34 protein-coding genes, 1 rRNA gene and 1 pseudogene are annotated in these 42,088 nt (G+C 64.0%); 16 read left to right on the plus strand and 20 right to left on the minus strand.

Annotation, left to right across the window (positions count from 1 at the left end; translation table 11 throughout):
- Window positions 1–131, plus strand: a pseudogene (locus tag ABGX75_RS02945) (IS481 family transposase); the annotation flags it as partial.
- 316 nt (window positions 132–447) lie between these two features.
- On the opposite strand, the gene ABGX75_RS02950 reads toward ABGX75_RS02945, so the two are convergent.
- The 4 genes from ABGX75_RS02950 to ABGX75_RS02965 all read right to left on the minus strand — a co-directional run bounded on the left by ABGX75_RS02950 (window position 448) and on the right by ABGX75_RS02965 (window position 5,394).
- Window positions 448–747 carry a hypothetical protein gene (locus ABGX75_RS02950; protein WP_287124935.1) on the minus strand — a complete coding sequence of 100 codons (300 nt, stop codon included), beginning with the start codon at window positions 745–747 and terminating at the stop codon, window positions 448–450.
- Between the two features lie 738 nt (window positions 748–1,485).
- Window positions 1,486–2,973 (minus strand): CoA-acylating methylmalonate-semialdehyde dehydrogenase, encoded by a 1,488-nt coding sequence (locus ABGX75_RS02955; RefSeq protein WP_287124934.1) that lies wholly within the window; start codon window positions 2,971–2,973, stop codon window positions 1,486–1,488.
- 128 nt (window positions 2,974–3,101) lie between these two features.
- A complete protein-coding gene (locus tag ABGX75_RS02960) occupies window positions 3,102–4,385 on the minus strand; it encodes a Xaa-Pro peptidase family protein (protein ID WP_287124933.1) in 1,284 nt (427 codons plus the stop codon).
- A gap of 127 nt (window positions 4,386–4,512) precedes the next feature.
- On the minus strand, window positions 4,513–5,394 hold the full coding sequence (locus tag ABGX75_RS02965; protein ID WP_287124932.1) for a hypothetical protein: 882 nt from the start codon (window positions 5,392–5,394) through the stop codon (window positions 4,513–4,515).
- A gap of 121 nt (window positions 5,395–5,515) precedes the next feature.
- Between ABGX75_RS02965 and ABGX75_RS02970 the strand changes: the two genes are divergently transcribed.
- The gene (locus tag ABGX75_RS02970; RefSeq protein WP_011507676.1) at window positions 5,516–6,400 is read left to right on the plus strand and encodes a LysR family transcriptional regulator; all 885 of its coding nucleotides are present in this window, start codon (window positions 5,516–5,518) and stop codon (window positions 6,398–6,400) included.
- 190 nt (window positions 6,401–6,590) lie between these two features.
- Window positions 6,591–7,187 (plus strand): inorganic diphosphatase, encoded by a 597-nt coding sequence (locus ABGX75_RS02975; RefSeq protein WP_043558512.1) that lies wholly within the window; start codon window positions 6,591–6,593, stop codon window positions 7,185–7,187.
- Between the two features lie 124 nt (window positions 7,188–7,311).
- Here the strand turns inward: ABGX75_RS02975 and ABGX75_RS02980 are convergent, their stop codons facing one another.
- The 3 genes from ABGX75_RS02980 to fadB form a co-directional block, all read right to left on the minus strand.
- Window positions 7,312–7,914 (minus strand): Yip1 family protein, encoded by a 603-nt coding sequence (locus ABGX75_RS02980; RefSeq protein ID WP_011507684.1) that lies wholly within the window; start codon window positions 7,912–7,914, stop codon window positions 7,312–7,314.
- A gap of 247 nt (window positions 7,915–8,161) precedes the next feature.
- Window positions 8,162–9,340, minus strand: coding sequence for an acetyl-CoA C-acyltransferase FadA (gene fadA, locus ABGX75_RS02985; RefSeq protein WP_011507685.1), 1,179 nt, complete (start codon window positions 9,338–9,340; stop codon window positions 8,162–8,164).
- A 25-nt stretch (window positions 9,341–9,365) separates the two neighbouring features.
- A complete protein-coding gene (gene fadB / locus ABGX75_RS02990; RefSeq protein WP_287124931.1) occupies window positions 9,366–11,549 on the minus strand; it encodes a fatty acid oxidation complex subunit alpha FadB in 2,184 nt (727 codons plus the stop codon).
- Window positions 11,550–11,853: 304 nt separating this feature from the next.
- On the opposite strand from fadB, the gene ABGX75_RS02995 reads away from it, so the two are divergent.
- Together ABGX75_RS02995 and slyA are read left to right on the plus strand one after the other, a co-directional pair.
- A complete protein-coding gene (locus tag ABGX75_RS02995) occupies window positions 11,854–12,984 on the plus strand; it encodes a DUF5924 family protein (protein WP_011507687.1) in 1,131 nt (376 codons plus the stop codon).
- Between the two features lie 78 nt (window positions 12,985–13,062).
- Window positions 13,063–13,512 carry a transcriptional regulator SlyA gene (gene slyA, locus ABGX75_RS03000; protein ID WP_011507688.1) on the plus strand — a complete coding sequence of 150 codons (450 nt, stop codon included), beginning with the start codon at window positions 13,063–13,065 and terminating at the stop codon, window positions 13,510–13,512.
- Window positions 13,513–13,660: 148 nt separating this feature from the next.
- Here the strand turns inward: slyA and ABGX75_RS03005 are convergent, their stop codons facing one another.
- On the minus strand, window positions 13,661–14,161 hold the full coding sequence (locus tag ABGX75_RS03005) for a hypothetical protein (protein ID WP_011507689.1): 501 nt from the start codon (window positions 14,159–14,161) through the stop codon (window positions 13,661–13,663).
- Window positions 14,162–14,260: 99 nt separating this feature from the next.
- Between ABGX75_RS03005 and ABGX75_RS03010 the strand changes: the two genes are divergently transcribed.
- Complete coding sequence (locus tag ABGX75_RS03010; RefSeq protein ID WP_011507690.1) at window positions 14,261–14,716, plus strand: universal stress protein; 456 nt, start codon at window positions 14,261–14,263, stop codon at window positions 14,714–14,716.
- Between the two features lie 47 nt (window positions 14,717–14,763).
- Here the strand turns inward: ABGX75_RS03010 and ABGX75_RS03015 are convergent, their stop codons facing one another.
- A complete protein-coding gene (locus ABGX75_RS03015) occupies window positions 14,764–16,716 on the minus strand; it encodes an ATP-binding cassette domain-containing protein (RefSeq protein WP_287124930.1) in 1,953 nt (650 codons plus the stop codon).
- Window positions 16,717–16,836: 120 nt separating this feature from the next.
- Here ABGX75_RS03015 and ABGX75_RS03020 point away from each other — a divergent pair, with 120 nt between their 5' ends.
- Both ABGX75_RS03020 and ABGX75_RS03025 read left to right on the plus strand, forming a co-directional pair.
- Window positions 16,837–17,700, plus strand: coding sequence for a TatD family hydrolase (locus tag ABGX75_RS03020; protein ID WP_287124929.1), 864 nt, complete (start codon window positions 16,837–16,839; stop codon window positions 17,698–17,700).
- Between the two features lies 1 nt (window position 17,701).
- Window positions 17,702–18,178 carry a hypothetical protein gene (locus ABGX75_RS03025; RefSeq protein WP_011507693.1) on the plus strand — a complete coding sequence of 159 codons (477 nt, stop codon included), beginning with the start codon at window positions 17,702–17,704 and terminating at the stop codon, window positions 18,176–18,178.
- Between the two features lie 24 nt (window positions 18,179–18,202).
- Here the strand turns inward: ABGX75_RS03025 and ABGX75_RS03030 are convergent, their stop codons facing one another.
- Both ABGX75_RS03030 and ABGX75_RS03035 read right to left on the minus strand, forming a co-directional pair.
- Entirely contained in the window at window positions 18,203–18,739 is a 537-nt protein-coding gene (locus ABGX75_RS03030) for an HPP family protein (RefSeq protein WP_011507694.1), read from the minus strand.
- A gap of 120 nt (window positions 18,740–18,859) precedes the next feature.
- Entirely contained in the window at window positions 18,860–19,408 is a 549-nt protein-coding gene (locus tag ABGX75_RS03035; RefSeq protein WP_224114703.1) for an elongation factor P hydroxylase, read from the minus strand.
- A gap of 147 nt (window positions 19,409–19,555) precedes the next feature.
- Between ABGX75_RS03035 and ABGX75_RS03040 the strand changes: the two genes are divergently transcribed.
- The 8 genes from ABGX75_RS03040 to ABGX75_RS03075 all read left to right on the plus strand — a co-directional run bounded on the left by ABGX75_RS03040 (window position 19,556) and on the right by ABGX75_RS03075 (window position 33,227).
- Window positions 19,556–20,983 (plus strand): MATE family efflux transporter, encoded by a 1,428-nt coding sequence (locus ABGX75_RS03040; RefSeq protein WP_287124928.1) that lies wholly within the window; start codon window positions 19,556–19,558, stop codon window positions 20,981–20,983.
- A 197-nt stretch (window positions 20,984–21,180) separates the two neighbouring features.
- Complete coding sequence (locus tag ABGX75_RS03045; RefSeq protein WP_347411443.1) at window positions 21,181–22,203, plus strand: efflux RND transporter periplasmic adaptor subunit; 1,023 nt, start codon at window positions 21,181–21,183, stop codon at window positions 22,201–22,203.
- A gap of 9 nt (window positions 22,204–22,212) precedes the next feature.
- Window positions 22,213–25,368, plus strand: a complete 3,156-nt coding sequence (locus tag ABGX75_RS03050; RefSeq protein ID WP_287124927.1) for an efflux RND transporter permease subunit — start codon at window positions 22,213–22,215, stop codon at window positions 25,366–25,368.
- A gap of 209 nt (window positions 25,369–25,577) precedes the next feature.
- Window positions 25,578–27,491 carry an ATP-binding protein gene (locus ABGX75_RS03055; RefSeq protein WP_035412290.1) on the plus strand — a complete coding sequence of 638 codons (1,914 nt, stop codon included), beginning with the start codon at window positions 25,578–25,580 and terminating at the stop codon, window positions 27,489–27,491.
- A complete protein-coding gene (locus ABGX75_RS03060) occupies window positions 27,484–28,869 on the plus strand; it encodes a sigma-54 dependent transcriptional regulator (protein ID WP_347411044.1) in 1,386 nt (461 codons plus the stop codon). The genes ABGX75_RS03055 and ABGX75_RS03060 overlap by 8 nt, the downstream gene beginning before the upstream one ends.
- Window positions 28,870–29,133: 264 nt before the next feature.
- Entirely contained in the window at window positions 29,134–30,114 is a 981-nt protein-coding gene (locus ABGX75_RS03065; RefSeq protein ID WP_035411798.1) for a TAXI family TRAP transporter solute-binding subunit, read from the plus strand.
- A 75-nt stretch (window positions 30,115–30,189) separates the two neighbouring features.
- Complete coding sequence (locus ABGX75_RS03070) at window positions 30,190–32,367, plus strand: TRAP transporter fused permease subunit (RefSeq protein WP_035411795.1); 2,178 nt, start codon at window positions 30,190–30,192, stop codon at window positions 32,365–32,367.
- Window positions 32,368–32,531: 164 nt separating this feature from the next.
- Complete coding sequence (locus ABGX75_RS03075; protein ID WP_011507703.1) at window positions 32,532–33,227, plus strand: hypothetical protein; 696 nt, start codon at window positions 32,532–32,534, stop codon at window positions 33,225–33,227.
- A 5-nt stretch (window positions 33,228–33,232) separates the two neighbouring features.
- On the opposite strand, the gene tusA is transcribed toward ABGX75_RS03075, so the two are convergent.
- The 9 genes from tusA to rrf form a co-directional block, all read right to left on the minus strand.
- Window positions 33,233–33,484, minus strand: a complete 252-nt coding sequence (tusA, locus tag ABGX75_RS03080; RefSeq protein WP_110062570.1) for a sulfurtransferase TusA — start codon at window positions 33,482–33,484, stop codon at window positions 33,233–33,235.
- A 59-nt stretch (window positions 33,485–33,543) separates the two neighbouring features.
- Complete coding sequence (rlmM, locus tag ABGX75_RS03085) at window positions 33,544–34,617, minus strand: 23S rRNA (cytidine(2498)-2'-O)-methyltransferase RlmM (RefSeq protein ID WP_110062569.1); 1,074 nt, start codon at window positions 34,615–34,617, stop codon at window positions 33,544–33,546.
- Between the two features lie 114 nt (window positions 34,618–34,731).
- Entirely contained in the window at window positions 34,732–35,862 is a 1,131-nt protein-coding gene (locus ABGX75_RS03090; protein WP_011507706.1) for an ABC transporter ATP-binding protein, read from the minus strand.
- A 14-nt stretch (window positions 35,863–35,876) separates the two neighbouring features.
- Window positions 35,877–36,755, minus strand: coding sequence for a carbohydrate ABC transporter permease (locus tag ABGX75_RS03095; protein ID WP_110062568.1), 879 nt, complete (start codon window positions 36,753–36,755; stop codon window positions 35,877–35,879).
- A complete protein-coding gene (locus ABGX75_RS03100) occupies window positions 36,748–37,677 on the minus strand; it encodes a sugar ABC transporter permease (RefSeq protein ID WP_035411784.1) in 930 nt (309 codons plus the stop codon). The genes ABGX75_RS03095 and ABGX75_RS03100 overlap by 8 nt, the downstream gene beginning before the upstream one ends.
- Before the next feature lie 72 nt (window positions 37,678–37,749).
- A complete protein-coding gene (locus ABGX75_RS03105) occupies window positions 37,750–39,003 on the minus strand; it encodes an ABC transporter substrate-binding protein (protein WP_035411780.1) in 1,254 nt (417 codons plus the stop codon).
- Window positions 39,004–39,537: 534 nt separating this feature from the next.
- The gene (locus ABGX75_RS03110; RefSeq protein WP_110062708.1) at window positions 39,538–40,980 is read right to left on the minus strand and encodes an ATP-binding protein; all 1,443 of its coding nucleotides are present in this window, start codon (window positions 40,978–40,980) and stop codon (window positions 39,538–39,540) included.
- Window positions 40,977–41,690 (minus strand): response regulator, encoded by a 714-nt coding sequence (locus tag ABGX75_RS03115; protein WP_011507711.1) that lies wholly within the window; start codon window positions 41,688–41,690, stop codon window positions 40,977–40,979. The genes ABGX75_RS03110 and ABGX75_RS03115 overlap by 4 nt, the downstream gene beginning before the upstream one ends.
- A gap of 277 nt (window positions 41,691–41,967) precedes the next feature.
- A 5S ribosomal RNA gene (gene rrf, locus ABGX75_RS03120) occupies window positions 41,968–42,083 on the minus strand.
- Window positions 42,084–42,088: the final 5 nt, after the last annotated feature.

The raw sequence follows: 42,088 nt of genomic DNA on the forward strand, positions 1-42,088 counted from the left end.
TGTACAATCACCATATCCCGCAGAAAGCGCTGCATCATCAATCGCCGATCACGGCGATGAAGGAATGGCAGGCCAAGCGGCCTGAGTTATTTACCAAACGGGTGGTTAATCACACGGGACCCGACAACTAGGAGACAGTGCACCAGAAATCGCTTCTTTCGGTTTTCTGCGGAAAACGGATCCCAGCAGCAATACAACTGCTACTACGATCAAGATTGCGCCCAATGTAAAACCGACTGCGGCTAGCCATGGTGGGATATCCGGCCACAACCACTGAGCGAAGCCCGTGAGGATGGATATCGCGACTCCAACAATGCCCAATGCTCGATCAATCATTCACCGCTCCGTCTGATCCCTCGACCGCCCAACGCTAGCCAGCATGCGCGGCCACGGAATGGAGACGAAGCCGCAATGTAGTAGATGTCACCGTGACTGGCATTGGTTAGGCTACTGCCCCTCTATGATCGCCGGTGTTCCAATATAGGTTATATATAGAAATGTGCCGTTTCTAAATTGCTGAGATGAAGTTGATACCTGCACCCCCAAAATGGCATTGGCTTCGGCAGGAGCGCTATTCACGAAAGACTCTATAACCTCTTGATACTCATTTTTCTTCCGCTCAAAGAGGCCACGCATCATTCCTTTATTTGAGACCTCTACGGCGCCAGTTACCTGAATCATTCCAAATACATCTTTGACAACCAAACCCTGAGGTAGGTTTTCAGTGGTAAACAGAGCCTTCTCCATTCAAAAATCCTTACACTCTCAGAAAATATCGGTAATTTAGAATAACGCCTAAGCTCAGTTGCCGCCCGAAGCGCGGAAGCGCTTTGGGCGGTCAACTGCAGCTACCTGTTAGGCGCGGGCGAGCTACCATCAGCCGGTATGACAAGCCCGCGAACAGTAGAAACATCCGTCTGATTGTGGATAGCGCTTTTTCGCTTCTTGTTTCGCTGGCCCACAACTCAAAAAATCGCCCAAATAAACGCGGTTTTCCGCAGAGGGCATGCGGCTACACCCTTCTCGATGCACCTCGTGGTCACCGTTCGCTTGCGCTCTAGAATTTACATAGTATCTCGCCATGACTATCTCCTCGGTATTGCCCACTAAACGGAGCTTATTAACTTCTTACTGCCTAACAGATATTAGACAGCCCGCTCGTTTTCCCACTTGAACGATCAAGCGCGTTCAACAATCTTATCGAGCTAGCTTTTTCGCTCTTAAGCTTTTGATTTTAAAGGCCCTAAGCAGAATTCGGCGCGTTATACAGAATTCGCGTGCCCGCTACCGTTCGGCCACGCTACCGCCATGCAAAGCACTGAACGCTCCACCACCCGGTTCATCAGGTTGTATCGGCAACATCAAACAATACTTAACCTAGCTTAATTTAACGTCGATTAACATAGCGCTACACGAAAGACGTAGATACAAAAACGCCCGCGCCGTGTGAGCGGCGCGGGCGTGGGGTTCAGCCGTGCGGGTGGTTCAGGAGGGGAAGCTGAACTGGGCGGTTTCCTGGTCGCTACGCTTCGGCCAGCGTTGGGAGATGGCCTTGCGACGGGTGTAGAAGCGAACGGCGTCGGGGCCGTAGGCGTGCAAGTCGCCGAACAGCGAGTCCTTCCAGCCGCCGAAGCTGTGGAAGGCGACCGGGACGGGCAGCGGGACGTTGATACCAACCATGCCGACTTCGATGGCGTCGGCGAAGCGGCGCCCGGCCTCGCCGTCACGGGTGAACACGCAGGTACCGTTGCCGTACTGGTGGGCGTTGATCAGGGCGATGGCGTCCTCGAAGGTCTCGACGCGCACCACGCACAGCACCGGGCCGAAGATCTCGTCGCGGTAGATGCTCATCTCCGGCGTAACGCGGTCGAACAGCGTGGCGCCGAGGAAGTAGCCGGGCGAGCCTTCCACCAGCGGGTGCTCGCGGCCGTCGACCACCAGCTCGGCGCCGGCGCGCTCGCCCTGACCGATGTAGTCGGCGACCTTGTCGCGCTGGCCTTCGTTGATCAGCGCGCCCATGTCGAGACCGCGCTCGGTGCCCGGGCCGATCTTGAGCTCCCGTGCCTGGATTGCGAGACGCTCGACCAGGGCGTCGGCGGTGGCATCACCCACGCACACGGCCACGGAGATCGCCATGCAGCGCTCGCCGGCACTGCCGTACGCGGCGCCGATCAGCGTGCTCGCGGCGTTATCGAGATCGGCATCCGGTAGCACCACGGCGTGGTTCTTGGCGCCGCCGAGGGCCTGCACGCGCTTGCCCTGCTGGGTGCCGCCCTCGTAGATCTTGCGCGCTACGGGGGTGGAGCCGACAAACGACAGTGCGCGAACCTCGGGCGCTTCGATCAACGCGTCGACGGCCTCGCGATCACCGTGGACGACACTGAACAGCCCCTTGGGCAATCCGGCTTCGTCGAGCAGTTCGGCCATCTTCACGGCGGCCGAGGGCGCCTGCTCGGAGGGCTTGAGAATGAAGGCGTTGCCGCAGGCCAGCGCCATGGGGTACATCCACAGTGGCACCATGGCCGGGAAGTTGAACGGCGTGATGCCGGCGACCACGCCCAGCGGCTGATGGTTGGACCAGGTATCGATGCCCGGCCCGGCGTTGTGAGAGTACTCGCCCTTGAGGAGTTCCGGCACGCCGCAGGCGTACTCGACGTTCTCGATGCCGCGCTTGAGTTCGCCCATGGCGTCCTCGAGCACCTTGCCGTGTTCCTCGCTGACCAGCGCGCAGATTTCGTCGGCGTCGCGCTCGAGCAGGGTCTTGAAGCGGTACATCACCTGGGCGCGCTTGGCCGGCGGCATGTCGCGCCAGGCGGGCTGGGCTTCGCGGGCGGCGTCGATGGCGCGTTGCACGGTGGCGGTGTCGGCCATCGCCAGGCGGCGAACCGGCGCGGCGGTGGCCGGGTTGAGCACGTCGATGGTGCGCTCACTTGTCAGCCGCTCGCCGGCGATCCAGTGGTATACGTCTGTCATAACAACTTTGCTCTATCGAATATGGGCGTCATGTAAGGGACGCGAACCTGGAGCTCTACTCACAACCGATGAACGGGACGGGCTTACCCGGCGCCCATCGTTCATTCCGAGCGTTTGAACAAGAACTCTTAGAATTCCCGGCCGAGCAGGGCTTCATCGAACGGGTAGCGCGAGAGTTTTTCGATGCCGGTGTCGGTGACCAGCACTTCCTCTTCGAGCTTGACGCCGTCGGCGCCACCGACCTCGCCGATGTAGCTTTCCACCGAGACCACCATGCCGGGTTCGAGGATGCCGTCCTTGGAGAAGCGGTCGAAGTCCATGTGGTGGGCGACCAGCGGGGTCTCGCCGTGCATGCCGACGCCATGGATGATCGAGGGGTAACGGCGGTCGAGAAAGCGCTCGGGGATCTTCCAGGCGTTTTCGGCGATCTCGCGGTAGCTCATGCCCGGCTTGAGGATGCCCATGTTGTGGTGCACCTGGTCATAGGCCATCCGGTAGAGGCCCTGCTGATAGGCGGTGGGCTTGCCGGGGCCGACATGGAAGGTGCGCGAGAAGTCGGAGTAGTAGCCGTGGCAGCCGATGGTGTCGGTATCCAGCGCCACCAGTTCGCCGGGACGGATCACCCGGTTGCTGGCTTCGTTGAACCAGGGGTTGGTGCGCGGGCCGGAGGACAACAGCCGCGTCTCGATGAACTCGCCGCCTTGGCGGATGACGTCGCCGTACATGATGGCGAACAGCTCGTTCTCGGTGACGCCGGGCTTGATGGCAGCTTCCACGGCGGCCACGGCGGCCTCGCTGCCGGCCATCGACTGGGCCAGGCAGGCGATTTCCTCGGGCGTCTTGATGCGCCGGCAATGCAGGGTGTCCTGCATGCAGTCGTAGACGTCCAGCCCCTGGGCTTCCAGCGAGCGGGCCAGGTTCAGCGCGCAGCGGTCCAGGCCGATCTTCTTGTTGCCCTTGCCGTGTTCTTCCATCAGCTCGGCGATCTCGATGCCGAACGGGTCGGAAGACATGTTGTCGCGCTGGTTGACGGCGGACCACACCACCTTGGAGGTGCGCGATTCGTCGATGGTCTCCAGCCAGGTGGAGACGTGCGCGCTGCCCGGGTATTCGAACAGGATCACCGGGCCTTCCAGCGGCACGTAGATGTAACGCGTGGAGTTGCGCAGGAAGTAGCCGAACATGTTGCGCGAGCCGGTGGCGTAGCGCTGGTTGTAGGGGTCGAACAGGACCAGCGCGGCGTAGCCCTGCTCGGCCATCATCGCGCGCAGACGCTTGAGGCGCCCGCCGCGCAGCTGTACCGGATCGAAGGCGGTGGGAATGCTGTCGCCGTTGGCCATGGGGGCGGAGGGCACGACCGGGATGGCGTCGGGTTCGTTGTCGGTCAGGTTGTCGAAGTCGACGATGCTCATGATCAAGCTCTCTGTTTCTGTTCGTTATGGGGCGCGCTTCGTGATGGGGCACGCTCGCCGTCGCGGGGAGTGTCTCCGCGACGGCGAGCGTGGGCCGGTGTCGGCAGCGACCGGTGGCCCGGCCTTGTCAGTCGGCGAGGCTGTCGCTGCGCTGCATGCCCTCTTCCAGCAGACGCTCGTGAACCGGTGCCATGCGCCCGAAGATGCGCTTGGCGCGCTCGGGGCGGCCGATGAAGCCCGGCTCCTTGGCGTAGGCGAAGATCACGGTGTGGCGCTCGCGGTCGCCTTCCACCGGGGTCACGCGGTGCAGCGAGTAGCGGCCGAAGAAGATCTGCAGATCGCCCGGCTGGAGATCCAGCGACTTGATCTGCGAGCGGTCGCCGTCGATGACCTTTTCCACCCCGTCGAAGTTCTCGCCCTCGGGGCTGCGGATGCCCGGCGCATACTCGAACCGGCCGCCGCCGTGGGACTGGCGCGTCATCATGGTGACGATGAATTCGTTGGTGTCGTAATGCCACGGATGCTGGCAGCCCTCGCGCAGCACGTTGACGACCAGGTCGGCCAGCGGGTCGGCGTACTGGTGGATCTCCTCCATGCCCACCACGCTGGCGATGAAGCGCTGGAAACCGGGATCGGAGTAGACCTGGCGAATGATGGTGTCGGCGCCGATGCGGTCCCCGGCGACGAAGCCGTTGGTGCGGTCGCCGAAGCGGTTCTTGGGATGCGAGGCCGGCAGGCTGGGGTCGCCGTCGCTGTTGTAGGGGTTGGTTTCGGTCTGGTTGTAATGCGCTTCCGGCGAGAGTCGCTCGGTTTCGCGTTCCAGCCGTGTCAGGGCCTCGTCGGGCACGAAGCCCTTAAGTACCACACAACCGCCCTGACCGAGTTGGGCACGGCACTCTTCGACGAGAACCCGGCCGCGTTCGCCATCCAGCTGGTCGATGGGATAGCGCTCGAGGTCGATCAGACCGTGGAGTGCGTTGTCGTCTGCCTGCGTAGCGTTGGCTGGCATGCGGATCTGCTCCTGACTTTTTGCAAAGACGTTTCCAGTAACGTATGGACAGGGTAGAGAGGCAGGTTCAATAATAGAAATGAATGGTTAAGATCAAAAAGATTGCAAAGGCTCATAGATCATGGATACCGACCTGCTCCGCGCCTTCGTCACGGTCGCCGAGTGCGAGGGCTTCAGCGCCGCCGGCAAGGTGCTGCATCGCACGCAGTCGGCCGTCAGCCTGCAGATCAAGCGGCTCGAGGATCAGATGGGCGAGTCACTGTTCGAGCGCACCAGCCGCAGCGTGGTACTGACGCCGCCAGGCGGGCGCTTGCTGCCCTACGCGCGACACATCCTCAAGCTGCAGGACGAGGCGCGCCGGGTGATGGGGGTGGACCGCCAGGGCGAACTGATCCGCCTGGGCACCTCGGAGGAACAGGCGAGCACCTACCTGCCCGAGCTGCTGCCACGCTTCGCCGCCCGCTTTCCCGAGGTGCGCCTCGAAGTGAGCTGCAGCATCAGCGGCTCGCTGGTGCATGATTTTCAGGAGGGGCTGCTGGACGTCGCGCTGGTGGTGCGCCACGGCCCCACCCAGACCGGCCGCCTGCTGGGCCGCGAGCCCATGGTGTGGGTGGTGGCCGAGGACCGCGCCATCGACGACTGGGAGATTCTGCCCCTGGCGCTGAACCCCGAGGGCTGCATCTTCCGCGCCCATGCGTTCGCCGCGCTGGGGCCCACCGAGCGGCGCTGGGACGTGCGCTACTCCAGCCGCTCCCCCACCGGCATCAACCTGCCGGTACAGGCCGGGCTGGCCGCTACGGTCAAGACCCCGCGCAGCGTCCCCGAGGGCTGTCGCATCGTCGGCGAGGAAGAAGGTTTGCCGCCCCTCGGGCACGTCGAGATCGAAATGCACCGCACGCCCGGCCACTCCAGCGACGCCTTCGTCGCCTTCTGCGACGAGCTGGAGCACATCGTCACCGCGACCGATTCGCTGGAGTCGCTGGAATACGTGGCCGCAGAAGGCTGAACGCAACACGGCGCCCCGCGGGGCGCCGTTGGCGTTTGCGGGCGATGTGTTCGCGTGCCAGCTACCCTCTGCCGACTTCTGAACACCGCAACGACTCTGCATAAGCCGTCGACGGACGATGTCACGCCTGTGTCATCGTCCGCCGGATAGGCTGGGGACCTCCCTCTTCTCACCCACAGCGCGAGGTCTCATGAACGTCACTGCCCCTTTCCTGATCGCCGCCGGCTTGCTGTTCACTGCGTCCGCCCAGGCGCAGCCGAACGTCTTCGACTATCCGCAGCCCGATGATGCGCCGGACAGCTTCCACGTGGTCAACGAGATTCCTGCCGGGAGCTTCACCAAGTACGAGATCAATGCCGAGCACGGCCAGTTGATCGTCGACCGTTATGTCTCGATGCCGGTTCGCTACCCGGCCAATTACGGCTCCATCACCAGCTCGGCGGGTGGCGATGGCGACCCGCTGGACGCGCTGGTGCTGACCCGCGACAGCATCTATCCCGGTGCCGTGATCGAGGTCCGGGCCATCGGCGTGCTGCGCATGGTCGACGACGGCGAAGCCGACGACAAGATCATCGCCGTCCCCACCGACGCCGTGGATCCCAGCTACGCCGATGTCGAGGGCATCGAGGATCTCCCGGCCATGCAGACCGAGCGGCTCAATGCCTTCTTCCGCGTTTACAAGGACCTGCCGGAGGGCGGCGATATCGAATTGAACGGCTTCGGCGATGCCGGCGAGGCGCGTGACATCCTCTCCCGGGCCTTTGACGCCTACCAGGCCCAGCAGTAACGAAGGCCGGCCCTGAAACATCAACGGCGCCCCTCGGGGCGCCGTTGGTGTTTGCTTCGAACGTGCATTCCAGAGTGCTTCACTAATAGAGGCTTACGGCTCGACATGCCCCCTGGGCGATTCGCTACAGGTCGATGCCCAGCAACTTGGCGCCGTACCCCCACAGCAGTACGGTCACAGCCAGCAGCGCCTCGAGTACCAGTACGCCGATGCCCAGCGTCGAGCCGGTGACGATGAACCCCTCTTCCGCGCCGATATCGAGGAAGTTGGGAATCCCCAGGTACAGCAGATAGGCGCTGTAACAGAGCCCGACGATGATCGCCAGCAAGCACAACCAGACCAGCGGATAAAGCGCGACGATGCCACCGACGAACATCGGTGTCGCGACGTATCCGGCGAAGATGATGCAGCGTCGACGACTCGGCGGATTGGAATAGCGTTGCGCCATCCAGTGAATCACCGAGCCCATGAAGCCTACCGCTACCAGAATTGCCACATAGAAGGCGACCCCCGCGAAGAAAGCATCAAGATAGTTTAGCTGGATGGTATGCCCGCCCCCGAAATCCCAGCCGACCTGGGTGGTACCGATGAAGGCACACACCACCGGGATCAACGCCATTTCCAGGACGTGATGGCTGTAGAGATGGGTAATGGTCTCCCTCTCGTCGTGGATCTGCTTCCATTCACGGTTCGGGTGTACCAATAGTCCCCACACATGCGTGAGCATAGAACACACCTCCTCCATCGCCGATAGTCGCATTCCGTCGCGACCCACGCCGTGAACCGATGAGCCGCCGACGTTTTGTCAGTATAGTCAGCATTTTGCTCGACAATCTCAGTTTTACTAATTGAAACGAGACGCCGCCGGCGTCACGGCGCAACCCTCACATGTAAAACAATGCCCCAAATGAAAAAAGCGACACCCGTGGCGGGTGTCGCTTTGCTATCGCGCGATGAGCGGAAGGCGTGGCGCGTTACTTCAGACGCTCGAACACGGTCGCCACGCCCTGACCCATGCCGATGCACATGGTCGCCAGGCCCAGAGTGGTGTCCTGCTGACGCATGACGTTGAGCAGCGTGGTGCAGATGCGAGCCCCGGAGCAGCCCAGCGGGTGGCCCAGGGCGATGGCGCCGCCGTGCAGGTTGACGGCGTCGTCCATGCGCTCGCGCAGGCCGAGATCCTTGAGCACGGGAATCGATTGCGCGGCGAACGCCTCGTTGAGCTCGACGGTCTGGATGTCGTCGATGGCCAGTCCCGCACTCTTGAGCGCCTTCTGCGTCGCCGGCACCGGGCCATACCCCATGATCGAGGCATCACAGCCGGCGACGCCCGTGGAGACCACCCGGGCCAGCGGCTCGAGTCCCAGTGCCTGGGCGCGCTCGTAGCTCATCACCGCCAGCGCCGAGGCGCCCACGGACAATGCCGAGGACGTGCCCGCCGTGACCGTGCCTCCCTTGGGATCGAAGACCGGCTTGAGCTTGCCCATGTCCTCCAGGTTGGCGTCTTGACGAATCACCTCGTCGCGATCGATCAGGCGCAGGAAGCCATCCGCATCATGCCCTTCGACGCCGACGATCTCGTTGTCGAAGTAGCCGTTCTCGTTGGCGGCCTGCGCGCGCTGATGCGAGCGCACGCCGAACGCATCCTGCTCCTCGCGGCCGACGCCGTGCATCTTGCCCAGCAGCTCGGCGGTCAGCCCCATCATCATGGCGGCCTTGGCGGCGTACTTGCTGGCCGCCGGGTTGACGTCGACGCCATGCGTCATGGGCACGTGCTCCATGTGCTCGACGCCGCCGATGATGTAGAAGTCGCCCATGCCGGCCTTGATGTTGGCCGTGGCGATGTGCAGCGCGCTCATCGACGAGCCGCACAGGCGATTGACCGTCTGCGCCGGCACCGTACGGGGAATGCCGGTCATGATCGCGGCATTGCGCGCGATGTTCATGGACTGTTCGAGGGTCTGGTTGACGCACCCCCAGATCACGTCGTCGACCTCGGCGGGGACCAGGTTGGCGTTGCGATCGAACAGCGCCTGCATCACCGCGGCGGAGAGGTTTTCGGCACGCACGTTGCGGAAAGCGCCGTGCTTGGCCTTGGCCATGGCGGTCCGGACGGCATCGACCACCACGATATCTCTGGGATTCAAACTCATGTCGGGCTCCTCGTTGCGTGGTGGCTCAGTGGTCGGATTCGGACGTCGCGGGGTAGAAACGTTCCCCCTTGGCCGCCATGTCGCGCAGCCGCTCGGTGGGGCGATACAGCGGCCCCAGCTCGTCGGCCAGCGCTTCGGCCTGGGAAACGAACGCCTCGACGCCCAGGGCGTCGATGTAGCGCAACGCCCCACCCCGAAACGGCGGGAAACCGATGCCGTAGATCAGCGCCATGTCCGCCTCGGCGGGCGTCGCCACGATGCCGTCTTCCAGGCAGCGCACGGCCTCCATGCACAGCGGCACCATCATGCGGGCGACGATCTCGTCGTCACTGAACTCGCGGCGCGTGTCGACGCCTTCATCGACCAGCGCATGCGCCTGCTCGTCGGAGACTTTCTTGGGCTTGCCCTTCTTGTCCTCCTCGTAGCGGTAGAACCCCTTGCCGTTCTTCTGGCCGAGGCGGTTCTCGTCGTACATGCGCTGAATCGCCGTCTTGCCGCCGTTTCTGGCTTCCTGCGCCATGCGATCGGGAAAGCCTTCCGCCATCACCGACTGGGCGTGCACGGCGGTGTCCATGCCCACGACATCCAGCAGATAGGCCGGGCCCATCGGCCAGCCGAAGCCCTCCATGATCTTGTCGACGCGCTCGAAGTCCGCGCCCTGCTCGACCAGCAGGCTGAAGCCACCGAAATAGGGAAACAGCACGCGATTGACCAGGAAACCCGGGCAGTCGTTGACCACGATAGGGGTCTTGCCCATCTGACGGGCATACGCCACGGTCGCGGCCACGGCGGCGTCGCTGGTCTTCTCGCCGCGAATGACCTCGACCAGCGGCATGCGATGCACGGGGTTGAAGAAGTGCATGCCGCAGAAGTTCTCGGGACGCTTGAGGTTGGCCGCCAGCCGGTCGATGGAGATCGTCGAGGTGTTCGAGGTCAGCGTGGCATTGTCGTCGAGCAGTCCCTCGACCTCGGCCAGCACGGCCTCCTTGACCTTCGGGTTCTCGACCACGGCCTCGACCACCAGATCGACATCGCCGAAGTCCCCGTAGGACAGCGTGGGGCGAATGTTGCAGAGCGCCTCGGCGACCTGCTCATTGCTCAATCGACCGCGCTCGAGCTGCTTGCCGAGCAGCTTGCGCGCTTCCTTCAAGCCCAGCTGCAGCGCCTCTTCCTTGATGTCCTTCATCAGGATCGGAGTGCCCTTGTAGGCGCTCTGGTAGGCGATGCCGCCGCCCATGATGCCGGCCCCCAGTACCGCCGTCTTGTTCACGGCCGCGGCTTGCGTGGCGTACTGCTTGCCTTTCTTCTTGACCAGCTGATCGTTGAGGAACAGCCCCACCAGGTGGTAGCAGACATCGGTCTTGGCGAGCTTGGCGAAGGCCTTGGCCTCGATGGCCTGCGCGCGCTCGCGCTCCTCGCCGGCGCCCTTCTGGATGACCTTGATCGCCTCGATGGGCGCCGGATAGTGCGGCCCGGCCTTGCCCGCCACGTAGCCCTTGGCGGTCTCGAAGACCATCATCTGTTCGATGGCATTGAGCATGAGCGGGGATTGCTTGAGGCGGCGACGTGCCCGGTGGTCGAGCTCGCCGGCATTGGCGCGCGTCAGCAGGTCCACGGCCGCATTCATCAGCGCATCGCCCGCGACCACGGCATCCACCGCGCCGACCTTGAGGGCGTCGTCGGCGCGGTTTTCCGAGCCACCGGCGATCCACTCGATGGCGTTGTCCGCCCCGATCAAGCGCGGCAGGCGCACGCAGCCGCCCCAGCCCGGCAGGATCCCCAGCTTGGTCTCGGGCAGGCCCAGCTTGGCGTTGTCGCTCATGACGCGGAAATCGCACGCCAGGGTGATTTCGCAGCCGCCCCCGAGCGCCAGGCCGTTGATCGCCGCCACGCTGGGATAAGGCAGATCCTCCAGGGTATTGAAGATACGGTGCACGCGCGTGTTCATGTCGACCAGGAAGGCCTCGTCGCGCGTGAACATGCCGTGAAATTCGGTGATGTCGGCCCCGACGATGAAGGCATCCTTGGCGCTGGCGATGACCAGGCCCTTGACGCCCGCTGCCTGGTCGAGGGCTGCCAGGGCCGCCTCGAACTCCTCGATCGTCTTGCTCGAGAGCGTGTTGACGGATTCGCCTTGCGCATCGAAGGTCAGCGTGGCGATGCCGTCATCGCGCTGCACCACCGTGATGGCGTTACCTTGATAAATCATTCAGGGCTCTCCCTGCTGTTGGCCTGGACCTCACGATTCACGAAGAAGACAGGCGCCGGGCTCGCGCGTGGCGCTGCTTCCCGCCCACTTTCATACAATCGTTTGAATGTCTGGCAGCTTGCGCCAGCCGAGCGATGGCGTCAAGCCCTCCTGCCTTAGCGAATGGTCGCGTTGAAACACGTCGCGCCGAGACAGCTCCCCGTGACGGCGGACTCCTGATAGGATAGGCGCCTTCACGACGCCTCGACCATCGCGCATCGTCACGCCCTGTCTCGACACACTGGTATCGGAACACCGCCCCTTCATGTCCTTGCCTACTAGTGCCACGCTGATCGCTCGCCTCACGCCGTTCATCGAACGCCTCAAGCGCTATTTCTGGCTCTGGCCGCCGACGGCGTTCGTGATCGGGCTGCTGGGTTTTTTCCTCGTCAATCGTCAGCAGTGGCTGGGCGCGGTCCTGGCCCTGGGGCTGCTGTTCGCCTGGTGCCTGCTGCTCGCCGAAAGCCTGTTGACCCGCCTGCTCGCCCGGCGCGGCCAGACCGGGCTACCGCGCATGGTGACCACCTTCATTGCGCAGCTGATCCACCAGGAGACCCTGTTCTTCACGCTGCCGTTCTTCCTCGCCACCACGGTGTGGGCCAGCGGCCAGGCGGTATTCACGCTGCTGCTGATCGGCTGCGGTCTGCTGGCGATTCTCGATCCGCTGTATTTCGGTCTGGCACAACGCCATCGCTGGCTGTATTTCATGTTCCATGCGTTGTGCGTGTTCGTGGTGGTGCTGGTGACATTGCCGATCATGCTGCATCTGACCACCGGCCAGAGCCTGCTGCTGGCGATCGTCGCCATGGCGATCTTCAGCGTGCCCAGCCTGATCAACCTGATGCAGCCGCAGGGGCTCTGGCGCTGGCTGGCGATGTTCGGCTTGATCGTGGTGCTGTCCGCGACCGCCTGGATGGGGCGAGTGTGGATTCCGCCGGCCACGCTATGGCTCTCCGGCAGCGCCCTCTCGCCGAGCTTCGATGTCGAGGCCCGCGAACCGCGCGGCGAAAGCGTGCTGACCCCATCGACACTCTCGGGGCAAGGCTTGTACGCTTACACCGCGATCCGCGCGCCACGTGGCCTGCGCGAGAAGATTTACCATGTCTGGCGTCACGATGGCGAAGTGGTCGATCGCATACCGCTGATCATCCGGGGCGGACGCGAACAGGGCTATCGCGCCTGGACGCACAAGCAGAACTTCCCCTCGGCATCGCAAGGTCGCTGGCAGATCGACGTCATGACCGCCACCGGCCAGCGCATCGGCACGCTGCGTTTTCGTGTCGACGAAGACGCCTCGAAGGCCACTCAGGCCGACGGCGACATTCATTCACCCCCGGGATTGCCAGGCTGGAACATCCGTCACCTGGTCGCTGGCGCGAACCGGGACGATGAATGAAGGTCGACGATAGTGTGACTTGCAATAGCGCGTCCCACTCGGGACAATCCCGTTAGGTTCCTAACCAATACAAGGCCCATGCATCAGGATATCGGACTCAAACTGTCGCGCGTACCACGCCTGTGGCGCGCCATCCTCGACGAACGCCTCGCTCCCCTGGAGCTGACGCAAACTCGTTGGGTGACGCTCTATCACCTGTCGAAAATGGGTGATGGCCAGCCACAATGCGATCTGGCCCGCTCGATCGGGGTCGAGGCACCTTCCCTGGTCAGGACGCTCGATCAGTTGACCGAGCAAGGGCTGATCGAACGCCGCCCCAGCGATGAGGATCGTCGCACCAAGCGTGTCTATCTCACCGCCAAGGCGACGCCGTTGCTCAAGAAGATCGAGACCGTGGTCGAGCAGGCGCGGGTCGAGATGCTCGAGGGCGTGAGCGATGAAGACGTCGACAAGCTGGACGCCATCCTCTCCTGCATCGAGCGCAATGGGCAGCGACTGCAGTCGCGCGGCCCCTGCGACGATGAGTGACTCGAATCCCGCGGGTCGCTAGCCGCCTTCCGCGGCGGCGGCTCTCCCGGGCGTCGCGCCGGTTGCACACCCGGGCTCTGGACGCCCAGGTCGCCACGCAAGAGCGGCGAGCACGGGTCCTTCCCGCACGGGCCTGTCCCGTACCTGCCTAGCCGGCATGACGCCCACTGCCGGCCAGGTCATCGACCAGCCCCGTCAACGCCCGCAGCGCGGGCGCGAAGCTCTCGGCGTCCTGCGACTCCTCCCACCACAGGGTCACGCCCTTGGATGTCGATTCCACCACGCACGCGTCCTCGGGCAACACCGCCAGCACCGCTTCCAGCCGCTGCAACGCGGCCGCGTTCAACGGCGGCAGCGGTGCCTGACGCCAGCGCCATCCCGACATGGCTTCCTCCAGGCGGTCACTGGCATGCGCCTCGCGCACGAGGGTGAAGTCGCTGCCCGGCGCGGCCTGCGGGTAGCGCCAGCGGTATCCCACCATGTCTCGCGCCTCCTGCAGCGGCGCCTTGTCGAAGCGCAGCGCCGCCCCCGCCTCGCGAGCCGCCTGGCGCAAGCCACTGCGTCGCGTTTCGTGGCGGCTCGGCCTCAGCCACAGCGCGGGCGAGAGAATCGCGAACACCGCCAGCCCCAGGAACAGAAAGATTTCCAAACGTGCCTCCACATGTGCACTGATTGATTTGAAGCATTGTTTCGTCGTTTCGGCGCGCCTAAAGTAGAAGCGTTCATCGACAAGGTGGGAGATGCCCCCATGAGTAACGAGTACACACACGTCTTAGTCGCCGTCGATCTGACCAAGGATTCGAACAAGGTGCTCGAGCGTGCCATTCCCATCGCCGAGCGTAATCACGCCAAGCTTTCGGTCATGCATACGCTCGAGCCGCTGGGCTTCGCCTATGGGGGCGATATCCCCATGGATTTGACCAGCATTCAGGATCAGCTCGACGAGCACGCCAAGCAGCGCCTGGCGGAGATCGCCGATCCCCACGGCATCCTCTCGGAGAACCAGCACGTCGTGGTCGGCATGCCGGATACCGAGATTCACCGTTTCGCCGCCGAGCACGATGTCGACTTGATCGTGGTCGGCTCGCACGGACGCCACGGGTTCGCCCTGCTGCTCGGTTCGACCTCCACCGGCGTGCTGCACGGCGCGCAATGTGACGTGCTCGCGGTACGCGTCGGCAAGGACGGCGAAGTCGACGAATGATCGCGCCGCGCCGGGCACGTCGTTCGTGCCCGGCGCGACGTTTCCTACTACTCCTCGCCCTCGGCCATGGCTTCCAGTTCCATCCAGCGTGACATCGCCGCATCGAGCTCGTCCTGCTTGGCAGCCAGCGCCTCGAGACGCTGCGTGACGGTCTCGGCGTCCTGCTGATAGAACTCGGGCGCGCCGACTTCCGCTTCGAAACTCGCCACTTCGGCTTCCAGCGTCTCGATGGTTCCCGGCAACTGGTCCAGTTCGCGTTGCAGCTTGTAGGAAAGCTTGGCCCGCTTGGGCTTGGCGGGGGCCGATGCGGTCGTGGCCTTGTCGACCTCGGCGCGGTTGGACGCAGACGGCGCCGGCTCGGCCTCGCGAGCCGGCAGCACGTTCGCGGCATTGCCGAATTCCCCGGGCGCCGGCGGCAGCTTGCCGCCCTGACGCACCCAGTCGCTGTACCCGCCGACGTACTCACGAACGTATCCCTCGCCCTCGAAGGCCAGCACGCTGGTCACCACGTTGTCCATGAAGGCACGGTCGTGCGAGACCAGCAGCAGGGTGCCGTCGAAATCGAGCAGCAGTTCCTCGAGCAGTTCCAGCGTCTCGACGTCCAGGTCGTTGGTCGGCTCGTCGAGCACCAGCACGTTGGCGGGCTGGGTGAACAGCTTGGCCAGCAACAAGCGATTGGATTCGCCGCCCGAGAGCGCCTTGACCGGCTGGCGCACCCGGTCGGGAGAAAACAGGAAGTCCTGCAGGTAGCTCATGACGTGGCGGTCCTTGCCGCCCACCTGCACGCGGTCGCTGCCCTGCGCCACGTTGTCGTACACGGTCTTCTCGAGCTCGAGCCCGGCGCGCAACTGGTCGAAGTAGGCCACGCTCAGGTTGGTGCCCATGCGCACCTTGCCCTCGGTGGGCGCCAGCTCGCCCAGCAGGATCTTCAGCAGAGTGGTCTTGCCGGCCCCGTTGCGTCCGATGAAGCCGATGCGATCGCCGCGCTGGATCTCCAGCGACAGGTCGCGCACCACCCAGTCGTCGCCGAAACGCTGGCTGACGCCGGAAAGCTCGACGACCCGCTTGCCGGTACGCTCGCCGCTGTCCACGCTGAGCTGGGCCCGGCCCACGCGTTCCCGACGCTCGGCGCGCTCGCCGCGCATCTTCTCGAGGGCCCGCACCCTGCCCTCGTTACGGGTCCGGCGCGCCTTGATGCCCTGGCGAATCCAGGCCTCTTCCTTGGCGAGTTTCTTGTCGAACTCGGCGCGTTCGCGCGCCTCGACTTCCAGCTCGTGCTGCTTCTGTGCCTGGTATGCCGCGTAATCGCCGGGGTAGCGCCCCAGCTGGCCACGGTCGAGCTCCAGGATGCTGGTCGCCAGCCGCGACAGGAACGCCCGGTCGTGGGTGATGAACAGTACCGAGCCATTGAAGGCGAGCAACTGTTCCTCGAGCCAGCCGATGGTATCCAGGTCGAGGTGGTTGGTGGGCTCGTCGAGCAGCAGCACGTCCGGCTCGGCCACCAGCGCGCGGGCCAGGGCCACACGCCGCCGCCAGCCGCCGGAGAGATTCACCATCTCGGTGTCGGCGGGCAGGCCGAGCCGCGACAGAATGGTGTCGATGCGTTGATGAAACGACCAGCCGTCCACCGCCTCGAGCTGGGTCTGCAGGCGCTCGAGTTCGGCCATGTCGGGCGCCTCGCTCATCACCAGGTGATGATATTCGCTCAACAAGGCCCCTGCCTCGGGCAGCCCCTGGGCAACCACGTCGAAGATGGTCCGGCCGCTCGCTTCCGGCAGTTCCTGGGCAAGCACGCCCACCTTGAGCCCCGGCGCGCGCCAGATATGCCCGCCATCGGGCGCCGCCTCATCGGCGATCAGCTTGAGGAGCGTCGATTTGCCCGTTCCGTTGCGCCCCACCAGCGCCAAGCGCTCCCCTTTCTCCAAGGTGAGTTCGGCATGATCCAGCAGGACCTGGGGGCCGTAAGCCAGTTGCACCTGTTCCAGACGTAACAGCGTCACGCGTAACCACCTCGTTGACAGACATTCGGAGTAAAGACGCTAGTGTAACGCATGGTCGCCTCCCGGGTCCGGGGGTAGAATGGCGGGTTTTCGCGACTCACTGGGCTGGGGAGATTTCCCGTGACACGATCTTCCGTGACACAAGACGACGCCAATCCGCTACCCGAAGCACTGCGCCTGACGTCGCCGGCGCCGCTGGTCGACATCGGCGCGAACCTGACGCACGAGAGCTTCGCCCGCGACCTCGACGCCGTGCTTGCCCGGGCCCGGCACGCGGGCGTGGACGACATGATCCTCACCGGCACCGACCTGGCACACAGCGAACAGGCCGCCGACCTCGCCCAACGTCATCCGGGGCTGTACGCCACCGCCGGCCTGCATCCCCACATGGCGAGCCACTGGAACCCTGAACTGGCGGCGGCCCTGCAGGCATTGCAGGCGCGGCCCGAGGTCGTGGCCGTGGGCGAATGCGGCCTCGACTTCAATCGCAATTTCTCGACGCCCGCCGAGCAGGAACACGCCTTCGAAGCGCAGCTCGCGCTCGCCGCCGAAAGCGGCCTGCCGCTGTTCCTGCATGAGCGCGATGCCGGTGCACGCATGCGTGACATGCTGCGCCATTGGCGTGACGCCATCGGCGACGCCGTGGTTCACTGTTTCACCGCCGACCGCGACACCCTGCACGGTTACCTGGATCTCGACCTGCATATCGGGCTGACGGGGTGGCTCTGCGACGAGCGGCGTGGCCATCATCTGCGCGACCTGGTTGCCGATATCCCCGCCGCGCGCCTGATGGTCGAGACCGACTGCCCCTATCTCCTGCCGCGCAACCTGCCGGCCAAACTCAAGGGGCGCCGCCACGAACCGGCGCTGCTGCCCTGGATCGTCCGCGAGATCGCGCACTGGCGCGGCGAGAGCGAGGCCTCGCTGGCGGCTTCCACCACCGCCACGGCGCGGCGATTCTTCCGACTCGACGAGGAGCAATGACATGGATTTTCCCGGTTTCATCGCCATCGAGACAGGCGACGAGGAAGCCCTCCCCGTCGCCATCTCCTGGGCCCTGCCCGATGGCCAGATCAAGCATGCGCTGATTCAGCCCGATGACGACTGGCTCGACGAGGAACTCCTCAAGCTCGGCGATTACAGCCTGGACGAGCTGCGCAGCCTGGGCCTGAGCCCCCTGGACGTGCTGCGCGAGCTGGAAGCCGATCACTTCAACGTGACGCTGTATACCGCGGGGATCGGTGACGACGAGGCCGCGCTGTCGCGTCTGTTCGAGGACTTCGCGGTAACGCCCTTCGTCGAGCTGGCGCCGGCGGAGACGCTCTACCCCGACCTCGCCCCGGGCGAGTGGACACGCGCCCGGGGCGACCTGTTCGGCGACCTCGGGCTCGAGCCCATGCGCGCCGATCACGAGGTACAGGTCATGCTCTACCTGCATCAGCGCCTGCGCGGCGAGGAGTGACGCGGCGGACGCGTCATCTCTGTGTCATCGCCAATGCAGGGGATAGCGGCGGTGACGCGCCAGGTTGTTGATCAGCACCGCCACGCTCAGCATGAGCGTGCAGCCCGCCGCCACGGGCATCAGCGCAAAGTGCCAGGCGAGGCCGTGGACTTCCTCGCTGCCGATGACGGCGATCAACGCCGTGGCGCCACCGGGCGGATGCAGGGTATGCGTCAGTTGCATCAGCAGGATCGCGGTCGACACGGCGACCGCCGCGGCCACCCAGCCGACGCCGAAGAGTTGAAAACACGCCACACCCACCAGGGCAGACAGCACGCTCCCGCCGAGCACATTGCGCGGCTGCGCGAAGGGACTTTCCGGCGCGGCGTAGAGCAGCACCGACGTGGCGCCGAAGGAGCCGATCAACAGCAGGCTATACGACGCCATCCAGGCCTCGCTGAGCCAGCCGACACCCGCCATGCCGAGAAAGCCCCCGATCCACGACCAGAGCGCATCGCGTACGCACGGCCGAGCGCGCCGGGACGGCTCGCCACGCATCTTCCCCAAATAAGTCTTGACCATAGTTGCCTGACGCACTGCCTCGGCACGCGTCTTCTCCCTGTTGTTTCGGTAACAAGCGTTTTTCGGTGACGGATTTCTCGATGGATCACCGCGGCAACCGCCTCGTCCGGCGGGCCCGCGTCATGCTCGTGCCAGTCGCGCGCGCCCCACGTCGATCGCCGCCTCGCGGGACAGGCCGTGCCGGTAGAACGCTTCCAGCGTCGCGCGAAAGGCCTCCGCCCGCTGCGGCAAGCCAGTCTCGCGATACCGCGTCGCGCGCGCGTCGACACGCGCGGCGAAGGCATCACGGTCCACCTCGGGGCCGCCCAGGTTATCGACGCTGACATGGAAGCGGCGCCCGCACGCCTCGCTGAACAGCGATTCCAGCGCCTGCGGGGCGATCTCGACCTGTTCGAACTCGCGCTGACGCTCGGCGTCGCGACCATCGGGCTCGTACCAGTAGCCGTAGTCCTCCAGCTGGCGGCGACGTTCACCGGCGATGCACCAGTGGCTGACCTCATGCAGGGCACTGGCGAAGAAGCCGTGCGCGAAAATGATCCGATGCAGGTCCTCGGCGTGGGCGGCGGGACGGTACAAGGGTTCATCGTCACCGCTCACCAGGCAGGTGCGATACGGCGCGGAGAAGACGCCGTCGAACAGGGCGATGACATCGTCGATACGGTGATTCACGCGGCCTCCTTCAAAGCGGAGGCACATTATAGGGGCTACGACGCATGATGAAAGGCGTCGACGTGGCACGCTTGCTAGAATGCCCGCTTTTGCGCCCGTGAAAGTTCTGAAGCGAGTCCGTGAAGAAAGTCCACGAGGAGAGTCAGTGTGACGTCGCCCCGAGCCCTGCTCACCCATAGCCACCGTGAATCGCGCACCTTGCTGCGCCTGGCGTTGCCGATCTGCGGCGCACAGCTGGCGCAATCGGGCATGAGCGCGGTCGATGTGATCATGGCCGGTCGCGCCAGCGCCACGGACCTGGCCGCCGTCTCGGTCGGCTCCAGCCTGTGGCTGCCGTTGATGCTCTTCATGACCGGCGCGCTGATGGGCCTGACGCCCATCGTGGCGCAATTGCTGGGCGCGGGGCGCCACACGGCGATTCGGCCCTATGTTCACCAGGCGCTGTGGATCGCGCTGTGCCTGGGCGGGCTGTCGGCGCTCTTGCTATGGTTCGGCGTGGGCCCGGTCTTCCGATTCATGGGCGTGCCCGAGCAGGTCGCGCAACTCTCCGCCGGCTACCTGGCCGCCGTGGCGTTCGGCATGCCAGGCGTGGGCCTTTACCAGGCCTTGCGCGCGTTCTCCGACGGCATGAACCACACGCGCCCCGCCCTGTGGATCAGCCTGCTGGGGCTGGCGATCAATATTCCCTGCAACTATGTGCTGATCTACGGCGGGCCCGGCCTGGTCTCGTTGCTAGGCGACGGCATGCCGGCCTGGATCGCCGCCTGGCCGGCACTGGGCGCGGTGGGGTGCGGCGTGGCCACGGCGATTTCGATGTGGGTGATGTGCCTGGCGATGATCGGCTACACGTACCGGGCACGCGCCTACGGCGCGGTGCGCTTGTGGCACTCGCCGGTTCCGCCGCAACGCCGCGACATCCAGGAGCTGCTTTACGTCGGGGTGCCCATCGGCGTGGCGATCTTCGTCGAGGTCACGCTGTTCACCCTGATCGCCCTGTTCGTCGCGCGCCTGGGGGAAGTGGTCGTCGCCGCCCACCAGATCGCACTCAACTATACGTCGATCCTGTTCATGCTGCCGTTGTCGCTGAGCATGGCGCTGACCGTGCGCGTGGGTAATACGCTGGGACGCGGAACCGCACAGGAGGCACGCTTCGTGGCCTGGAACGGCGTCGTCGTGTGTCTGCTGGTGGCCCTGCTCAACGACGCCATTCTCTGGATGACGGCGTCGCCCATCCTGGCGCTGTATACGTCGAACACGGAAGTGCACGCTCTGGCCATGTCGCTGGTAACGCTGGCCATGCTCTATCAGATCTCCGACTCGCTGCAGGTCAATCTCGCCGGCGCGCTGCGCGGTTACAAGGACACGCGCATCGTCATGCTGATCACGCTGTTTTCCTATTGGCTGATCGGACTGGCCGGGGGCCACCTGCTGGGACGTGGCATCGACGGGTATCTGGCGCCGATGGGCGTGCACGGCTATTGGCTCGGCCTGTGCGCGGGGCTGACGGTCGCCGCGCTGTTACTCGGCTGGCGCCTGCATCATCGGGCGCGTCGTAGCCTGAGCGCCTACGCTTGACATTCAGCCTTGCGGTGACGTGTCGCTCATCAGGCTCGGTGGGACACCCTTCAAGCGCGATAACGTTGATCTCACCAACGCCAACAGACCGTTTTAATGTGTCACGCTGACGCGTTATTTGTGTTGAAGGGTGAGCTAACTTGCGGCGACTCCGATCTAGCGGCTGCACATACAGGATGTGCGCAGCGGCACTGACCATGCTGGTGGCCACAGCGGATGCCGCTACCGCTCAAGAAACGCAGGTGGAAACCCAGCGAGTCCGGGAAACCCCGCGTGTCGAGATGCTCCGCTTGAGCGGCAGCGCGAGTGCCCCGCGCACGTCGCACCTCTCCAGCGCCGAGGCGGGCCAGGTAAGCACGTTGCATGTCGATCTGGGTACGCATGTCCGCCAGGGTGAGCGCTTGTTAACCTTGGATAGTCGAGAAGCCGAGCTCGAACGCCAACGCGCCCAAGCCAATGTCGACCAGGCCCGGGCCGCACGCGACGACGCCCGACGATTGCTAGACGAAGCCAACCAATTGGCAGAACAGCAACACATCGCGGCTAGCGAGCAGCGTCAGCGACAAAATGCCTTGGCTGCAGCCGAAGCCACCCTGGACGCTCAACAGGCCGCACAGGCACTTTGGGAACTACGCATCACCCGCCACGAGATCACCGCCCCGTTCGATGCGCTGATCACCCGGCGCGACACCGAACTCGGCGAATGGGTCACGCCCGGCGACACCTTGTTGACGCTGATCGACGTCGACGCGTTGACGGTTGATTTCTCGGTGCCCTACTCCGCTTATGCGCAAATGGATGACGCAACTCTCGAGGTGCGCCAGGAAGGCGATGGCCAGTGGCATGACGCCCGCCCCCAAGCACAGGTGCCGCAAGACACTCGTAACCGCCAATTCCTGCTGCGCGCTGCCCCCAGCGAAGCACTCACCCTGATGCCCGGCATGGCCGTTGAGGGCCGCCTGCGAATTGAGGGCGAATCCGGCCCCAGCGTACCCCGCGATGCCTTGATTCGGCGCCCGGATGGCAGCGTCAGCGTGTGGCTCGCACGTCAGGAAAGTGGTCAATGGCGCGCCGTTGAGCAGCGGGTCGAAATCGGCAACAGCCATGAGGGGAATGTCGCCGTTCATGAAGGCGTTGCGGTCGGCGATCGCGTGATCGTGGTGGGTAATGAACGTCTCGAGCAAGGACAAGCACTGATCCTCGGCGACGACAAGGAGTAACGCCCACGCATGTTTGCCGCCATTATTCGCCACGGCATTTTGGTTAGCGTGGTCACGCTGATTTTACTGATTGTGGGCATCGCCGCCATCTGGCGGATTCCCGTGCAAATGATCCCCGACCTGGAAACTCGGGTAATTGGCATCGAGACCGAGTGGGCTGGCGCCAACCCGCAGGACATCGAAAAAGATATCCTCATCGAGCAGGAAGAATACCTACGCAACGTGCCCAATCTGCAGCGTATGGAGTCCACCGCCAGCAGTGGCAGCGCAGAAATCGAGCTGGAGTTTCCCTTCGGCGTCGATCTCACCGAAACCCTGATCCGGGTCAATAACGCCCTCAGTCAGGTGCCCTCCTACCCCACCAATGTGGACCAGCCGCGCATCGTCGCCAACTCGTTTTCGGCCAACGCCTTCATGTATTTCAATGTCGGCCCGCGCGAGGGCAACCCTCGCCAGCTCGATATGCCGGCCATGCGCGATTACCTGGAAGATAACGTGCGCCCACGCATGGAAAGCGTCAGCGGGGTGTCGGAAGTCAGCGTCTCCGGCGGCGCCGAACGCCAGATGCAATTGCTGCTCGACCCAGATGCCCTCGCCGCTCGCGATCTCAGCATCAGCGATATCCAGGCCGCGCTGGAAGCGCGCAATCAGGACGTATCGGGTGGCAATCTGGAAAGCGGCAAGCGTCGTTACTTGTTGCGCACCGTGGGACGTTTTGACGACGTCAAAAGCCTCGAAGCGCTCATCCTAAGACGTCAGGGTGACGAACTCGTCCGCCTTGGTGACGTCGCCGAGGTGCAGCAATCCTACGCCGAACTCACGTCACGCTCGTATAACGCCGCTGGCGAGCCAGTCCTCAGCGTTCAGGTCCGCCGCGAGCCCGGGGCCAACGTCATCGATATCAAGCGCGAGATGCTTGAGGAAGTCGAGGCATTGAACGACGGTCTGCTCGCCGAACAAGGCATGCAGATCACCCTGTCCAACGACGACGTGCGCTACGTGGAAGCATCGATTGCCAACGTCTGGTTCAACCTCGGCTTGGGGGCGCTGTTCGCCACGCTGGTGATGTATGCCTTTCTACGTTCGGCACGGGCCACCTTTGCCGGTGTCATCGGTATTCCCATCTGTACCATTGCCGCGTTTCTCGGCCTGCTGCTGGCTGGGCGCACCCTGAACGTGATTTCTTTGGCCGGGATCGCCTTTGCCATCGGCATGACCATCGATAACACCATCGTGGTGCTGGAAAGTATCGAAACCCAGCGTCGTCGGGGGCTGGCACGGTTCCAGGCGGCACTGGCAGGCGTCAAGCAGGTTTGGTCGGCCGTGTTGGCTTCGACGCTGACGACGATTCTGGTGTTCGTGCCGATTTTCTTCATCGAGCAGGAAGCCGGGCAGCTCTACTCCGATATCGCCGTTGCCATCGCCACCTCGATCCTGATCTCGATGGTCGTGGCGATTACCGTCATTCCGACCCTGGGCGCGCATATCGATTTCCGCGGCCGGGGTGGCGATAATCGTAACGGCAATACCACCCGCCCGCGCTGGATGAGCGCCTGCTTATGGGTGGTGAACGGCATGATCCAGAGCGCCGGACGACGCCTGGCGGCCATCGTACTTGGCGTCCTCGGTGGGGTGGCGATTTTTGTCTGGTTGACACCCCCTGCGGAGTACCTGCCCGAGGGTGAAGAAGCCAAGACCTTTGCGAGCATGAATGCCCCCGCCAGCTACAACCTCGCCACCATGGACGAGATCGCGCGCACCCTGCAACGTGAACTCGAGCCCCATGTGGGCGCCGAACCGACCGCCTTTGAGCGCGGCGATACCGACGTGCCGCCGATCCGTACCATGGGCATTCAAGCCGAACCCCAGAGCGTGCGCATCATTGCCGAGACCATCGACCCCAATCATATTGAAGCGCTGATGGATGCGCTGACCGAGCGCTACGAGGCCTACCCGGACATGCGTGCCTTTGCCGCTCGCGGCTCGATCATTTCCAGCAACGACGGCGGCACACGCAGCATCACGCTGGATATAGCCGGCAATGATCTTGAAACACTCTACGCCACGGCCAACCGCATCTATCAGCGTGCGGAAGCAGCCTTCGATAATCCGCGCATTCAATCGCGCCCCTCTGCACTCGACCTCGGCCAGCCACTGATCGAGGTCTATCCCGACTGGGAGCGTGCCGCTGAATTAGGATTCGACACCGATGCCCTGGGCACCGCCATCGCGGTATTGACCAACGGCGCTTACCTGGACGATTTCTATCTCGACGATGAAAAAATAGACCTGTACGGCTATGGCCCGAATGCAGGCGATATCGATCTCGACCAATTGGCCAACCTGCCCTTGCACACGCCAACCGGCTCCAACGTACCGCTCAATGACGTAGCCGATATTGAGGAAACCGTGGGTACCGCGACCATTCGCCGGGTCGATGGGCGGCGCAGCGTGACTCTGGACGTGATTCCACCGCGCAGCGTGGCGCTCGAAGCGGGCATCGCACGGATGCAGCGAGAGGTGATAGAGCCAATGCGCGACACAGGCGAGCTGCCCGGCAATATCGATGTGACGGTGACGGGTGCGGGTGACCAGTTGGACGCCACTCGCCAAGCGTTAACCAGCAACGGCCTGATCGCGCTGGCGATCGTGTACCTGTTGCTGGTAGCGATTTTCACCCACTGGGGCTACCCGCTGCTGATTCTAGCCACCATTCCCCTCGGCGCGGCCGGTGGCATCGTCGGGCTATGGCTGATGAATACCGTCGGCGCGGTACTGCCACGCGTTGGCTTGAACGCCATCAGCCAGCCATTTGACATGATCACCATGCTGGGCTTTTTGATACTAATGGGCACCGTGGTCAACAATCCTATTCTGGTCGTTCACCAAGCCCGCGAGAACCTGCGCGAAGCGTCAATGAACGCGCGCGATGCGGTCTTTCATGCGGTGGAGAGCCGCTTACGCCCCATAGCGATGACGACACTCACCACGCTATGCGGCCTCTCGCCGCTGGTATTTTTACCTGGCGAAGGCACCGAGCTATATCGCGGTGTCGGCGCGATCGTGCTGTTCGGGCTGCTGGGCACGGCCATCGTCACCGTGACCTTTTTGCCCGCGCTCACCGTGGCGGTGCTCAGTTGGAGGCTGAAGCATCGGCAAAGGTAAAAAACAGTCGCGTTAGGAGTTCATCTTGCCGCGCGCTTGGTCTGCAACGTGACCAGGCTCCGACGCTCAGCACTCAAGCAATCGGCGCTCGGGACCGCGACTAAAGACTAAGCGCTGGCGCTTAACTTTAGACAAACCGCCACGCATCATGATGGTGTGGCCATATGGCCCCGATGCGTCATGCCATTTGCCACGAGCCGCTCGTCTTCATGTCCGATACACGCCGTTTCCCCCTTCCCGTGCGGCCGCGCACGCTGCTCGTGCTGGCCGCGATCGCCGGCCTGCTCGTCTGCATGTGGCAGACGGCACGCCTGGCCCGTGAGCAGGCGCTGCAGGAGCTGCGCCACGATGCCGAGAACGAACTGCGTCTGTCGGCGGCGAGCCTCGTCGGTCATCTCTCGCGTCACGATTATCTGCCGGAACTGCTGGCCTCGCGGGAAATGGTCAAGCGCTTCCTGAACGACCCCGACGGGCAGGACTCGATGCCCTTGAATCGCCTGCTGGATCGCTTTCGCGCCACCGCCAACGTCTCCGACATCTACCTGCTCGATCATACCGGCGAAACCCTGGCGGCCAGCAACTGGCATCGTCGCGATACCTTCATCGGGCAGAACTACGGCTTCAGGCCCTACTACCGGGAAGCCATGGACGGCAAGAACGGCAGTTTCTACGGCCTGGGCACCCAGTCGCGGGATCGCGGCTACTACTTCTCGGCCCCGGTGTGGCTCGACGACACGGCGCCGAACGCGCGCCCGGATGGTGTCATGGTGCTCAAGGTCCTGCTCGATGCGGTGGAAGCCGGATGGGCCGAGCAGGACGCGGAGCTTCTGGTCACCGACCGCAATGGCGTCATCTTCATGGCCAGCCGGCCCGAATTGCGTTTGACCACCATGGCGCCGCTGACTCGGGCACAACGTCAGACCATCGCCGCCTCTCGGCGCTACGGCGATGCCCCGCTGCCGCCAGCGGGCCTGCGCGAGGACCAGCGACACGATGCCCGCACACGCCTGGTGAGCTTCGCCTCCGGTTCCCTGGAAGGCAGGCGTTATCTGAGCCTGACGCGCCCCATGGAAGATTTCGATTGGCACATTCACATCCTCAAGCCGCTGACGCCGGTCAATCAGGCGCAGTGGCTGGCGGCGCTGCTTGCCGGCGGTCTCTACGGGCTCATCGCCCTGGGGGCCGGGATCGGATGGCAGCGCCTGCGTCTGCGACGTGAGCGCGAGCGCTTCGCCGAACGCGAGCGACGCACCCTCGCCCAGGCCCGCGACGAACTCGAACGGCACGTGGAAAGCCGTACCCGTGACCTGGTCGCCACCAATCGGCGTCTGTCGGCGGAGATCGAGGAACGCCGCCGCGCCGAGGAAAGCCTGCGCGCCACCCGCGACGAGCTGGTGCAAGCCGCCAAGCTGGCCGTGCTCGGGCAACTGGCGGCGGGCATCAATCACGAGCTCAACCAGCCCTTGGCGGCGATTCGCGCCTACACCGAGAATGCTCGCGCCTTCATCGCCCGCCAGCGACACGAAGCCGCCGATGCCAACCTCGCCCAGGTACTCGAGCTGACCGAGCGCATGGCCGAGATCAGCGCGCAGCTGCGCCAGTTCTCGCGCAAGAGCGGCGACAACCTGACGGCGGTTTCCGTCGCGTCGTGCTTTGCGTATGCATTGCGCCTGTTTCAGTCGCGGATTCACGAAAGCGGCGTGCGGGTCGAGCAGCACTGGCCCGAGCAGGCGGTGTGGGTACGCGCCGACCCGGTGCGCCTCGAGCAGGTGCTGGTCAACCTGATCGGCAACGCGCTCCAGGCCATGAACGATACCGCCGCCCCTTGCCTGACCCTCGCCATCGTTGCCGAATCCACGACCGTGTACCTGGATGTCGCCGACAATGGCCCCGGCATCGACGAGGCACGCCTGGCCCAGATCTTCGAACCGTTCTATACCACCAAGTCGATGGGCAGCGGCTTGGGGTTGGGCCTGTCGATCTCGCGACGTATCGTCGAGGATCTCGATGGCCAGCTCGACGCCTGCAACTTGCCCGGCGGCGGCGCACGCTTTCGTGTCCGGCTGCCGCGTATCGCGGATCCCAACGATCCCGCACGACTCGAGGACCCCGCTCATGCATGACCCTGCTGCTACGCCCGTGATGCTCGTCGACGATGAAGCTCACTTGCGCATTACCGCCAGCCAGACCCTCGAACTGGCGGGCTACGTACCCGAGGTCTACGAAAGCGCCGAGGCGGCGCTGAGTGCCCTGCAGGCGGATTTCCCCGGCGTGCTGGTCAGCGACATCCGCATGCCCGGCATGGACGGCATGGCCCTGCTGCGCGAAATTCGTCAGCGCGATCCCGACCTGCCCGTGGTACTGATCACCGGCCACGGCGACATTTCCACGGCCGTGGAAGCCATGCGCGATGGCGCCTGGGATTTCCTCGAGAAGCCCTTCGCCGGGGAGCGGCTGGTGGAGGTGGTGCGGCGGGGCATCGAAAAACGCCGCTTGAGCCTGGAGAACCGGCATCTGAAGGCCGAACTCGAGGCGCAGCAGTCCACCCCGGGGCCTCGCTTGGTCGGCCGGACGCCGGCCATTCAGCAACTGGCCTCGATGGTCCAGCGCATCAGCCAGGTCGAGACCGACGTGCTGCTCTTCGGCGAGACCGGTACGGGCAAGGATCTGGTGGCACGGGCGATTCACGAGCGCAGCGCCCGCGGCGGCAAGCCGTTCGTCGCCATCAATTGCGGCGCGGTGCCGGAAAGCACGATCGAGTCGGAACTCTTCGGCCATGAAAAGGGGGCCTTCACCGGGGCCGTGGAACGCCGCGTGGGGAAGTTCGAACACGCCAACGGCGGGACCGTCTTCCTCGACGAGATCGAGTCGATGCCGCTGTCGCTTCAGGTCAAGCTGCTGCGCGTGCTGCAGGAACGCGCCGTGGAACGCCTGGGCTCCAACACCCTGATCCCGCTCGACATCCGGGTCATCGCCGCGACCAAGACGGATCTCAAGGCAGCCGCCGACACCGGCGGGTTCCGGGAGGACCTGTACTATCGTCTCAACGTCGTGACCCTGCCGATTCCCTCGCTGCGCGAGCGTCGTGAAGATATTCCGCTGCTGTTCCAGCACTTCATCGCGGTCTCCGCCAGCCGCAGCGGACTGGAAGCCCCGCCGCTCGATGGTCATGGGATCTCCGCCCTGCTCGCTCACGACTGGCCGGGCAACGTGCGCGAATTGCGCAACGTGGCCGAGCGCTATGTGCTGCTGGGCGCCACCTGCGATTACCGACTCGAGACCCTGCTCCAGGGCGCGCAGAAGGACAGCGGCGAGCTGCCCCTGGCGCAGCAGGTGGAGCTGTTCGAAAAGAGCGTGATCAACCATGCCCTGGTGCGCTATCAGGGGTGCGTGCCGGATATCTGCGAGCGACTCGGCGTGCCGCGCAAGACGCTGTACGACAAGCTCAAGAAGCATGGACTGAAGGCCGACGACTATCGCCATATCGCGGAAACGGAATGACCGGCCCTCGCCCCCGATGGGCGTCGACGCGTTGTGCGGAAATCCGCACAGGGTTCAGGCCAGGTTGTGCGAACTTCCAGCCATATCGGCATGCTCCCTCTTCCACTTTCGTCGAATGAAAAAATCGTAACTGATTGAAAATGAAAGACTAAGAGAAAGATGGAATGGCGGTTGCCACCTATAGGGCGTATTTCACGAGTCCCGCCCTTCGGGGACTCGAACGGGAATACGCAACAACCACAACCGAAATCGGGAGCATTCGCCATGTCTTTCAAGACACAAGCCTTGACCGCCACCCTCGCCGGGGCCATGTGCCTCGCCACCGCGGCGCAAGCCGATCGCGAGGATTGGCCGGACAACTTCACCGTGGGCACGGCCAGCCAGGGCGGGACCTACTTCGTCTACGGTTCCGGCTGGGCCAACTTGATCGCCGACGAGCTGGGCGTTTCCGGCGGCGGCGAAGTCACCGGCGGCCCCAACCAGAACCTGGCGTTGGTGCACACCGGTGAGCTGGCCCTCGGCCTCACCACCATGGGTCCGGCCGCCGAGGCCCTGGCCGGCGAGAGCCCGCTGGCACCCGGCGTGAAGATGGACAACGTCTGTGCGCTGTTCCCGATGTACGAGACACCGTTCTCCATCACCACCCTGGCCGATAGCGGCATCGAGTCGATCTCCGATATTCCGGATGGCGCCAGCATCGGCTTCGGGCCGGCGGCCTCGACGTCCGATACGTACTTCCCGGCCATCCTCGAGGAGCTCGGCGTGGATTTCGAACGCCGCAACGGCGGCTGGAGCGACCTGGGCGGGCAGCTCCAGGACGGGCTGATCGACGTCATCGCGTTCGCCGCCGGGATTCCGATTCCCGCCGTGAGCCAGCTCGAGGTGCAGACCGATGTCAACATCATCGAGTTCACCGAAGAAGAGCAGCAGAAAGTCCTCGATGCCTTCCCGGTCTCGCCGTTCCAGATTCCGGCCAGCACTTACCAGACGCTCGAGGAAGATGCGCGCGCAGTGTCCATGTGGAACTTCACCATCGCCGGCTGTGACCTCCCCGAAGACTTCGTCTACGAGATCACCAAGCTGAGCATGGAGAACAACGACCGGATGCGCGACATTCACCGCAGCGCCGAGTTCAGCGTGCCCGAGAACCTCAAGTACAACACCGTGCTGCCGTTCCATCCGGGCGCCGTGCGTTGGTACGAAGAGAACGGCTACGACATCCCGGAAGACCTGAAACTCGACTGATCGCGTGTTTCTTCAATGCCCCATGCCCGTGCGGCATGGGGTACGTCGTTCGTTGCCGTTCCTAGGGTGATGCCCATGTCCCAGAATTCCCACTCTCGTCCCGACGACCGTGACGAGACCGCTATCGACGCCATCGCCGAGGGCGCCGATGACAATGCCGGCGAACCCAACCGCCGTGCGTATACCGGCTGGCAGTGGTGGCTGTTCGGCATTCTCGCCATCGCGTACTCGAGCTTTCACCTGATATCCCTCAACGTCTACCCGCTGGAAACGTGGTCGTTTCGCATCATCCACATCTGCGGGGCCTTGATTCTCGGCTACGGCCTCTACGCGGGCACCCGCTTCGTCGAGGAAGGCAAGCCGCGCTCGCCACGCTGGATGGCGGCCCTGGGGTATGCACTGTTGCTCCCCGCCCTGTACGCGCTGGTGCAGGTCGTCCTGATGCAGCAGGCCATGAGTCAGGGCGCGATGCGTATCGAACCGAATATCGAAGCTTTCCATTTCGGCTATCCGCTGATGCTGACCACGGCGGCCGCCATTCTCCTGTCATGGAGCGACCGGCAGTACCAGCACCGCCTCTCGCCGGCCGATCTGGTGCTGATGGTATGCGCGCTGGCCAGCGCCGGTTATCTGCTGGTGATGTTCAACAGCCCGCTGCGCGCCGCCACCGGCACCACCTTCGCGCCAATGGGAATTTCCTACGCCGCCATCGCCGGCGCCGCGCTGATCCTCGAACTCACGCGGCGGGTCGCCGGTCTCGCGCTGGTGATCATCGCCGCGCTGTTCTTGACCTATGTGTTCGCCGGCCCCTGGCTGCCGGGTTTTCTCGGCTATCCGGGGCTCTCGGTGGGCCGCTTCTTCAGCCAGGTCTATACCGATGCCGGGGTGCTGGGGCCGACGACCGCCGTGTCCTCGACCTACATCATCCTGTTCATCATCTTCGCGGCATTCCTTCAGGCGTCGAAGGTCGGCGACTACTTCATCAATTTCGCCTTCGCCGCCGCCGGACGCGCGCGCGGTGGCCCGGCCAAGGTCTCGATCTTCGCCTCGGGCCTGATGGGCATGATCAACGGCACCAGTGCCGGTAACGTCGTGTCCACCGGCTCGCTCACCATCCCGCTGATGAAGAAGGTGGGCTACCCCGCACGCAGTGCCGGCGCCATCGAGGCCGCCGCCTCGACGGGCGGCCAGATCATGCCACCGATCATGGGGGCCGGCGCCTTCATCATGGCGGAGATCACCGGCATCCCGTACACCGAGATCGCCATCGCCGCCCTGATACCGGCCATCCTGTATTTCGCGTCGGTCTACTTCATGGTCGACTTCGAAGCGGCACGCAAGGGCATGCGCGGCATGCGCAAGGACGAGATCCCGCGCTTCTCCAGGCTGGTCAAGCAGGCCTACTTGTTCGCGCCCATCATCATTCTGATCGTGGCGCTGTTCATGGGCTACTCGGTGATTCGCGCCGGCACCCTGGCCACCGCCTCCGCCGCCGTGGTGAGCTGGGTCTCGCCTAACAAGATGGGCATCCGCGCCATCCTCAAGGCCCTGCAGCTCGCCGGCACGATGTCGATCCAGATCATCGCCGTCTGCGCCTGTGCGGGGCTGATCGTCGGCGTGATCGCGCTGACTGGGGTCGGAGCGCGGTTCTCCTCGCTGCTGCTGGGGCTGGCCGGTGTCAGCCAGTTGCTGGCGCTGTTCTTCGCCATGTGCATCAGCATTCTGCTGGGCATGGGGATGCCGACCACCGCCGCCTACGCCGTCGCGGCCTCGGTGGTGGCGCCCGGGTTGATCGATATCGGCATCCAGCCGCTGGTCGCCCACTTCTTCGTGTTCTATTTCGCGGTCGTCTCGGCCATCACGCCACCGGTGGCGCTGGCCTCCTACGCGGCGGCGGGTATCTCGGGCGACAACGCCATGGGCACCTCGGTGGCCTCGTTCAAGATCGGCCTGGCGGCCTTCATCGTGCCCTTCATGTTCTTCTACAGTCCGGCAATGCTGATGGAAGGCTCCTGGCTGCAGATCCTGCGCGTCGGCGTCACCGCGACACTCGGCATCGTGCTGCTGTCGGCCACCGTGCAGGCGTGGTTCTTCGGCCCGGTCAAGGCCTGGCAACGCCTGGTGATGCTGATCGGGGCGCTGTGCATGATCTACGGCGGCATCTACACCGATGTGATCGGTCTGCTCATCGGCATCGGCCTGTTCGCCATGCAGCGCGGTCGCAACGGCTCGCGGCCCGCCACCTCCCACTGACACGGCGCTCGCCGTCCGCTGTGCCCCTCCCCGCTCGGTCCGTCGAGCGGGGCGGGGCATTAACGTGCCATAAAACGTGCACGACAATGCTTAACTTTCCACGCCGCCCTGTGCTAATAGTGAACTGAGGTCTTGGCCTACTACTGCTGCGCAAGGAGGTTGCCATGGGCATCGTCTCGTCCCCACGCACCGCTCAGGTCATCGATCTGGATACCATGAGGCAGCGGCGCCAGGCACAACGTCGTATCGTGCGCCTGGCTCCCGAGCTGGACGGCCTGGAGATGCTGTATCACCTGGCTTCGGATCCGGACACTTTGTATGCCATGCCCCTGCTGGCCTGGGGGCTGCGTGAAAGCGGCGAAGTGGTGGGCATGGTGCCGTGGATGGAGTCGCTGACTGCCTGCCACGAGCTGGACAGCCCCGACCACGGTCACTTCTTCGGTTATCGGGACCCCGAGACCGACGACATCTTCCATACCCCGCCCGAGCATAAAGTCTACGAACTGGAACATGCCGCGGCCTATTTCGACTACGAAGAGACGCAGGCACCGACACTGATTCAGCAACTGCCCGACACGCAGGGCACGCACGCCCTGTGCCTGGATAGCGGCAGTCACCTCTGGCAGCTCAAGCAGGTCTTCGGATGGCGGTTATACAATGACGGCAGCGTGGAAGCGTTGCTGATCGACGAAACCCGTGTCGACCAGACGCCGATCGTCGCCGGCGATGCCTGTCTGTATCCCGGGCACAGCCGGCACAAGACGGTCTACTTCTTCCAGCGCCACATCGCCAGCCAGATCAAGCGGGAGGACCCCGCCACGCTGGAGGCCCTGGCGATGATGATGACGCCCTCGTCGTAAGGGCGTCAGGCCAGGCGGATGACATAGCGATAGCGCTCGTCGTCGTGCGACTGCGCGACGAGTTCGTGCCCCAGGAACGTGCAGAACTTGGGCACGTCGCGGGTCGTGGCCGGATCCGTGGCGATGACGGTCAGGATCTGGCCGGCGGTCATGTCGCGCACCTGGTTGTGCATCATCATGATCGGCTCGGGGCAGTACAGGCCGGAGGTGTCGAGTTCGGCATCCGACGCGGGCAAGGTCGTATCGGAATCGGACATGGAAGGCGTTACCTCAGTGGGGATTCACAGGCTGATGATGCGCCATCGCTGCGGCCAGCTCAATCGAGCAGGCACACGTGAACGGTGACTTCCTCGCGATCGTGATAAAGATGCCGGCAGCGTATCCGCGCACGAATCCCCGCCTGGTCCAGGGACGAGGCGAGCCGTTCGAGACAGCGCGAGACCTCGTCCCAGCGCTTTTTCATCGGCAGCTTGAGGTTGAAGATCGCCTCGTGGCACCACGGCGCGACGAGCCAGCGCTCGACCATGTCGATGACACGCATGGGCTTGTCGACGATATCGCATACCAGCCAATCGAGCCGCATCGGCGGTTGCCAGACGAATCCGTCCTCGCGCAGATGCTCGACCTGGCCGCTGGCCATGAGCGCGTCATCCATGGGGCCGTTGTCGATGGCGTAGACGTACATGCCCTTGCGCACGAGCTGGTACGTCCAGCCGCCCGGCGCGGCTCCCAGATCGGCGGCCTGCATGCTGTCGCTGAGCCGTGCCGGCCACGCCTCGCGCGGCACGAAGACGTGCCAGGCCTCCTCGAGCTTGAGTGTCGAACGACTCGGCGCTTCACGGGGAAACTTCAAGCGCGGTATCCCCCCGAGATGCTCGGCACGGTTGCCGGGAAAGCTCATCGCCAGCTGAACCCGGTCTCCTGCCGTCCAGAAGAGGTGCAGGCGCCGCCCGCCGGCCTTGCGACGCAAGGCACCACGTTTTCTGAGCGTGCTTTCCAGCGGCTTGCGCAGCGCCTTCATCAAGCCGGCCAGTGCCTTTTCTTCGTTGGTATCCGGGGTTTCCTGCCAGATCGATTCGAATGACCAGCCACTGGCGACGACCAGATCGACGATCGCGGACAATCTGTCGTCACGGGGAAGCGCTTCCAGCGGCGGAAAGGCGACCAGCGATTGGCGCGCGAACACCAGGGCCTCGAGCGGCAAGGCGCGATGCACCTCGTTGGCCGGCGTCTCGGGGTCCAGCACGAAGCGCACGTGGCCGCTATCCCGGGCCGCGATGGGATATCCGCCTTGCCCGGCGTGGGCCGTCTTGTCGGCAAGTTCGGCACTCAGGTCTTTTTCGAAGCCGGGACGGCAATAAAGCAGCCACTCGTGCGGGCAGACAGCCATGTTGAACTCCAGAAACGGCGAGCGCGCAGTCTAACGAGCGCTCATCGCCCAAGGCAAGCGCGCAAGCCGCGCCGGTGCCGGGCGAACCGACACCGGCGCGCCGCCGTCGCGACGCTAGGCCACGCGTCGCTGGCTCGTCGCCTCGAACAGCACGGCCCGACTCATGTCGACGCGCAGGGCGACACGCTCGCCGGCCGCCACCCGACTCTTGGGCCCCAGGCGCATGGTGGCCTCGGTCTCGCCCAGCGTCGCCTGGAGCAGGATGTCCGCGCCGGTGGGCTCGACCACCGTCGCCATCACCTCGAGCCGCGTCCCGTCGAACGACGTTTCCATGCGCGTTTCGTCTTCGACGAAGTGCTCGGGACGCAGTCCGAGAATCAGCCGCTCGCCGACCCGCGCCTGCAGCGCCTGCGCGTCGCGCTCGGCCGGCCAGGGCAGCTCCAGTGGCGCCCCTGTGGGATCGTCGCCATCGAGCACGCGCAGCACATACCCGTCGCCGCCGCTGACCAGCGTCACGGGAATGAAGTTCATCGACGGCGAGCCCATGAACCCCGCGACGAACATGTCCACGGGGTCGTTGTAGACTTCGTCGGGCGTCCCCAGTTGCAGGATCTCGCCGTCGCGCATCACGGCAATGCGATCGGCCAGGGTCATGGCCTCGATCTGGTCGTGGGTCACGTAAACGATGGTCGTGCCCAGACGCTGATGCAGCTTCTTGATTTCGGTGCGCATCTCGACACGCAGCTTGGCATCCAGGTTCGAGAGCGGCTCGTCGAACAGGTAGATCTGCGGTTCGCGCGCCAGGGCCCGCCCCATGGCGACACGCTGGCGCTGCCCGCCCGAGAGTTGCGACGGCTTGCGGTCGAGCAGTGGCGTGATCTGCAGCAGCTCGGCCACGCGTGCGACCGCCTCCTCGCGCTGGGCCTTGGGCATCTTGCGCATTTCCAGGCCGAAGGCGATGTTCTGACGCACATTCATGCTCGGATACAGGGCGTAGGACTGAAACACCATGGCGATGTCACGCTCGGCCGGCGTATGCCAGGTGACGTCTTCACCGCCGATCTGGATTTCGCCGGACGTCACCGGTTCCAGCCCCGCGATGGCATTCATCAGCGTCGACTTCCCGCATCCCGAGGGGCCGACCAGAATCAGGAACTCGCCGGAGTCGATCGACAGCGAAATATCCTTGAGTACTTGCGTGCTACCGAACGTCTTGTCGACGTGACGGATGTTCAATGCGGACATAATGACCTCTGCAATCAGCCCTTGACGGAACCCGCGGTCAACCCGCGCACGAAATATTTGCCCGCCAGTACGTACACCACCAGCGTGGGGAGCGCGGCGATCAACGCCGCCGCCATGTCGACGTTGTATTCCTTGACCCCGGTGGAGGTGTTGACCAGGTTGTTGAGCGCCACCGTCACCGGCTGCGAGTCGAAACCCGCGAACGAGACCCCGAACAGGAAGTCGTTCCAGATCTGGGTGAACTGCCAGATCACCGACACGGTGATGATGGGCCCCGAAACCGGCAGCAGGATGCGCCAGAAGATACGCCAGAACCCGGCGCCATCGAGCTTGGCCGCGGCGATCATCTCGTCGGGTACCGAAACGTAATAGTTGCGGAAGAACAGCGTGGTGAACGCGATGCCGTACACCACATGCACCAGCACCAGGCCGGTGGTGGAGCTGGCCATGCCCAGCCACCCCAGCGTGCGGGCCATCGGCATCAGCACTACCTGGAACGGCACGAAACAACCGAACAGCAACAGCGCGAAGCACAGATTGGCGCCGCGAAACCGCCATTTGGTCAAGGCATACCCGTTGAGCGCCCCCACGAACGTGGAGATCGCCACGGCAGGCACGACGATGGCGATGGAGTTGAGGAAATACCCCGACATGCCATTGCACCGCATGCCGGTACAGGCGGTGCTCCAGGCCTTGATCCACGCCTCGAAGCTGATCGTGCTCGGCAGGGACAGCAAGGCACCGGCACGAATTTCCTCCAGCGGCTTCAGCGAGGTCAGGATCATCACCACCAGTGGCAGCAGGTACACCAGGGCTGCCACGATCAACAGGGCGTATAGCCCGCCGCGCCATAAACGCGCCGAAGTGGAACGCCGACGAACCATGTTAGCCATTTCGTTGCCCCCGCAATTCGGAATACAGATACGGCACCAGAATCGCCAGGACGCCACACAGCATCATGATCGCGCTGGCCGACCCCAGGCCGATCTGCCCCCGGGTGAAGGTGTGCGCGTACATGAACGTGGCCGGCAGGTCGGTGGCGTAGCCAGGGCCGCCGCCGGTCAAGGCCATGACCAGGTCGAAGCTCTTGATGGCGATATGCGCGAGGATCATCACGGCGCTGAAGACCACGGGGCGCAGACTCGGCAGCACGATGCGCAGGTAGATGCGCGGCAAGCTTGCGCCATCCAGCGCCGCCGCTTGAAACAGACTGTCATCGATACCGCGCAGGCCGGCCAGGAACAGGGCCATGACGAACCCCGAGGCCTGCCAGACGGCGGCGATCACCAGGGTGTAGATGGCCATGTCGCTGTCGACGAGCCAGTTGAAGGTGAAATCCTCGAAGCCCCAGCTACGGACCAGGGCCTGAATCCCCAGGCCCGGGTTGAGCAGCCAGCGCCAGACCACCCCCGTCACAATCAGCGAGAGAGCCATCGGATAGAGATAGATCGTGCGCAGCGCACCTTCCTGGCGAATGCGCTGATCGAGAAAAATGGCCAGCAGCAGGCCGATCACCAGGCAACTCACGATGAACAGGCCCCCGAACACGACCAGGTTCGTGGCAGCCACGTTCCAGCGTTCGTTGGCAAACAGGCGCGCGTACTGTGCGAAGCCGACGAAATCGTACTGCGGCAACATGCGCGAGTCGGTCAGCGACAGCACGAACGTCCACAGCATGTAGCCATAGACGAAGAACAGGGCCACGGCCAGCGAGGGCGCAACCACCAGGCGAGGCAGGAAACGCTCGACCTGCCCGGCAAGGGATCGACGGCGCCCCTTGCCGCCGACCCGTGGCGAAGAGACATGCGGTGACATCGACGTCATCCTTTTGACAAGACACAACTACTCGCCGCCGAGGACGTCCCCGGCAGCGAGCCTCGACTCACCTCACTCGGCCGCGCGCACCGCGCTGACCAGACGTTCGGCGGCCGTTTCGGCCGTCATGTCGGGGTCATTGAAGAAGTTGGTGATGACATCGAACACCGCGCCCTGCTGGCTGTCCGATACCGCCATGCCGTGTGCCAGGCTGGGCACCAGTCCGCCTTCGTCCATGGCGACATCGAAGGCCTCGCGAGATGCCTTGGCGCATGCGTCGAAGTCGTCGAGCGGCACGTCCAGGCGCACCGGAATCGAGCCCTTGGCCTGGTTGAAGCTGGCCTGGAAGTCGGGCGACAGCACCAGGCTCGCAAGATCCAGCTGGGCCTGCTGCTGGCCTGCGTCGTCGACGTCGAACATCGCCAGGCTGTCGGTGTTGTACGAAAACATGTGCTCCGTCATGGGCGGTGCGACACATTCGTAGTCCTCGCCCGGCGTCATGCCCGCGGCGGTGAACTCGCCCTTGGCCCAGTCGCCCATGATCTGCATGGCCGCCTTGCCGTTGATGACCATGGAGGTGGCGATGTTCCAGTCGCGTCCGGCGATGTTGTCGTCCATCGTGCCGCGCAGCTTCTTGAAGGTCTCGAGCGACTCGATCATGGTGTCGCTGGTCAGCGCCTCGGGGTCCAGCTCGACGAACGCCTTGCGATAGAAGTCGCCGCCGCCGATGCCCATCATGACCACTTCGAACACGGTCGCGTCCTGCCACGGCTGCCCACCATGAGCGAGCGGAATGTAGCCCGCCTCGCGAATCTTGTCCGCGGCTTCGAAGAAGGCGTCCCAGGTCTGCGGCACTTCCTCGACGCCCGACGCCTTCAGCACCTCCGGGTTGGCCCAGATCCAGTTGATGCGGTGAATATTGACCGGCACCGCAGCGTAATGGCCGTCGACCTTGTCATAGGCCGCGATTTCCTGGGGCAGGAAATCATCCCAGCCATCGGCTTCGGCGGCCTTGTCGATATTGCCGAGAAAGCCCATCTCGCCCCATTCCTGGATCAAGGGTCCCTTGATCTGGGCCACCGCCGGCGGGTTGCCGGAAATCGCGCGCGACTTGAGCACCGTCATGGCACTGTCGCCCGCGCCGCCCGCAACCGCGAAGTCCTTCCAGGTATGCCCCTTGGCCTCGAGCTTTTCCTTGAGCAAGTTGGCGGCTTTCGCTTCGCCCCCCGATGTCCACCAGTGCAATACCTCGATTTGAGCGGCCTGGGCCTGCCCCACGGCAGTGGCCAGCAATGCCCCCGCGGCGAGTGCATGGATGGTTTTCATGGCGTGACTCCTTGTGGTTGTTATGACGACGAACCTCGGTCACGACGCGCGTGGGCTTCGTGACCGGCAAGCATCGGGGAGTGATCGCGACAATACGGGGTGCCGCCGGCGGCGAGATGGCCGCAGGACAACAATGCCCATGGCGAGGGACACCGCGTCCCCATGAGGAGGGAACAGAGAATGGCATGGCATGATCCCGCTGGCGTTATCGTTATTGGTTCAGTCGCCATGCGGCGACCGACAACCGGCAGAACGCTCTCCCGATCCTTGAATGTCGAGACTAGCCCATGCCAACGCGGCGTTGGGTTACCGATTCTTGCAAACTCTTGGCGCAATCTTACATCTTTGTAATATGGCGACGATGGCGCCCCCTAAGCTCTGTCTGAAAAATCGGCGAGCGATGGCCAGACAAGGCAAAAATCGGTGAAAAAGCGGAGTTTACGCGGTGTAAATGAGCATTTTGATCCGATTTTTAACGCCGTATGGACAAGCGCAGGCATTTTTCAGACAAAGCGTAAAGCGACGGAGGACGCTTCAATGCTGCAACGGCAAGCTGAGCGTCACGCTCAATCCACCCTCGCGTGCGGTTTCAAGGCGAATGTCGCCTCCATGGGCGCGCACGATGTGCCGGGCGATGGCGAGCCCCAGCCCGCTGCCCCCGGTATGGCGATTGCGCGAGGGTTCGAGGCGCACGAACGGCTCGAAGACACGCTCGCGCTGCTCGGCGGGAATGCCCGGGCCATCGTCGCTGACGATCACATGGATGTGGTCAGGATGCCGGCGCAGCTCGATGCGCACGCACTGTGCATAGAAGATCGCGTTTTCGATGACATTGGCCAGGCAACGCTTGAGCGCCAGGGGCTTGGCCATCAACCACCCCCCTCGCCCTTCGAGATGCACACTGGCTTCGTCGTGCCAGGCCAGGTCATCGATCAGTGCTTGCACCATCGCATCCAGGTCGATCGCCGTCGCCTGCTCGTGCAGGTCCAGCCCTTTCACCGAAGCCAGCGCCCCCTTCACCAGCTGATCCATCTCGTCGAGGGAGCGAATGAACGCCTCGCGTTGAGCGGGGGCGTCGAGCATTTCGGCGCGCAGGCGCAAACGGGTAATGGGCGTCTTCAAGTCGTGAGAAATGGCCGAAAACAGACGCTCGCGCTCCTCGACCTGATGGCGAATGCGCTCGCTCATGCGGTTGAAGGCCGCCGCGGTGTCGCGAAGCTCCCGGGGGCCTCGCTCGGCAAGCGGCGGTGACTCGAGATCGTCCCCCAGCCGTCGCGCCGCCTTGGCGAGTACCGACAGGGGCCGTGTCGCCCAGCGGATTCCCCAAAGCGACAAGCCGATCACCGTGAGCAGAACGGCCAGGGACACGAACAACCGGTCACCTGCCAGCCAGGAGGCGTGTTCCAGCGTTTCCGCCATAGGTAGCGACGTGGCCACGAACAACCAGTCCCCCGCCTCGAGCGGCATCTGCACCACGAGAATCGGTGTCGACAGGGGAACGATCGTCAGGCTGCGGTGCGCCCAATGTGCCGGCAGGTCCGCGAGAGGCACCTCGTTGTTGAAGACCCGCAGGTCGCCCGGCCGCGAAAAGCCGATATGCAGCTCCTGCTGGCCCAGTTCGCGGATGAGCCCGTCATGCAGATTGGACGCCACCATCTCGCGTGCCGCCCCGCCACTGGTATGCGGCAATTTGATGCGATGGTCGTTCACGCTGACGAAGAAGCGCGTGCCCCCCATGTCCCGCAGCTGGTCGAGCACGATGTGGCGATACTCATAGGGTAACGAGCTGAAGTAGCGCACGGTGGCCGCCAGACTATCGGCGAGATTGCGGGACAGGGCGTCGAGCCGTGCCAGGCGCTCACGGTTTTCCTGCCAGCTCCAGATGCCGTAACTGGCCAGTTGAGCGCTCAATACGCCCAGCAGCATGATCAGCACGAAACGCCCCCGCAGGGTACGCGGCCGCCACCATCGCTTCACATTACGGCTTCCACGGGCGCCGCCAGGACATAGCCCGCCCCGCGCACGGTGCGAATCAATTGCGAGTGCTGGGCATCTTCGCCCAGACGCTGGCGCAGGCGGCAGACGTGCACGTCGATGGAACGATCCAGCGGCGGCGCACGACGGCCGCGGCTCAAGTCGAACAGTCGTTCACGCGAGAGGACCTGCTCGGGATGATCGAGGAACACTCCCAGCAGCTGATAATCCGCTCCCGACAGACGGCTGCGATTCCCCATGTCATCGATCAGCTCGCGTGTGATGCGATCCAGGCACCAGGGACCGAAACGTACCATCCTGGAGGGCGTGCTCGGCAGCGGTCGCATGCGACGCAACACCGCCTTGATGCGCGCCAGCAGCTCACGCGGGTTGAAGGGCTTCGCCAGATAGTCATCCGCCCCCAGCTCCAGACCGAGAATGCGGTCGGTCTCATCGGAACTGGCGGTCAGCATGATGATGGGGACGTTGCTGTGACGACGCAGATCGCGACACAGGGACAAGCCGTCTTCACCGGGCATCATGATATCGAGTATCAGCAGATCGGGAGACTCGTCACGCAACAGGGAGGGTACCGCATCACCGTTTTCCGCGAGAACTACACGGAAACCGTGCTGCGAGAGGTAGGCATGCAGCAACTCGCGAATTTCGGCATCGTCATCGATGACCGCAACCGTTGCATGATTCATCGTCATAACGAGAAACGCTCCCTGCCGCTGCTTCCCGATTCGACAGAAGGCACTGCGGATATTATCGGTTATTGTCGCGATTCGTCATCGAATGATGCGGTGCCCGTTGGGTCGCTTCAAGACAATCGTGCCGGATCGCGACCAAAGTGGGAGGAATATAACGAACATGGGGTGGGATTTATTCAGTGGCAAGCGTCATCACGTAGTGGGTTTTCATGCACGGCCTGCCCGCCCACGAAAAAACCCCCGCTGGCCTGAGCCAACGGGGGTTTCCGGGATAAGTGCCTGACGATGACCTACTCTCGCATGGGGAGGCCCCACACTACCATCGGCGCTGAGCGGTTTCACTGCTGAGTTCGGCATGGGGTCAGGTGGGACCCGCTCGCTATGGTCGTCAGGCGGAA

It is taken from the genome of Chromohalobacter sp., from assembly GCF_039830575.1.
In the GTDB taxonomy this organism is placed as follows: Bacteria; Pseudomonadota; Gammaproteobacteria; order Pseudomonadales; family Halomonadaceae; genus Chromohalobacter; species Chromohalobacter israelensis.

Excerpts from the sequence above, each read along its gene's own strand:
- ABGX75_RS03070 (WP_035411795.1), top strand. The coding sequence starts at position 30,190 with ATGTCCCAGAATTCCCACTCTCGTCCCGACGACCGTGACGAGACCGCT.
- ABGX75_RS03030 (WP_011507694.1), bottom strand. The coding sequence starts at position 18,739 with ATGGTCAAGACTTATTTGGGGAAGATGCGTGGCGAGCCGTCCCGGCGC.
- ABGX75_RS03090 (WP_011507706.1), bottom strand. The coding sequence starts at position 35,862 with ATGTCCGCATTGAACATCCGTCACGTCGACAAGACGTTCGGTAGCACG.
- ABGX75_RS03095 (WP_110062568.1), bottom strand. The coding sequence starts at position 36,755 with ATGGCTAACATGGTTCGTCGGCGTTCCACTTCGGCGCGTTTATGGCGC.
- ABGX75_RS02980 (WP_011507684.1), bottom strand. The coding sequence starts at position 7,914 with ATGCTCACGCATGTGTGGGGACTATTGGTACACCCGAACCGTGAATGG.
- ABGX75_RS03060 (WP_347411044.1), top strand. The coding sequence starts at position 27,484 with ATGCATGACCCTGCTGCTACGCCCGTGATGCTCGTCGACGATGAAGCT.
- ABGX75_RS02960 (WP_287124933.1), bottom strand. The coding sequence starts at position 4,385 with ATGAGCATCGTCGACTTCGACAACCTGACCGACAACGAACCCGACGCC.
- ABGX75_RS03075 (WP_011507703.1), top strand. The coding sequence starts at position 32,532 with ATGGGCATCGTCTCGTCCCCACGCACCGCTCAGGTCATCGATCTGGAT.
- ABGX75_RS02955 (WP_287124934.1), bottom strand. The coding sequence starts at position 2,973 with ATGACAGACGTATACCACTGGATCGCCGGCGAGCGGCTGACAAGTGAG.
- ABGX75_RS03065 (WP_035411798.1), top strand. The coding sequence starts at position 29,134 with ATGTCTTTCAAGACACAAGCCTTGACCGCCACCCTCGCCGGGGCCATG.
- ABGX75_RS03100 (WP_035411784.1), bottom strand. The coding sequence starts at position 37,677 with ATGTCACCGCATGTCTCTTCGCCACGGGTCGGCGGCAAGGGGCGCCGT.
- ABGX75_RS02975 (WP_043558512.1), top strand. The coding sequence starts at position 6,591 with ATGAACGTCACTGCCCCTTTCCTGATCGCCGCCGGCTTGCTGTTCACT.
- rlmM (WP_110062569.1), bottom strand. The coding sequence starts at position 34,617 with ATGGCTGTCTGCCCGCACGAGTGGCTGCTTTATTGCCGTCCCGGCTTC.
- ABGX75_RS03045 (WP_347411443.1), top strand. The coding sequence starts at position 21,181 with ATGCTGGTGGCCACAGCGGATGCCGCTACCGCTCAAGAAACGCAGGTG.
- ABGX75_RS03050 (WP_287124927.1), top strand. The coding sequence starts at position 22,213 with ATGTTTGCCGCCATTATTCGCCACGGCATTTTGGTTAGCGTGGTCACG.
- fadA (WP_011507685.1), bottom strand. The coding sequence starts at position 9,340 with ATGAGTTTGAATCCCAGAGATATCGTGGTGGTCGATGCCGTCCGGACC.
- ABGX75_RS03010 (WP_011507690.1), top strand. The coding sequence starts at position 14,261 with ATGAGTAACGAGTACACACACGTCTTAGTCGCCGTCGATCTGACCAAG.
- ABGX75_RS03025 (WP_011507693.1), top strand. The coding sequence starts at position 17,702 with ATGGATTTTCCCGGTTTCATCGCCATCGAGACAGGCGACGAGGAAGCC.
- ABGX75_RS02970 (WP_011507676.1), top strand. The coding sequence starts at position 5,516 with ATGGATACCGACCTGCTCCGCGCCTTCGTCACGGTCGCCGAGTGCGAG.
- ABGX75_RS02965 (WP_287124932.1), bottom strand. The coding sequence starts at position 5,394 with ATGCCAGCCAACGCTACGCAGGCAGACGACAACGCACTCCACGGTCTG.
- ABGX75_RS02995 (WP_011507687.1), top strand. The coding sequence starts at position 11,854 with ATGTCCTTGCCTACTAGTGCCACGCTGATCGCTCGCCTCACGCCGTTC.
- tusA (WP_110062570.1), bottom strand. The coding sequence starts at position 33,484 with ATGTCCGATTCCGATACGACCTTGCCCGCGTCGGATGCCGAACTCGAC.
- ABGX75_RS03105 (WP_035411780.1), bottom strand. The coding sequence starts at position 39,003 with ATGAAAACCATCCATGCACTCGCCGCGGGGGCATTGCTGGCCACTGCC.
- slyA (WP_011507688.1), top strand. The coding sequence starts at position 13,063 with ATGCATCAGGATATCGGACTCAAACTGTCGCGCGTACCACGCCTGTGG.
- ABGX75_RS03055 (WP_035412290.1), top strand. The coding sequence starts at position 25,578 with ATGTCCGATACACGCCGTTTCCCCCTTCCCGTGCGGCCGCGCACGCTG.
- ABGX75_RS03115 (WP_011507711.1), bottom strand. The coding sequence starts at position 41,690 with ATGACGATGAATCATGCAACGGTTGCGGTCATCGATGACGATGCCGAA.
- fadB (WP_287124931.1), bottom strand. The coding sequence starts at position 11,549 with ATGATTTATCAAGGTAACGCCATCACGGTGGTGCAGCGCGATGACGGC.
- ABGX75_RS02950 (WP_287124935.1), bottom strand. The coding sequence starts at position 747 with ATGGAGAAGGCTCTGTTTACCACTGAAAACCTACCTCAGGGTTTGGTT.